Raw genomic sequence first — 57,671 nt, forward strand, 5'->3', positions numbered from 1 at the left:
CTTTCGCAGTGTATTTATAAACGTTGTCGATGTTCTGTGCGATTTCACGAACCGGTTCAGCAACGCCCGGGCTGTAAGCTAAAGCAAGGTCTTCAGCCGAGTCGGCAGGCTTAGTTAGTGAAATGGCAATTTTACCCGCGGTTGGGTAAGCATGGTAATCGAGTGCGCGTTGGCGAAATTGTTCTTCTGCCGTTAATTCTTGGTGAGTGTCATCAGACATAGGTATAAGTGCTCGTGTTGGATTGGAAAAGGTCCATAATTCTAATGGATGTCGCTCAAACTTCCTAGGCGGGAACCTGACGTGCTTCATCAAAAAATGGAGAAAATGTCGCAGATAAGACCAGTGCGTACTGACAACTATACAAAAAATGCCAACAAAAAAGGATGCCGAAGCATCCTTTTTTAATTTTCTAGCAAAAAAGAGATTATTTGCTAGAAAGAGCACCGAAACGCTTGTTGAAGCGATCTACACGGCCGCCAGTATCAACGATACGTTGCTTACCAGTGTAGAATGGGTGACATTTGTCACACACGTCTAGGTGGATAGAATCTTTGCCTAGCGTTGAGCTGAACTCGAAAGAGTTGCCGCAAGAACAAGTCGCGCTAACTGCTTTGTACTCTGGATGGATACCAGCTTTCATGGGATAACCTCAAATTGGGCCGCGTCGCTATCCGAATCGAAGCCGGACACCACACGTAGTTAATAAAAAAATGTTGATACCGCTGACTGCTTAACATCAAGCAAGAAGCCATATCATCAAGGCGCGATATATTAATGAATCCTCTTCAGTGGATCAAGCCATTTCGCCGCTATTTTCGCCACATTTTTGTCCAATGACGAAGCTCGAATTTCGGTGACGCATCCAGTAGACTGTCTTTTCACATTTTTTGTAGAACGAACGGTCGATTATGCGCCCCACCATTGCACGCGTTGCCTTACCTGTCCCATTGGATAAGCAGTTTGATTATCAGATCCCAAGTCATCTGTTTCCGATTGTTGGTGGACGAGTGTCGGTGCCATTTGGTCGGCAAACTCTGGTGGGTATCGTCACCGCTATAGTCAGTGAGTCTGAGTTTTCAGTCGATCAATTAAAGCCGCTAAAAGCGGTGCTCGATAGCCAGCCAGTCTGGCCAGAGAAACTCTATCAATTGCTGTTGTGGTGTAGCCAGTTTTATCAACACCCATTAGGCGACACGCTATTTAATGCCTTGCCTGGCGCATTACGTAAAGGGAAAGCGGCCGATTTTTCGACCTTAGTGGAGTGGCAACTGACGCCCAGTGGGCGCGATCAACTCATGCAAGGATTCGGGCGAGCGGTAAAGCAAGCCAAAGTGATGACGATGCTTGAGTCTGGCGCTGTGCCCCATCAACTGTTTATTGATGAAGAGGTAGGTAGCAGCGTACTCAAAACCTTACAAGAGAAAGGCTGGATAGAATCACTGGAAAAACGGCCGACACTGACGGCTTGGCCGCAAAATGTTGAAGCGGATGTGGAAAAGCCCAAGCTCAACCAAGAACAAGCGATCGCGATTGCTTCAATTAATAGCCATCACCATTTCGCATGCTATTTACTTGAAGGGGTCACCGGTTCAGGGAAAACCGAAGTTTATCTAAACTTAATCAAGCCCGTTTTAGAAAAAGGACGTCAGGCATTGGTACTGGTGCCTGAGATTGGTCTAACACCACAAACCATTAACCGCTTTCGTAAGCGATTTAATGTGCCAGTTGCCGTGGTCCACTCGGGGCTCAATGAAACCGAGCGCCTCAACGCGTGGTTAGCGGCGCGTGATAATATTGCGGGCATTATCATTGGTACTCGCTCAGCGCTGCTAACGCCTTTTGCAGACTTAGGTATCATCATTGTTGATGAAGAGCACGACGCTTCGTATAAACAGCAAGATAGCCTACGCTACCATGCAAGAGATGTCGCGGTAATGCGTGCAAATCTTGAGCAGATCCCGATTGTGCTCGGTTCCGCCACTCCAGCATTAGAAACGTTGCATAATGCATTGAGCGGCAAATATCATCACTTAAGCTTAACTCAGCGTGCTGGCGTAGCGGTTCCTACTAAAAACAAAGTGTTGGATGTGAAAGGCCTGTTTTTAGAGAGTGGCTTATCAGCGCCGCTGATTGCTGAGATGAGAAAACACCTCAGCGCTGGTAACCAAGTGATGCTGTTTCTCAATCGGCGCGGCTTCTCGCCCGCGCTGATGTGCCATGAATGCGGTTGGATTGCCGAGTGCAAACGTTGCGATGCGTACTATACCTTTCACCAATACAGCAGTGACATGCGTTGTCACCATTGCGGCTCGCAACGTCCGGTGGTTCATCAGTGCCAAGGTTGTGGTTCCACTCAGTTGGTTACGGTTGGGGTAGGTACTGAGCAACTTGAAGCGCAACTGGCGCAGCTTTTCCCCGAATATAAAACGGTGCGTATTGATCGCGATAGTACGCGTCGTAAAGGCAGTTTAGAAAGTGCTTTATCATCGATTCGCCAAGGTGAGTATCAGATTTTAATTGGCACGCAGATGCTCGCTAAAGGGCACCATTTTCCCGATGTGACTTTAGTAGCGTTATTGGATGTGGATGGTTCGCTATACAGCAGTGATTTTCGTGCCGCCGAACGCTTGGCGCAGCTATTTACTCAAGTGGCAGGTCGAGCAGGGCGCGCTAGTAAACCCGGCGAAGTGATTTTACAAACGCATCACCCGGAACACAGTTTGCTGCAAGCACTGTTGCAAAAGGATTATCGTCATTTTGCAGAAACCGCGTTAGAAGAGCGGAAAATAGCGATGTTGCCACCTTACACCTATCTCACACTGTTTAAAGCGGAATCCAATCAAGCTTCGATGGTGGAAGAGTTTTTACGCCAAATTAGGCATACGTTAGAAGCGCATCCGTTATTTGATGATTCGTGCTTAGTCTTAGGGCCAACTCCAGCCCCATTGGCGAAAAGAGCGGGCAAATATCGCTGGCAGTTATTACTGCAAACTCAACATCGCTCCAAAATGCAAAAACTATTGATGAGTGCTAAGCCTGCGATTGGACTGTTACCATTAGCCAAGAAAATTCGCTGGTCGTTAGATATTGAACCGCAAGATCTCAGTTAAACCTCAGTAGCGTTTTCGATGAAATGAGATGTAACATATTGAAGCAATCGAGTGCTAAAAAGGTTACTGTTATTTTTGTCAGCCTATTTAATCCTCTCTAATGTGAGTGGCTTCACGCTTATTATGTAAAATTTGTTAATCTGACCGTAACTTTCTGGGTGGAAATGAATAGACTATCACTCATATATCCGCTGTGAATAACAGCTCAGCGTTCAAAATGGATAACCAGATTTTACAACCGGATTTTATAAACATAACAACGGGTGATTTCAGCCCAGTAACAACTTTTAAAGAGGTTAATTTCTATGGCGACAATGAAGGATGTTGCCCAGCTTGCAGGTGTATCAACCGCCACGGTATCTAGGGCGTTGATGAACCCTGAAAAAGTATCATCTTCAACGCGAAAGCGTGTCGAAGATGCTGTTTTGGAAGCTGGTTACTCACCAAATTCTCTCGCTCGCAACTTACGCCGTAATGAATCTAAAACCATTGTCGCTATTGTGCCTGATATTTGTGACCCTTACTTCACAGAGATCATTCGTGGTATCGAAGATGCGGCGATGGAACATGGTTATTTAGTACTGTTGGGTGATAGTGGTCAGCAGAAAAAGCGAGAAAGTTCGTTAGTTAACCTCGTATTTACTAAGCAGGCCGATGGCATGTTGTTGCTGGGAACGGATTTGCCGTTTGATGTTAGTAAGCCGGAGCAAAAAAACCTGCCACCTATGGTCATGGCATGTGAATTTGCGCCAGAACTTGAGTTGCCGACGGTACATATTGATAACCTTACTTCAGCGTTTGAAGCGGTGAACTATTTGACGCAGCTCGGGCACAAACGCATCGCGCAAATATCGGGGCCAGCAGAGGCCACGCTGTGTAAGTTCCGCCATCAAGGTTATCAACAAGCCTTACGCCGTGCAGGAATTACCATGAACCCTAATTATTGCACTTATGGTGATTTTACTTTTGAAGCTGGGGCTAAAGCACTGCGCCAATTATTGGCGTTATCTGAGCCACCCACAGCCATTTTTAGTCATAATGACAGTATGGCGATCGGTGTCATTAAGGAAGCCAAAAAATTGGGTTTACGCGTTCCACAAGATATTTCAGTGGTGGGATTTGATGATATTCAATTTGCGCTCTACTGCGATCCACCGTTAACGACCATCTCACAGCCGCGCTATGAGATAGGGCGTCAAGCGATGCTCATGATGCTCGATCTTCTTCGCGGTCAAGAGGTTGGCGCAGGTTCTCGACTATTAGAAACCAAGTTAGTGATTCGAGAAAGCGCAGCGCCTCCTCGCTTGAGCTAACCACATGCAGCGCATTTTTGATGCGCTGCAACTCTTTCAGCACTATTAAGTCGTTGGAAACTGCATTAACATTGGCACAAACCATCAACTTTTGAATTCTCTGTGGCTAATAAAGATTATGTAAGGCGCGGTCGTAGTCCGAAAAAGCCGACCCCGAAAAAAACAGCTCCACGTCGTAAACCTTGGCGTAGTGGCTTATTGGCACTGTTGCTCGTTTCCGGTTTTGGTTATGGGCTGTTCTTACTCAGCCGTGATCCTGAGCCGCCTCAAGCGGTTGTGGTTCCTACAAAACCAGTCGCAAAGCCTAAGCCAGAGAAAGTGATCCCACCGCCCCCAGAGGAAAAATGGGATTACGTGGATAGCTTGCCGAAACGTGAAGTAGAAGTGGTAGCCAAAGAACAGAAAGTGTCTGAAATCCCTTATATCATGCAGTGTGGGGCGTACAAAACTTCGGCACAGGCTGAAAGCCGTAAACTTGATATCGCGTTTCAGGGTTTAAAAAGTGAAATCCGAAAAACGGAAGGCAGCAGTTGGTATCGCGTGGTATTAGGGCCATACAAATATAAGCGTGATGCGCAGCGTGACGAGCATAAATTACAACGCGCTAAAATTGAGCCGTGCGCCATTTGGACTGAACCACAATAAGAGCGATCACTCACCGCATCCAATCGATTCGCGGTGAGTGTTTTTTGTGACTTGAAATCTTCCCCAACCATCCTCATATATTTGCTAACTCCATCGTGAAAACAAATAAGAGGTCCTGTCGTGACTACCATCGTCTCTGTACGTCGTAATAATAAAGTTGTCATTGCCGGTGACGGACAAGTATCGCTCGGTAATACAGTAATGAAAGGCAACGCGCGCAAGGTTCGCCGTCTGTACAATAATCAAGTCTTGGCAGGGTTTGCAGGTGGCACAGCCGATGCGTTTACCTTGTTTGAGCGCTTTGAAAGTAAGCTGCAAATGCATCAAGGTCATCTTACTAAGGCCGCGGTTGAGCTGGCAAAAGATTGGCGTAGTGACCGAGCACTGCGTAAGCTAGAAGCGATTTTAGCGGTGGCTGATGAAACTGCATCGCTCATTATTACGGGTAATGGTGACGTCGTTCAACCAGAAAACGACCTGATTGCTATCGGTTCGGGTGGTAATTTTGCCCAAGCTGCGGCGACCGCATTATTAGAAAATACCGATTTAGATGCACGTGAAATCGCTGAAAAAGCACTAAAAATTGCGGGCGACATTTGCGTGTTTACCAACCATTTCCACACTATCGAAGAACTAGAAATACCGGCGGAATTGCTACTGCAACAAACAGTGACCACCGAAAAATAAAGACAGTGTTAGGGTAAAGAATTAAGGAAAATCTGATGTCTGAAATGACTCCACGTGAAATTGTTCACGAATTAAATCGCCATATTATTGGTCAAGATAAAGCCAAACGTTCGGTGGCGATTGCGCTGCGTAATCGCTGGCGTCGCATGCAGCTCGAAGAGAGCTTGCGCGCCGAAGTAACGCCGAAAAACATTTTGATGATTGGTCCAACTGGGGTGGGAAAAACGGAAATTGCTCGTCGTCTCGCCAAGCTTGCCAACGCACCATTTATTAAAGTGGAAGCGACCAAATTTACCGAAGTGGGTTATGTTGGTAAAGAAGTGGAAACCATTATTCGCGATTTAACCGATGTCGCGGTAAAAATGACTCACCAGCAAGCGATGGAAAAGGTGCAATTTCGCGCGCAAGAGCAAGCAGAAGAGCGTATTTTAGATGCTTTATTGCCGCCAGCTCGTGATGCTTGGGGAGAGAATGAAAAGGGCGAAGAGAGCTCGAACACTCGCCAAATCTTCCGTAAAAAGTTGCGTGAAGGAAAGCTCGACGACAAAGAGATTGAAATCAATGTCGCTGTCCCTCAAATGGGGGTTGAAATTATGGCACCTCCAGGCATGGAAGAGATGACCAATCAGCTGCAAGGTTTGTTTCAGAACCTTGCAGGGGATACCAAGAAAAAACGCAAACTCAAAATCAAAGAGGCCTTCAAAGCTTTGACTGAGGAAGAAGCGGCAAAATTGGTCAATCAGGAAGAGCTGAAAGATCAAGCTATTTTTAATGTTGAAAATAACGGTATTGTCTTCATCGATGAGATTGACAAAATCTGTAAACGCGGCGAAAGCTCAGGTCCAGATGTATCGCGTGAAGGGGTGCAACGTGATTTGCTACCTTTGATTGAGGGCAGTACCGTCTCGACTAAGCACGGCATGGTTAAAACTGATCATATCCTTTTTATTACGTCGGGTGCATTCCAAGTGGCGAAGCCCTCTGATTTAATCCCCGAGTTGCAAGGCCGCTTGCCGATTCGCGTCGAACTTGAAGCATTATCGAGCCATGACTTTAAACGTATTTTGACTGAGCCGAAAGCCTCTCTGACCGAGCAGTATATTGCGCTGATGAAGACGGAAGAGGTGCACATTGAATTCACTGAAGATGGCATCACTCAAATTGCGGAAGCCGCGTGGAAAGTGAATGAAACCACGGAAAATATTGGCGCACGTCGCCTGCATACCGTGATGGAGCGTTTGATGGATGAAATCTCATTTGATGCAACAGAAAAGCCTGGCTCCTCAATGATTATCGATGCAGCCTACGTCAAGCAGCGCCTAGGTGAGTTAGTCGAGAATGAAGATTTGAGCCGCTTTATTCTTTAGCGGGTCGAATGGCCAGTACACTGTTTGTAGCCCGTCCAAAGTGACGGGCTTTTTATTGCCGTGTTATACTCGCCAGCAGAACAGTATATACTGACCCCTTTTTTGAACGGCAGTGACCTTGCATGAAGAATTCGCTCCATATCTGGCTTGATGCGGCCAGGCCTAAAACGCTCCCTCTCGCGCTAGTTTCTATTTTAACGGGCAGCGCGTTAGCTTTCTCATCGGGCCATTTTTCGTTGCCAGTAGCGCTGCTTGCTCTGCTTACCGCAACTTTATTACAAATCTTATCCAACCTTGCAAATGATTATGGTGATGCGGTCAAGGGCACGGATAATGAGGCTCGCTTAGGGCCAATCAGAGCGATTCAATCCGGTGCGGTGACGCTCGATGATATGAAGCAAGCGATGCTGATTAACATCACATTGACGGTTATCTCGGGTTTGGTGTTGATTTTTTATGCACTGGATAGCGTGCAAAGTATTCTGGCTTTTGTCGGGCTAGGCGTGCTCGCTATTGTGGCTGCGATTGCTTACACAGTCGGTAACAAACCCTACGGCTATGTCGGCTTAGGTGATTTATCCGTATTCATTTTCTTTGGTTTACTTGGGGTGTCCGGAACCTATTTCTTGCATACCGGCCATGTGGAACCGAGCCTGTTCTTACCCGCGTTAGGCTGTGGCTTATTGGCGGTCGCTGTGCTCAATGTCAACAATATGCGTGATATTGAAAATGATGCAGTTTGCGGTAAAAAAACCGTTGCCGTACGTCTTGGGCAAACGCGCGCCAAGCAATATCACTTTATGCTATTGGCGGGTGCGGTGATCGCTTTTGCTTGGTATTTAGTGATGCAAAGCAGCCCAACGTGGATAAGTTTGCCCTTTTTGTTGAGCATTGTGGTAGTGGTAAAACACAGCAAAGCGGTGTGGGTGAGTGATCAACCTGCGCAGATAGCACCTATGATGCCCGCTATCGTCAAATGTTCACTGATCACCAACTTGTTGTTTGTTGGAATTGTTATAGCTCAAACTCTGACGAGTTAATTGTCGCTTGTCATTGCAATGACTTAATGACCCTATATACTCGGTGAAGATAATTTTCGGCAAGAGAAGAACCATTATGGAATACAACACCTCTGCGTTATGTGATATTTATCTCGACCAAGTCGATGTGGTGGAGCCAATGTTTAGTAACTTTGGTGGAAGCGCATCCTTTGCTGGCCAGCTTACGACGATTAAATGTTTTGAAGATAATGGCTTAATCCGTGAAGTATTAGAGCAAGATGGGCTAGGACGGGTGCTGCTAATTGATGGTGGTGGTTCACTGCGCCGTGCGCTGATTGATGCAGAATTGGCCGCTCTTGCTGAAGAAAATGAGTGGGAAGGCATCGTTGTTTACGGTTGTGTCCGTGAAGTGGATGAACTCGAAGAGATGAGCATCGGCATTCAAGCGCTCGCCTCTATTCCTGTTGGAGCATCCAATCAAGGTATCGGTGAAGTGGATGTGCCTGTCAATTTTGGTGGCGTCACTTTCCTACCTGAAGATTATTTGTACGCTGATAATACGGGTATTATTTTATCTCCTGAGCCTTTAAATGTGGATATGGACTTAGATGATGACCTTGACGAGATTGAAGAGTAGTTTCTCGCGCTGAAAGGCGATGTTTCTAAGTGATAAAGCCAGCATGAATGCTGGCTTTTTTATATTTAGTTCACCACGACGTGCTCAACCAGATAAATGGTAGCATTAGCGAAACAGGTAAGTTCGTTTTAGACGCAGGGCGTAGTAATAACCCAGCAGCCCACCTAAGGTATTGCCTGCGGCAATCCCGATAAACAGCCCTTCGACATCATAGAGATACGAACCTAACCACGCGGCAGGAAGAGTGAACACAAATAGCCGCATCACGCTCCACTGAAAGGCGCGCATGGGTTGATGCAATGCATTCAATCCAGAGACAAGCATCATCACAATGCCTTGAAAGCCATAGCTCAGTGGCACCACCAGCAAATAGTGCCACAATAGATCGCGCACCGAGGGCTCTTGAGAAAATAGGGCTGACAAAGGGATGCTCAGCGGTACCATCATCGCAAAAATCATCAATTGAAATACGATAGAAAAACGCATGCTGAGGAACAGGCCAGCAAAGCTACGCTCAATGTTTTTTGCGCCGATGTTTTGTGCCATAAAGGGAGTCAGTGCTGAGGTTAGTGACATCAAGACCAAAATGAGTATCGACTCAATACGCTGCGCGGCGCCGTAAGCGGCCACGGCAGCCGTGCCATGGCTTGCCAGCATTATCATTAATAGCGCGCCAGAGAGTGGATTCATTGCATTGGAGAGTGCCGCTGGTGTGCCCACTTTTAAGATCTGCTGCCAATCATGCCATAAAGTAGGAAAATACGGCCATGCCAATAATTTTTCTCTTTTGATTAAGACATATAGCGATCCACACAGTGCGCCTAACCAACTGAATGCACTGGCAATAGCAGCACCTTGGATTCCTAATTCAGGGAAAGGGCCATAACCAAAAATCAGCAGCGGATCGAGCAGACCGTTAATACAACCTGCGAGCATCATAATTTTAGCCGGCGTTTTGGTGTCACCCGTGGCTCGAATTGCGCTGTTACCAGCCATGGGAATAACGAGCAAAGGAATGGTCAAATACCAAACCTGCATGTATTGCTCAATCAAAGGGATTAAATCGTCAGTGGCACCAAGCAGTAGGAAGAGTGGCTTAATGGTCAGTAAACCCAGAATTGAAGCGAATGTCACCAGCACCACAGCCAGTAAGACACCGTGACTAGAAAAACGTGCCGCATTTTTGGCGTCACCTTGACCGAGTAAGCGGCCAATACTCGTCGAAAGTCCAATACCAATCCCCATGGTGATGCAGTTGACCGCAAAGGTGACGGGAAAGGTAAAACTGATGGCGGCAAGAGATTCGGTGCCCAACAGTGAGATAAAAAAGGTGTCGACCAAGTTAAACATCAAAATCGCGATCAAACCAAAAATCATTGGGATCGTCATTTGACTGAGCACATTTGGAATTGGGGCGGTTAATAGGCCGTGTTTATCGTGCATTACTGGCAACGTAGGTTAAGCAAAACGTTAGGATACTTGATTCTGGCGATCGCGACTATAGCTGCTGGGATGGGAAGTGTGACGCGAGTGAAGAAACAAAAAAGGCCAGCAAATGCTGACCTTCTTAACGATAATTAGTGTGAATAATTACGCTTTTTTCGCTTCAGCTGCTGCTTTTGCGATAGCTGCAAAGCTTTTCGCATCAAGTGCTGCGCCGCCAACTAGAGCACCATCAATGTCTGGTTGTGCGAAGTAAGCTGCTGCATTTTCAGGTTTGACAGAACCGCCGTATTGGATAACGACATTCTTCGCTACTGCTTCTGATTTTGCAGCAATGTGCGCGCGAATGGCGGCGTGAATACGTTGAGCATCATCTGCTGTTGCTGCTTTACCTGTGCCGATCGCCCAGATTGGTTCGTAAGCGATGATCGCACCTTCTAGCGCTTCAACACCTTGAGTGTTGATCACAGCGTCAAGTTGACGTGCACATACGGCTACTGTTTCGCCAGCTTCGTTTTGTGCTTCAGATTCACCGATACAAAGTACTGGTGTTAGGCCATTTTCTTTTAGGAATGCAAATTTTTGCGCCACAAATTCATCGGATTCGTTGTGGTATTCACGACGCTCTGAGTGACCAATGATGATGTGTGTTGCACCGAATTCTTTCAGCATTGCTGGAGACATATCGCCAGTGAATGCGCCACTGTTGTGTACGTCGCTGTTTTGGGCACCCAGAATGATCGCGCTACCCGCATCGGTCAGAGTGCGCTCTGCTAGGTCAATAAAAAGTGCTGGTGGAGCAACGGCTACGTCAACACCCGTTACGCCTTCAAGCTCTGTATTCAGACCATTTAGCAGCTCAACAACCATCTCTTTGCTGCCGTTTAGTTTCCAGTTACCCATAACTACAGGATGACGCATAGGAATATCTCCATTATCTATCAAAGTTAAAATGAATGAATGTCAAAAATAAACGTGATTGCGAAAGAATATAACAGATAAAATCGGTCAGATCATGATTCGAGTCATGACTTTATGGGATCTTAAGCAATGCGTGACACCCCTTATCAGTGATCAGATAGACAGAATAGTCGATAATGGCTCGGATTTTACGAGATTAATTGCTATTAGTGGCTGTTAAAAGAAAAGCTAGTGATACCAATAAGACTCACCAGTGTTGAAATTTGATCATGAATGAAGAAAAGGAATTCGTATGCCCAACCTTGTTATGGAATACTCGAACTCTGTGGATGAACGTGTGAATGTTCAAGGGTTATTGGAAGATCTTCACCAAGTCGCACTTCGCTGCGGATTATTTGACGCTGACTCAGTGAAATCACGGGCGCTACGCTGCCACCATTGGTGCATTGGTGAAGAGGGCGACAGTGTTGATTTTATTCACCTCAGCTTTGATTTGCTGTCAGGGCGGACACCTGAACAAAAAAGAGAGTTGTCACGTCAATTAATGGCGGTATTGCAACAGCAAGCTAGTCAAGTCAGGAGTCTGACCGTGAATGTGCGTGATATGGATAAAGATTGCTTCCAAAAGGTTGTAAATTAACCATTTTAGGTAACAAGATGTCGATTAAAGAACTGCTATTTTCATTTCAAGGACGTATCGGGCGCAAAGTATTTTGGATGTGGAATCTCTGTTATTACGCGTCCATTATGGGCTTCGCACTCGCTGCAAACCAAATGTTTCCTGCCTATACGCACCTGATCTTGCCGCTGTTTTTGCTAGTGGTGTTACTGCCTGATTTGGCCATCACGGTAAAACGTTGGCATGACAGAGATAAGTCTGCTTGGTGGTTATTGCTTAATGTCCCTTTGGTGATAGGCCGTATGAGTATGCCTTTTGCCAGTGCCGAGATTGCCACTCAAGCCAGTATGACAGAGTCATTGGTATCGCTGGTCGCACTGGTTTGTGGCTCATGGATTTTAGTCGAATGTGGTTTTATGAAGGGAACGCAAAGCCGCAACCGCTACGGACCTGAACCAGAGTAAACTTGATAGAAAAAAATTGATGAAACAACAGGAGGCCAATGCCTCCTGTTGTTTTAAAAAGCTTCAAATAGCGAGGTTAACGCCAGTCGCTGTGGCGCGGCACAAATGGAATGATGGTCGCGCTCGGTTGAGTGCGCGCCGATTCGCCATCTAAGGCATTTCTAAATTTCATCATCTGTTCGCCGAGCTCACGCATCAGCATAACATTAGCATGGACAGGGTTTTTGCATTGGCTCACCACCAAGTCAATGTGACTTTGCTGAGCCCATAACCTGTCTTGCATGTTGTTAGAAGAGGAGAGGATCATCTCTTCACAGATATCTTTTTTCAGTTGCGTAAAGGCATCTGGATTATGTTTGGCAAGTTCAACCAACTCGTCAAAAGAAGGTAAGGCCTGTTTTTGAGGGGGCTCCATATCTTTCTCCTTTACACTATTTCTCTGTTGATTGTTTTATCAACACAATGAAAGCATAACCGATCAATAAGGTAGGAGTTGGAACGAAATCGCCATTTCTTACTAATGAGACGATCTTAGCGTGGTGTGATTTGATAACGGCAGCGACGCTCACCCATAATGATGTGTTCGCTCCGTTCAACTACATATTGCTCACCGATCAACGTTTGGAAAATATTAAGTTCAGATTGGCACAGGTTAGGGCAGCGTGCCGCAGCTTTACAGATAGGGCAATGGTTCTCAATTAAAGTGTAACCGTTCGCTGATGGTATGAGCTCTGCCATATAGCCTTCTTGCTCACGAAGCGTCACTAGCTTAGCTAGTTTTTCTTCTAAACTGTGGCAATCAATTAATGCGTGTTGATACTGTGCTAATGTGTGAGCTTCACGCTCTGCCGCCACTTTGGCTAGCCCTTCTTTACCAAAAAGGTGCTCAACTGCATCAATCACTTGGATGACCAATTCGCCATGCCTATCAGCAAATTGGTCGTGGCCTTGTTGTGTCAAAGACCAGTGTCGAGTAGGGCGTCCGACTTTTACTTTGACATCATGAAACGCCACAATGCCATCATCTTCCAAACTTTGTAGGTGCTGGCGAGCCCCCATGGTGGTAATTCCTAGGTCGTCGGCCAGTCGTTTAGCGGTTACCGCTCCATCGCGTTTGATGGTTTGAAGTATTCGGTCAATGGTTTTCATCGCATTCCTCTGTTTGCCTTATCTATTATGAAGAAGCAGCTTAATAAAGCAAATTATTGACTATACAGGATGAGCCGCTAGTAACTTTTGTCAGCACAGAACCAAGATTCGCTATCAATTCGTTAAATAGATCACAAAATTTTCGCTTTCCCCCCTTGGGATCCCTTGCTTGCTCCCCCACATATCACTCACGAGCTGAGTAATCAGCCTTTTCATAAACCTAACGGAAAATCTAATCAGGAGAGACGACCGATGAACATTCGTCCATTACACGACCGAGTTATCGTTGAACGCCAAGAAGTTGAATCTAAATCTGCTGGTGGCATTGTTCTAACAGGTTCCGCTGCAGAGAAATCGACTCGCGGCGTCATCTTAGCAGTAGGCAAAGGCCGAATCCTTGAAAATGGTTCGGTACAACCGCTGGATGTCAAAGTAGGTGATACGGTTATTTTTGCAGAAAGCTACGGTACTAAAACGGAAAAGATCGACGGTAAAGAAGTGCTCATTATGTCTGAAAACGACATCATGGCGATTGTCGAGTAAGCATTGAGTAATTTTTGCTCTGATTCAAAAACGATTGATTAAAACAGAATTTAGAAAAGGAAATTAAAGATGGCTGCTAAAGACGTTAAATTTGGTAACGATGCACGTATTAAAATGCTAGAAGGCGTTAATATTCTAGCCGATGCAGTAAAAGTCACCCTTGGCCCTAAAGGCCGTAACGTTGTGATAGATAAATCGTTTGGTTCACCTATTATCACCAAAGATGGTGTCACTGTTGCGCGTGAAATTGAACTGGAAGACAAATTCCAGAACATGGGTGCACAAATGGTGAAAGAAGTTGCTTCTCAAGCTAACGATGCAGCGGGTGACGGAACGACAACCGCAACGGTATTAGCGCAAGCGATCATCACTGAAGGCTTGAAAGCTGTAGCAGCGGGTATGAACCCAATGGATCTTAAGCGTGGCATCGACAAAGCTGTCGTGGCGGCGGTTGAAGCGTTGAAAGAGCTTTCAGTACCTTGTTCAGACACTAAAGCGATTGCGCAAGTGGGTACTATTTCTGCGAACTCGGATTCAAGCGTGGGTAACATCATTGCTGAAGCGATGGAAAAAGTGGGCCGAGATGGCGTTATCACTGTTGAAGAAGGCCAAGCACTGCAAGATGAACTCGATGTAGTGGAAGGTATGCAGTTTGATCGTGGTTACCTATCTCCTTACTTCATTAATAACCAAGAAGCGGGCAGTGTTGATCTAGATAGCCCATTCATCCTATTGGTTGATAAGAAAATTTCTAACATTCGCGAACTGCTTCCTGCACTTGAAGCGGTAGCAAAAGCTTCTCGTCCACTACTGATTGTGGCGGAAGATGTTGAAGGTGAAGCATTGGCGACGCTGGTTGTGAACAACATGCGTGGCATTGTAAAAGTTGCTGCCGTGAAAGCACCTGGTTTTGGTGATCGCCGTAAAGCGATGCTACAAGACATTGCTACCCTAACGGGCGGTACTGTGATTTCTGAAGAGATCGGTCTTGAGCTTGAAAAAGTGACCTTGGAAGATCTAGGCCAAGCGAAGCGCATCTCTATCACTAAAGAAAACACCACCATCATTGATGGTGCAGGTGAAGAGCAAGCCATTAAAGGTCGCGTTGCACAAATTCGTCAACAAATTGAAGATGCAACTTCAGATTACGACAAAGAAAAACTACAAGAGCGCGTGGCCAAACTGGCAGGTGGCGTTGCAGTGATCAAAGTCGGTGCAACCACTGAAGTTGAAATGAAAGAGAAGAAAGATCGCGTAGAAGATGCACTGCATGCAACTCGCGCAGCCGTTGAAGAAGGCGTGGTTGCGGGTGGTGGTGTTGCACTGATCCGTGCGGCTGCTAAAGTTGCGGGTCTTGAAGGTGACAACGAAGAGCAAAACGTAGGTATTCGTGTTGCACTACGTGCGATGGAAGCACCCATTCGTCAAATCGTGAAAAACGCGGGCGAAGAGGATTCTGTTGTGGCTAACAATGTTCGCGCTGGTGAAGGTAACTATGGTTACAACGCTGCGACGGGTGAATATGGCGATATGATCGACATGGGTATTTTGGATCCAACCAAAGTGACTCGTAGTGCGCTACAGTTCGCAGCTTCAGTCGCGGGCCTCATGATCACCACAGAAGCTATGGTGACTGAGCTACCGAAGAAAGAAGCGGCAATGCCTGATATGGGCGGCATGGGCGGTATGGGAGGGATGATGTAATCATCCTCTCTCAATAAGAAACCGGAGCTTGCCTCCGGTTTTTTTTCGCATAATTAGCTCAATCCTGACGTTTGAGTGATCCGACTCTTCTAGACTTCGTCTCTTCACTGATCACAATTTGGTGATGATGTGAGTGAAATAGCGTGAACAAACCCAATATTAACGGTTTCATTGGTCAATGGAGATCTTTATGAAAAAAGTACTTTCAGCACTAGCCGTAGTGGCTGCGTTATCTTCTTCTGTTGCGATGGCTGGCACTCCAGTTATGTTTTCTTCCATCAATAACTTCAATGCACCGGATGAAAATGCGGTATCAGGCGTTCGTGTTGCGGCTCTTTACGGTAAAGTGAATGAGGTTAAAGGCTTAGATCTCGCCGTTGTTGGATTATCTGAAACTGACTCTACGACGGGTGTAAATTTAGGTCTTTTAGGGGCATCGAAAGTCAATCAAGAGATGATTGGTGCTTCACTCGGTTTGTTAAACTGGAATACAGGGCAGACCGTGGGTGCTAACGTGGGTGTAGTGAATCTGACCAACAATGTACAAGGTGCTAACGTCAGTCTAGTGAACTACTCTGAAGGTAATACCATGGTTGATGTTGGTGCAGCAAACTTCTCTGATACATCGAAAGTGCAAGTGGGTTTGTTCAACAAAACCACAAAAATTGAAGGTGTTCAGGTCGGTCTAATTAACTGTGCGGATAACGGTTTTTTTAAGTGTTTTCCTATCATCAACTTTGCTAAATAGCCGATGAATTGAAATCGAAAGAGCAGCCTCAAGCTGCTCTTTTTTCACCTTATGTACGACGACGAAAGCGTTGATGAACACCACGGCGCAAACTTTGAAAGCTATTTTCTACCTTATCCACGCCATACAACACACACAATGCTAATACCGTGATAATGATGGATTGCTGTAAGTAACCAAGACCGATCATCAATCCCAGTGATGCCAGTACCCAAATAACAGCGGCTGAGGTGACGCCATGGATTTTCCCATCTTGAGTCATCATCACGCCTGCGCCTAAAAAACCAACCCCAGTAATAATTTGTCCAAGCACGCGAGCTTGATCTAAGGTGTTAGGGGACAGTGATACGGCCATCGCTAGAAAGAGGTAAGTCCCTGAGATGATTAATATTGATGTGCGAATGCCCACCGGTTTGCCACGGGTTTGGCGTTCAACGCCAATCAGTAACCCATTGATAGCACAGCACAATAATGCAGACCAACTGAATGGACTAAGATCAAGAAATTGTCCGAGAGATTGCATGATGGTTTTCCCAAAAGTATGAAGGTAAGAGTTCGTTGATTGACACCGAACCGCTCTTTTGAAGTTCTGTAATTACTCAAGATGCAGATCGAGTGGCGTTTTACTGGCTCTGCCACCGATTTCTCGAGTTAGCTTAGCAACAAGATAGCCCGAGACTCGCTCAATGACACCTGCCATTATTTCTTTTGCTTTTTGATCACTAACAAAAAAGTGCGCTGCGCCTTGCACTTTATCCAGCACATGCAAGTAGTAAGGCAAAATTCCTGCATCAAATAACGTTTCGCTGAGCGCGACTTGCGCGTCAACGCTATCATTAACACCTTTTAACAATACACCTTGGTTGAGTAAGGTAACATTGATGGCGCGCAGACGACTCATCTGCTGTTTGAATTCTAGATTGATTTCATTGGCATGGTTAATGTGCGTCACCAAAATGACTTGTAAGCGAGTTTCACGCAGCAGATCACACAATGCATTGGTGATTCGAGCGGGGATCACCACGGGCAAGCGCGAGTGAATACGCAACCGTTTAATATGAGGCACGCTGCTGATTGCATCGATGAGCCAACGCAGTTCTTCATCTTTCGCCATTAACGGATCACCGCCCGATAAAATGACCTCATTGAGTTCGGGATGCGCGGCAATATAGTCGACGCTTTGCTGCCACACCTGCTTTGAGCCTTTATTCTCTTGGTAGGGGAAATGACGACGAAAGCAATAACGGCAGTTAATCGCACAACCACCTTTGACTATCATTAGCACTCGGTTGCGGTATTTATGCAGCAATCCCGGAATGGCATTGTTTTGTTCATCAAGCGGATCATTTGAGTACCCATCATGCCATTCAAACTCTTCATTGAGTGGTAAAACTTGACGCAACAGGGGATCGTAAGGGTTTCCTTTTTCCATGCGATCGACAAAACTTTGTGGCACTCGTAGTGCGAAGAGTTTGCGTGCGGCAAACCCGTTTTGCCAAAGGGCAGGATCAATCTCTAACTGCTGGAGAAGCTCGGCAGGGTTTGAGATCGCATTCGTTAATTGTTGAAGCCAGTTTTGCTCAACAGAATCAAGTTTTCGGGTTATTATATGCGGCATTGAATTTAACTCGAAGAATGGTAAGAGGAAAAAATGGCTACTGTTAGCACGAATGAATTTAAAGGCGGTCTCAAAATTATGCTTGATAATGAGCCTTGTGTCATTCTCGAAAATGAATATGTGAAACCAGGTAAAGGCCAAGCCTTCAACCGTGTCAAAATCCGTAAACTTCTTTCTGGCAAAGTGTTGGAAAAAACATTTAAGTCAGGTGATTCAGTAGAAACGGCTGACGTAATGGATATCGATCTTGATTATCTCTATAACGACGGCGAATTCTACCACTTTATGAATAATGAAACATTCGAGCAAATTGCGGCGGATAATAAAGCGGTGGGTGAAAGCGCAAAATGGCTAGTGGAAAACAACACTTGCATGTTGACGCTTTGGAACGGTAACCCAATTGCGGTAACGCCACCAAACTTTGTTGAACTTGAAGTGGCTGAAACTGATCCGGGCTTGAAAGGTGATACGCAAGGTACGGGTGGTAAACCCGCTACGTTGGTCACAGGTGCTGTGGTACGTGTGCCATTGTTCATCTCTATCGGTGAAGTGATCAAAGTGGATACCCGCTCTGGCGAATATGTAGGTCGAGTCAAATAATCACCTCAAGATAAGTAAGAAGGTCGCTCGGTTAGCGGCCTTTTTTATTGCTACAAAGCTGAGTGAGTGCCGTAATAAAAAAGAGCTGCCGAGGCAGCTCTTTGATGTCATCACTTTTCTATCTTTAAATCATAAAGATAAAAACGACTGCGAGTGCGGAAATCAGCCCTGCAAACGCATAACAAGCGATTTTACCCACTAAACCCGTGTGGAATTTTAGGTCATGCATACCGTGATGGACACGGTGCATGGCATGCCACATCGGTAAGGCTAATGTGCCAATGATAAACAGTGCGCCGATGATGCTAGTCGCAAAACTCGAAACGCGTTCATAACTCATTGCTTCAGCATCGATAATGCCTAATGGTGCTAAAATACCCAACACGAGAATGGTGATCGGGGTAATCATCGCAAACCATGTTCCACCAGCACCAAACAGCCCCCACCAGATAGGTTCATCAGAACGTTTTGGCGTGCGATTTACCTTATAATTGTTGTTCATGACTATAAGCTCCTACACCACGATGAGAACAATCAGTGAGATAAACGCAACCGCTGCCCACTGAGTTAAGACGATGATTTTCTTGTCGATTAGCTTACCTTTCAAGCGGATTGGCATCACTTGAGGCATCATGCTAAAGAAGGTTTGTGCATGCAGCAAACTCCCCGCTAACGCGACAATATTGATTGCGACCACAATTGGGTTTGCCATAAAGCTTAGCCAGCCTTCCCATGCTTCAGGGCCTTTAACCAAGCAGCCCAAGCCAAAGGTAAGGAATAAGGTAAAGAATATCAGTGGCAGTACCGTGGCTTCACGCAACATGTAGAAGCGGTAGAATGGGTGATCTTTCCACCAAGTACGTGTCATTTCACGAACGTAAGGTTTACGGTTACTCATCCTTATCCCTCCACTTTCTTTGGTGAACCGTCAGGTTTTAGCATGGCAATCACGAAGTCCATTGAAGATTCAACTTTGCCTTGGTTGACGGCTGCCGCTGGGTCAACGTGTTTTGGACACACTTCAGAGCAGTAACCAACAAAGGTACAACCCCAAGCACCGTTATCACCATTGATAAGCTTCATACGCTCGGCTTTACCATGGTCACGGCTATCTAAGTTGTAGCGATGAGCAAGGGTTAATGCTGCGGGGCCAATAAACTCAGGGTTCAAACCAAACTGAGGGCAGGCCGCGTAGCAAAGACCGCAGTTAATACAACCAGCAAATTGTTTGTATTTGGCCATTTGCTCTGGCGTTTGTAAGTTGGTGCCATCTTCAGGTTTGCGATCGTTGCCAATGATGTAGGGTTTAATGGCTTCAAGACGCTCGATAAACGAAGTCATATCCACGATCAAATCTTTTTCAATTGGGAAGTTGGCTAAAGGTTCAATTTTCACGCCATTGGGGTAATCGCGCAGGAAGCTCTTACAAGCCAATTTAGGTACGCCATTGACCATCACACCACACGAACCGCAGATCGCCATACGGCAAGACCAGCGATAAGAAAGGTCCTTATCGAGGTTATCTTTGATGTAGCCAATCGCGTCGAGCACTGACATGGTGTCATCAAAGGGAACTTCAAACGCTTGCAGGCGTGGCTTAGCATCTTTTTCTGGGTCGTAGCGCAAAATGTCTACTTTTTGAATGCGATTTGCTGACATTATTTTTGCTCCTCTGCGCTTTTCTCTTCTGCCGCTTTTTCCGCAGCGGCAGCCTGTTCTGCTGCTTCACCATAGAGACGAGCTTTCGGCTGAGATTTAGTGATCTTAACCGCGCTGTAGTCGATACTTGGAGCGGCATCAGGTTGATAGAAAGCTAAAGAGTGCTTGAGGTAGTTCACATCATCACGCTCAGTACAACCTTCGTCTAAACGCTGATGCGCACCGCGAGATTCTTTACGCAAGATAGCTGAGTGAACCATAGCTTCAGCCACTTCAAGGCCATAACCGACTTCGATAGCGTACAGAAGGTCGGTGTTGAACACTTTGCCTTTATCTTTAATGCTAATGTTCTTGTAGCGTGCTTTTAGCTCGGTGATTTTATCAATCGTCGCTTGCATTAAATCTTCTTGGCGGTAGATACCACAACCCGCTTCCATGGTGTGACCCATCTCAGTGCGAATGGTGGCCCAGTTTTCATCACCTTCTTGGTTCATTAACGCTGCAATACGCTCTTCTACGGCTTTGACTTGTTTGGCGATAGATTCATCGTTCCAACCTTTGAATTCCGCTGCGCGTTTCACTGCACTTTCACCCGCAACGCGGCCAAAGACCACAAATTCAGCTAACGAGTTAGAACCCAAACGGTTTGCACCATGCAAGCCAACCGAGGCACATTCGCCGACAGCAAACAGACCTTTGATGCGCGTTTCACATTGTCCATCCGTTTCGATACCACCCATGGTGTAGTGTACGGTTGGGCGAATTGGGATCGGCTCTTTTGCTGGATCAACGTTTACGTAAGCTTTCGCCAATTCGCAGATAAACGGCAAACGCTCTTGTAAGTACTCTTCACCGAGGTGGCGAAGATCAAGCAGCACCACATCACCAAGCGGATGTTTGATGGTGTTGCCTTTCTGTTGTTCATGCCAGAAAGCTTGAGAAACTTTGTCGCGAGGACCGAGTTCCATGTATTTGTTTTTAGGCTGCCCTACCGGAGTTTCCGGGCCCATACCGTAATCTTGCAGATAACGATAGCCATTTTTATTGACGATGATACCACCTTCACCGCGGCAGCCTTCCGTCATCAAAATACCCGTGCCAGGTAGGCCAGTTGGGTGGTATTGCACGAACTCCATATCGCGTAGAGGGACGCCATGACGATAAGCCATCGCCATACCATCGCCGGTTACAATGCCGCCGTTGGTGTTGCAGTGGTACACACGGCCCGCGCCACCAGTGGCTAATACTACAGATTTTGCTTTGATGGTTACTAGCTCACCTTCGGACATATGAATCGCGATAAGCCCTTGAACTTCGCCATCTTCAACAAGTAGATCCACCACGAAATACTCATCAAATCGATTGATTTGTGGGTACTTCATTGAAGTTTGGAAGAGGGTGTGAAGCATGTGGAAGCCTGTTTTGTCAGCCGCAAACCAAGTACGTTCGACTTTCATGCCACCAAAACGGCGTACGTTTACTTCGCCATTTTCTTTACGGCTCCATGGGCAACCCCACTGTTCCATTTGCACCATCTCGCGGGTCGAGTTGGCCACAAAATATTCAACAACATCCTGTTCACATAGCCAATCTCCACCACCAACGGTATCGTTGAAGTGGTTGTCAAGGCTATCTTCTTCCTTGATAACTGCTGCTGAGCCTCCTTCCGCTGCAACCGTATGAGATCGCATAGGATAAACTTTAGAAATCAGAGCAACTTCTAAATCAGGGTTTGCTTCAGCGGCTGCAATTGCAGTGCGAAGACCAGCGCCGCCTGCGCCGATGACTGCGATATCTGTGGTGATAATTTGCACAGTTATCCTCCGGTGTGTGATGCGGAAAATCCGCTTGTTATAGTTAAAGGTTCGTAAGCCTTAAGTGGTACGGGTAGTGTAGAAGAGCTGTGTAAGGAAAAAATTGATTCTGTTAGGTTTTTGCTTCGGAAGTGCAAGCGCGAGCATACTTATTTTTCTTTGTGTGATAATAATCACGTTAGAATTTGGAATTGCGCTTTAAGTCAGTAAAATTCATATCATCCAAACTTATGTGTGCCAGAACATGAATAGAAAAAACTGGATGCCAACCGCATCAATACCACAACTCAAACAGCGTGCTCAGTTACTCAAGCAGATTCGCCATTTCTTTGAACTACGAGATGTATTGGAAGTCGATACACCAGCCATGAGTCATGCCACGGTAACCGACATTCATTTGCAAACCTTCCAAACCCAATTTGTTGGCCCAGGGTATGCTGATGGCCGTCAACTTTATTTAATGACCAGCCCTGAGTTTCATATGAAACGACTTTTGGCGGCGGGGAGTGGTTCGATTTATCAGATCAATAAAGCGTTTCGCAACGAGGAAAATGGCCGCTATCACAACCCAGAATTTACGATGTTAGAGTGGTATCGGGTTGGTTTTACTCACCATGATTTAATGGATGAGATGGATCAATTGCTGCAACTTATTTTGCAGTGTGGAGCGGCGCAGAAGATGAGCTACCAACAAGCATTTTTACAGGTACTTGGGGTTTGTCCGTTAGAAGGCTCAATGAACGAGTTAAAAGCGGCTGCGAGCCGATTAGGTCTAAGTGACATTGCTGAGCCAGAAGAGGATAGAGATACCTTACTGCAACTGCTATTTAGTGTCGGTGTTGAGGCGGAAATTGGTCAACAGGTACCCGTTTTTGTTTACGATTTTCCTGCATCACAAGCGGCACTAGCTAAGATTAACCCGCAAGATCATCGTGTTGCGGATCGCTTTGAGGTCTATTTCAAAGGGATTGAACTTGCGAATGGTTTTCATGAGCTGGACAACCCACAAGAGCAACTGGCTCGTTTTGAAGCGGATAACCAAAAGCGTAAAACGATGGGGCTGGTCGAACAGCCGATTGATTACCACTTGATAGCAGCGTTAGAGGCTGGCTTACCTGAATGTTCAGGAGTAGCGCTTGGTATTGATCGCTTGATTATGCTGGCGTTAGGCCAAGATCATATTGATAACGTGACGGCTTTTCCTTTTCCGATAGCTTAAGCTTTTAAGCTGATGTGGATTGCGCGCTTGTAGTGCGATGAGCGCGCTGAAAAACGGCAACAGTTTCTTATTATGCAATGTAAGCCCTCGCGTCTGGCTGACAACCTCGTTATACTCCTTGTCTGATTTTAAGCCCACATTGCAAGAGCACAGAATATGCAAGAGTACATCGAATTTTTCCAACACAATATGATTCTATCTTTGGCATGGGTAGGTATTCTCGTCGCCTTAATCATGAGCATCGTGAAATCAACCACGGCAGCCTATAAAGAGATCACCGCTTCACAAACGACGCTTTTAATGAATCGTGAAAACGGTGTTGTTGTCGATATCCGCACGAAAGATGAATTTAAAAAAGGCCATATTACCGATGCGGTTCACATTTTACCGTCAGATATTAAATCCGGTAACTTGGCTAGCCTTGAAAAGCACAAGTCTGACCCAATCATTGTGGTATGTAAAACGGGTCAAACCGCGCAAGAGAGTGCCAACCTGCTTGCCAAAGCTGGGTTTGAGAATGTGAATTTACTGAAAAATGGTCTTGTAGCTTGGAATGAAGCGAACTTGCCATTGGTTCGTGGCAATAAATAATTCACTGATCGCGGTTATCTTGAACTGAGTGTGCTGGCTGAAAAGCCAGCATTTGATGCTAAGAGTTGTGATGTTTTCCACGTAATCGTGAGCTCATCTAGTCATTCGAAATCAGCTCGGTTAGTCTAAAAGCAACACTGAATTTGTAAGTATTTAAGGATTTAATCATGGCTGAAGCCGCACAACAAACAGCACAACAAAATTTCGCAATTCAACGTATCTTTCTAAAAGATGTCTCTTTTGAAGCGCCAAACTCACCTGTTATGTTCCAAAAAGAGTGGAATCCAGATGTGAAGTTGGATCTTGACACTCAAAGTCGTGATCTGGGTGAAGGTGTGTATGAAGTCGTATTACGCCTAACAGTGACAGTGAAAAACGCGGAAGAAATCGCGTTCTTATGCGAAGTGCAACAAGGTGGTATTTTTACTGCTGAAAAAATGGAAGCGGGTCAACTTGCCCATTGTTTAGGTGCATTCTGCCCGAACATTCTGTTCCCATATGCACGTGAAACGATTTCTAGCTTAGTTGTTAAAGGGACATTCCCACAACTTAACCTTGCACCAGTGAACTTTGATGCATTGTTTATGAACTACCTACAACAACAAGCGACTCAAGGCGAGCAAGCAGAAGCTTAATCGTTAATGACGTGAGATCATTAACGTTGGCGTTCCACGTCAGACTTTGATGATAAAAAATGCACAAAGCATCCCAGATAATGATGGTGCGTTGTGCATTTTTTGTTTATTTCGAATGCCAATACCTCCGTTCCTTGTTACTCCGTATTGAAAGCTGTATCGGAAGGAATTTAGGTATAACATGACAACACGAATAGCAATGGACGAAACAATGACAGATCCTAACAGTATTTACGGTAAAGCGATCACCATGACAGTAGTTGGTGCGGGTTCTTACGGCACATCTCTGGCGATTTCTTTAGCACGTAACGGTGCTAATGTTGTCCTTTGGGGACACGATGCTAAGCATATGGCTCGTCTTGACGCTGATCGTGCTAACCAAGAATTTTTACCCGGTATTGATTTTCCCGATTCGCTGATTGTGGAAACCGATTTGAAAAAAGCGGTACAAGCGAGCCGCGATTTGTTGGTTGTAGTTCCGAGCCACGTATTTGGCCTTGTTATGAATAGTTTAAAGCCTCACTTACGTGATGATTCCCGTATTTGTTGGGCAACCAAAGGGCTTGAACCTGAAACGGGCCGGTTACTGATGGATGTGGCCTATGACACCATTGGCGAGCGCTATTCATTGGCAGTGTTATCTGGGCCGACTTTTGCTAAAGAGTTGGCGATGGGAATGCCTACCGCAATTTCTGTTGCTTCGCCTGACGCGCAGTTTGTCGAAGATCTGCAAGGCAAAATTCACTGCAGCAAAACTTTCCGCGTTTACGCCAATAGTGATTTTATTGGCATGCAGCTAGGTGGTGCGGTTAAAAACGTGATTGCGATTGGCGCTGGCATGTCCGATGGGATTGGCTTTGGTGCGAATGCGCGTACTGCATTGATTACGCGCGGTCTGGCCGAAATGTGCCGTTTGGGTGCAGCGTTAGGTGCTCAGCCTGAAACCTTTATGGGGATGGCCGGATTGGGTGACTTAGTACTCACTTGCACCGATAACCAATCACGTAACCGCCGCTTTGGTTTGGCGCTGGGACAAGGAAAAGATGTGGATACGGCGCAGCAAGAAATTGGCCAAGTGGTTGAAGGTTATCGCAACACCAAAGAGGTGTGGTTATTAGCGGCGCGCATGGAGGTTGAAATGCCAATAGTTGATCAAATCTATCAAGTGCTGTATCAAGGAAAAGATGCGCGTGTTGCAGCACAAGATTTGCTGGCTCGTGATAAAAAAGCAGAACGCTAATTCATTGCTCATGATTAGGCACAAAGCCTATTAGCAATCTACATTGACGCTCTAGAGATTGGATGAGGAAGGGTGATCAACCAACGATGAAACATTGCGAAAAACTCAAAGTGTGGCAAGCCATAGTCAAAGAGGCGCGCGAGCAGTCAGAACAAGAACCGATGCTGGCTAGTTTTTATCATGCCACTATTATTAAGCATGATAGTTTAAGCTCGGCCTTGAGCTATATTCTTGCCAATAAGCTGAATACGGCCTCAATGCCAGCGATGGCGGTGCGTGAAGTGGTCGAAGAGGCATTTGCCGCAGACCCCAGCATTATGGAAGCGGCGGCGTGTGACATCTGCGCGACTGTCAATCGTGACCCCGCGGTATCTATGTTTTCAATGCCTCTACTTTATCTCAAGGGCTACCATGCCTTACAAGGCTATCGCGTCGCGAACTGGTTATGGAAGCAAGGTCGAGTGGCGTTGGCTACCTATTTTCAAAACCAAATCTCGGTAGCTTGCCAAGTGGACATCCATCCTGCTGCACGTATTGGTCGCGGCATCATGCTTGACCATGCTACGGGCATTGTGATCGGTGAAACCGCGGTGGTGGAGAATGATGTCTCTATTTTACAAGATGTAACGCTAGGCGGAACGGGTAAAGAGTGCGGCGATCGCCACCCGAAAATTCGTGAAGGCGTGATGATTGGCGCGGGTGCCAAAATTCTCGGTAATATTGAAGTGGGCGAAGGGGCGAAAATTGGTTCTTGTTCGGTGGTATTGCAAGCGGTGCCTCCGCACACTACCGTCGCTGGAGTGCCAGCCAAAATTGTCGGTCGTCCGCAAACCGATAAGCCTTCGTTAGATATGGACCAACAATTTAATGGCCGTTCTCAAAGTTTCATTGCCGGTGATGGTATTTGATTTGGTCGCGGAAAACAAAAAGGGTGATGCTCACAGAGCATCACCCTTTTTTATGGTTGGCATTAAGCCATTGCATCGAGTTCAGCAAGCACTTCTTCAGCCCAATCAACCCACGCTTGGCGAACCAGTAGGTTGCGGCGTAGTGTTAGACGCTCAAGGCGCTGTAGCTTATCGAGAGTAGCTGGTGTTGCATAGTACGCAGACTCAATCTCTTTGTAGTGAGCAACCAGTTTTTTCGATTCTTCAACTAATTCACCCAGTTGAATTCGGTAAGGTGTTGCTGGTTGTACCGAGCAAGCGATCAATTTAGCGCTAAATTCATCACGTACGGTTGGGTGAGCTGTAGGTTGGTCAAACCATTCACCTAAAGCGCTGCGACCTGCATCGGTGATGGAGTAAACTTTACGATCTGGCTTGCCATCTTGCGGTTCTAATACACAAGTGACTAGGCCTTGTTGACCCATTTTATTCAGTTCGCGGTAAACTTGTTGGTGGCTGGCTTTCCAAAAATAGCCAATGCTCGAAGAGAACTCTTTTGTGATGTCGTACCCTGTGGCATCGCGAGTGCTCAAAACAGTGAGGATAACGTGTGGTAATGACATGTCTTTAATCCAAATGGTTAATAAACTCAAAAACAACTTGCTCAAACTCGTGTTGTGCTTCTGATGGCATCAATCATGAATGAGTTTAAGCAACACCCACCGTTCTATTGACGGAGTGGGTTGTGTCACCTTAAAAAGCCGTTTATCACCTAGGATTATATGCGTGACGCATATCGACCTGCGATTTGTTATGTTTGTATGCTACCGCAGAGGAGCAGTAGTATATCTAAATAATAAGCATAAAGTAGAATACTTTGTTAGTTTAGCTTAAAAAACTGATAATATGCTCAATAATTTTTGTGATTTAAAATAAAAAGCCGCACAGAGGCGGCCTTTTAGCTAGTTTGTGAAACAAAATGCTGTTACTTAGCCTGTGTTACGCATTCCTGCTGCAATACCCGCGATAGTCACCATTAAGGCTTCTTCTAACTCTGCTGGTGCGGTTTCGGTTTTGCGAGTGCGGTACAACAGCTCTGCTTGCAGCATATTTAATGGCTCAACATAGATATTGCGCAAACGGATTGACTCTTGACCCCAAGGATCGCTTTGCATCAAGTTCTCATTGTTTTCTACATTTAACACCGCTTTGATGTCTTTCTGTAATTGAGAACGCAAACGCTCACCGAGCGGGCGTAACGATTCATCGACTAAGCGTTCATCGTAATAGCGTGAGATTTCAATGTTGCACTTGGAGTAAACCATCTCTAGCATGCCCAAACGCGTTGAGAAAAATGGCCATTCACGGCACATCTCTTCCAGCAGTGCTTGGTGTCCTTTATCGATAGAAAACTGAATTGCTTCTCCCGCACCTAGCCAGGCTGGTAGCACGAGGCGGTTTTGGCTCCAAGAGAAGATCCACGGGATTGCACGTAAGCTTTCGACTCCACCATTAGGGTTGCGTTTAGCCGGACGTGAACCGAGCGGCAATTTACCCAGCTCTAGCTCTGGCGTTGCTTGGCGGAAGTACGGGACAAAGTCCGGCTCGCCGCGAACAATATGGCGATACGCTTCGCAAGAGACCTCAGACAATACCTCCATTAAGTCGCGCCAATCTTGTTTTGGCTCTGGTGGTGGCAGCAGGTTCGCTTCTAAAATGGCGCTGGCGTACATCGTAAAACTATTGACCGCTACTTCTGGTAGACCAAGCTTAAAGCGGATCATTTCGCCTTGCTCCGTCACACGCAAGCCACCTTTTAAGCTTTTGGGTGGTTGTGAAAGCAGTGCCGCATGTGCTGGAGCGCCCCCGCGACCAATGGTGCCGCCACGTCCATGGAATAGTGTCAGTTCAATTCCAGCCTCTTCACTGACATTAACCAAAGCTTCCATCGCGCTGTATTGTGCCCAACCGGCGGACATTACACCTGCATCTTTAGCGGAATCGGAGTAACCAATCATCACCATCTGGTGGTTTTGAATAAAGCCACGATAGAGATCAATGCCCATTAGTTGGCGGATCACCGTTTCTGCGTTGTTTAAATCATCCAAAGTTTCGAACAGTGGACAAACGTCCATGCGATAAGGGCAGCCACACTCTTGCAACAATAGATGTACAGCAAGTACATCTGATGCGGTACGAGCCATCGAAATCACATAAGCACCAAAGGCTTCGCGAGGCTGAGAAGCAACGATTTTACAGGTGTCGATCACCTCTTGTACCGCTTCTGAAGGCTGCCAGTCACGAGGTAACAAAGGACGTTTTGAGCTCAACTCATTGGTGAGAAACGCAATTTTGTCTTGCTCGCTCCACTGGTCATAATCACCAATGCCTAAATAACGGGTGAGCTCGGAGATCACATCAGAGTGGCGAGTGCTCTCTTGGCGAATGTCCAAACGCACAAGATGCACGCCGAACGCTTTAATCCGGCGCAGAGTATCAAGCAGCGAGCCATCGGCAATGACGCCCATGCCGCATTGATGTAAAGATTGGTAGCAGGCATAAAGCGGTTCCCACAACTGTGCGATATTTTGCAGTGGTGCTTTGCGTGCCAGTTGTTGGCCATTGATCTTGGCATCCAACACTTCCAGTGTTTCGCTGAGCAGTTCACGCAGGCGTTTGAGAATAGCGCGATAAGGTTCGTGTTCATCTATGCCAGCCAGATCGCGTAGCGCGTCACTGCATTTGGTCATCGACAATTCGCTGACCAGCTCATTGATATCACCTAGGTAGAGATCGGCCGCTTTCCAGCGAGAAAGCAGCATTACTTCACGGGTGATTTTATGAGTCACAAAGGGGTTACCATCACGGTCGCCGCCCATCCACGAAGAGAAATGCACAGGGCGTGCATCAATTGGTAGTCCTTCACCTAAGTAGTTGGTGAGGTGCTCATCAAATTCACGAAGAAAATCAGGCACGGCTTGCCATAGAGAATTTTCCACCACCGCAAAGCCCCATTTTGCTTCATCCAGTGGCGTAGGGCGCTGCTTACGAATCACATCTGAATGCCAGCTTTGCGCGATCAACTGTTCTAAACGGCGTTCGGTTTTTTGGCGCTCTTTAAATGAAAGGTCACTGAGTTCAAGCTTGGAGAGACACTCGTTAATTTTCACCAGCTTGTTGATCATCGTGCGGCGTGTAATTTCGGTTGGGTGAGCCGTTAGCACTAACTCGATATTGAGATCGCGTACCGCTTGAGCAGCATCCAATTTACTGATTTTATTTTGATTCAGTTTAGTAAACAGTAAATTAATCGCATCAGGCTCACACACATGTTCTTCACAGTGACGTGAAATGGTGTGGTACTGCTCGGCCATGTTGGTTAAGTTAAGAAATTGGTTGAATGCCCGCGCTACTGGGGTGAGCTGTTCGTTGGGAAGGTTTTTGATCTCTTCAACCAAGCTGTCTCGGTCGGCTTGATTGCCATTACGGGCTGATTTTGAAAGTTTTCGGATGGTTTCCACTTTCTCTAAGATAACGTCACCATGGGCGTCCTGAATGGTGTTGCCCAGCAAACGGCCAAGCATGCTCACGTTACTTTTGAGCGCAGCGTATTTTTCGTTCATTGTCATCCTGCCTTGTAAAAAAATTACATCCATTGTTCCTTGCTAAGTACACAATCTAGCGAAAAGATCCCTGTAGAGTCAAATAAAGCCGACTATTTTTACGATTATTGCTGAATGTTATTGAACGTGATCATTTGGTGAATAATTGGCGTAAATTACTGAAATTTTATTACAAAAATGCCCGACCGTAGAAACCCTGTCAGGCATTTATCGCTTGAGTAAGCTTGGTAGACTAGAAGCAGTATTTATACATTGCTTTGGACAAAATCGAGATGGTTGGATCAATAAATTCAAACGCTAGGAATTCATCCGGTTGATGCGCTTGATCGATCGAACCCGGGCCGAGTACCAGTGTTGGGCATAATTGTTGTAAGAACGGTGCTTCAGTACAGTAATTCACGGTTTGTGAAGCGGTATTGCAAATCTCTTCAATGTTGCCAATAAAGGGGTGATCATGCTGACATTCATAACCCGGAATCGCATCATGCAGCGCGGTAATCTCAATGCGGCCGGGCCATTTTGCACTGACTTCATTCAGTGCATTGCGCAGCAAGTTATCGAGCCCATCTAGACTCATGCCGGGCAGCGGGCGCACATCGTAATGCAATTCGCAGCAGCCACAAATGCGGTTTGGACTATCGCCACCGTGGATATGGCCGAGGTTCAAAGTGGGGTGAGGAATGGCAAAGCCTGGGTGATGGTACTCTTTGATCAATTTGTCGCGCAGTTGCATTAACGCGAACAGCACTTCATGCATGATTTCGATGGCATTTACGCCCAGAGCAGGATCAGACGAGTGGCCCGATTTTCCTGTCACTCGAATAGCGTTGGCTACGTGGCCTTTATGGCCGCGGATGGGCACAAGGCTAGTCGGCTCACCAATAATGCAGTAATCCGGTTGAAATGGTGCATGTTCAGTGAAATGACGCGCGCCGAGCATAGTGGTTTCTTCATCACAGGTAGCCAACACATACAGCGGTTTACTCTGTTTACTCCAATCGACTTTTTTCACCGCTTCGTAGATAAAAGCAAAAAAGCCTTTCATGTCTGCCGTGCCTAAGCCATAGAAACGATCATTGGCTTGCGTTAACGCGTGTGGTTCAAAATTCCAACGCCCTTCGTCAAATGGAACGGTATCACTGTGCCCCGCGAGCAGTAGGCCACCTTCGCCGCACCCTTTCTTCGCCACTAAATTGTATTTTCCCGGCGCGACTTCAATGGTGTCGACTACAAACCCTAAGCTGGAAAACCAGCTTGCCAATTTATCAATCACACTTTGGTTACCTTCGTCCCAACGAGCATCTGTGGAGCTGATGGAAGAGGTCGAAATCAGACCTTGGTAAACCTCAAGAAAACTGGGTAATTGCATATTATCTTTGCTCCTAGTATTGACAGAGTAATTGCGAGAAGGTAAAACACATATTAAATCACTTTGTGTGAATAAAAAACCGAGTTAAGTGTCTTTTTTGAAATTTATAGTCATTTTAGATTGTCTTTTTTACCTTGAAATTGGATGTCACGAGATGTTGAAAACCACAATTATCGGAGCTAGCGGTTATACCGGCGCTGAGTTGGCGTATATGGTGCAAAAACACCCACAACTCACGCTATCAGGTTTATACGTTTCCGCCAATAGCCTAGATGCTGGAAAACCAATGGCTGAGCTGCATGGCAAACTCTCCGGTATTGTCGACATGCAGGTACAACCATTAGTGGATCCGGTGAGCGTTGCAAGCCAATGTGATGTGGTGTTTTTAGCTACGGCTCATGAGGTGAGCCATGATCTCGCGCCTATTTTTCTTGCGCAAAATTGTCAAGTTTTCGACCTTTCTGGTGCTTTTCGCGTCAAAGGTGATGATTTTTACCAAAATTACTATGGTTTTAAACATCAACACCCTAAATGGTTAGAAAACGCGGTTTATGGACTGGCGGAATGGAATTATGAGGCAATTAAGCAGAGCCAATTGATCGCCGTTGCAGGTTGCTATCCAACCGCATCGCAACTGGCGATAAAGCCTTTGGTTGAAGCGGGTTTGTTAGATACAACTCAATGGCCGGTGATTAATGCCACCAGCGGTGTCACAGGTGCGGGCAGAAAAGCGACATTAACCAATAGTTTTTGTGAAGTGAGCTTACAGCCATACGGCGTGTTTACTCATCGCCACCAACCTGAAATCGTCGCCCATTTAGGATGTGATGTGATTTTTACGCCTCACTTAGGGAATTTCAAACGCGGTATTTTGGCCACCGTGACGATGAAGCTTGCATCAGGTATTTCAGAGCAACAAGTCAGCCATGCTTTTGAGAAGGCGTACGCTAACAAACCAGCGGTTCGGCTCAAATCAACCTTGCCGAGCATCAAAGATGTTGAATTTACGCCATTTTGCGACCTCGGTTGGCGAGTGCAAGGTGAGCATATTATCGTCGTGTCCGCGATCGATAATTTATTAAAGGGGGCATCGAGCCAAGCGATGCAGTGTTTAAATATTCATTACGGTTTTTCTGAGCTAACGGCTTTGGTGTAACGCACCAAGCGTAAGGGTTAAATATGACAGATACAAAGCAAAATCCATTAGTGATTAAGTTAGGCGGCGCTGCGCTGTCTTGTTCTGAAACGCTAAGCAAACTGTTTGGCGCAATCGCACTGTATCAAGCCCAAGCTCAGCGACGAATTGTCATCGTGCACGGGGGCGGTTATCTCGTCGATGACCTGATGGCGAAATTACAACTAAAAACCGTGAAGAAAGAAGGTTTGCGTGTCACGCCTTATGACCAAATTCCGCTGATTGCAGGCGCGCTGGCTGGGACAGCCAACAAAATGCTGCAAGGGCAAGCGATTAAAGATGGCTTAAATGCGGTTGGTTTATCGCTCGCTGATGGCGGGTTATGCAAAGTCGAAGAGTTGGATCCAGAACTCGGCGCAGTGGGCAAGGCTTCTCCTGGTGATTCACAAATCGTGCAAGCGATTTTAGCCGCTGGTGGTTTGCCTATTATCAGCTCGATTGGCCTGACCGCTGATGGTCAAATGATGAATGTCAACGCCGATCAAGCAGCCGTTGCAGTGGCTGGCGCATTGGATGCAGAGCTCGTTCTGCTTTCCGATGTGAGCGGTGTGCTGGATGGCAAAGGCCATTTGTTGTCGAGCCTCAATGAGCAGCAGGCCAATGCGCTCATTAAAGGCAAAGTGATCACGGATGGCATGATTGTCAAAGTGAAAGCGGCGCTGGAAGCGGCAAATGATTTAGGTCGCCCGATTGAAGTGGCGACATGGCGTTACCCAGATAAGCTCAGCAAATTGTTTGCGGGCGAAAGTATCGGGACCCAATTTTTACCTCAATAAACGCATTTAATCAGTTGTTGATAACAGCTGTAAGTAATTAATCACCCAGAGCACTGACCGCCAAGCGCAGCGCCGGGAAATGGAGAAAGTAAGATGAGCAAGGTTCAAGTCAATAAAGTCGTTGTCGCATACTCTGGCGGTCTAGATACTTCGGTAATCATTCCGTGGTTAAAAGAAAACTACGATTGTGAAGTGGTTGCCTTTGTTGCCGATGTCGGCCAAGGTGAAGAAGAATTGGTCGGCATTGAAGAGAAAGCGAAAGCGTCTGGCGCGTCAGAGTGTTATGTGGTCGATCTTAAAGAAGAGATGGTCGCTGAATACATCTACCCAACACTAAAAACAGGTGCTTATTACGAAGGTAAATACCTGCTTGGGACGTCAATGGCTCGCCCAATCATTGCCAAAGCGCAAGTTGAAGTAGCGCGTAAAGTGGGTGCCGATGCGCTGTGTCACGGCTGTACGGGGAAAGGTAATGACCAAGTGCGTTTTGAAGGTGCGTTTGCAGCCCTAGCGCCTGATTTACATGTGATTGCCCCTTGGCGTGAGTGGGACATCGTGAGTCGTGAAGAGTGTCTTGATTTCCTTGCTGAGCGTAACATTCCTTGCGCCGCTTCATTGACGAAAATTTACTCGCGTGATGCGAACGCGTGGCACATTTCGACCGAAGGTGGCGTGCTTGAGAGTACTTGGAACGCCCCTAATGAGGATTGCTGGGTATGGACAGTAGATCCAGAGCAAGCACCAAATGAACCAGAGTTTGTCACATTGCAGGTCGCGAAAGGCGAAGTTGTTGGCGTCGATGGTGAACTGATTACGCCTTACAACGCACTCGTTTACCTTAATGAGAAAGGCTCTAAACACGGCGTTGGTCGTATCGACATCGTCGAAAACCGTTTGGTTGGTATGAAGTCTCGTGGTTGTTATGAAACCCCAGGAGGCACCATCATGATGGAAGCGTTGCGTGCTGTTGAGCAGTTAGTGCTCGATAAAGCCTCATTCGAATTTCGTGAAGAACTGGGTGTCAAAGCGTCGCATCTTGTATACGATGGCCGTTGGTTCACTCCGCTGCGTAAATCCATCATGGCTGCAGCCGATGAGCTGGCACAGGACGTTAATGGTGAAGTGGTTGTGAAGCTTTACAAAGGGCAAGCGACAGTGACGCAAAAACGTTCGGAAAACAGCTTGTACTCGGAAGAGTTTGCGACCTTTGGTGAAGATGTTGTGTATGACCAAAGCCACGCAGGCGGCTTCATTCGTCTCTATTCGTTGGCAAGCCGGATCAGAGCGTTGAACGAAGCGAAGAAGAATAAAGCCTAGGTTAACACCCAAGGTAGAGACACAAAAATAACAATAAAAGATCGCTCTAGTAGCGATCTTTATTATAAAAATGATTGAGCAATTTGATGTGGTCACGCTCAGTCGCGACCTAAGAGCAGGAGATACGCAATGGCATTATGGGGCGGTAGATTTACCCAAGCAGCAGACACGAGGTTCAAAGAGTTCAACGATTCACTTCGCTTTGATTACCGATTGGCTGAACAAGACATTGTGGGCTCTATAGCATGGTCAAAGGCGTTGGTGTCAGTGAATGTTTTGGGCGAAGAGGAGCAGCAAAAACTAGAACTTGCGCTCAACGAACTCAAACTGGAAGTGATGGAAGATCCTGAGCAGATCTTACGCTCTGATGCAGAAGATATTCATTCTTGGGTTGAGCAGCAGTTGATCAGTAAAGTGGGTGATTTAGGCAAAAAGCTGCACACTGGGCGCTCTCGTAATGACCAAGTCGCGACCGATTTAAAATTGTGGTGCCGCCAGCAGGGTCAGCAATTACTGTTGGGGTTAGATCGCCTGCAAACGAAATTAGTGTCGGTTGCTCAGCAGCACCAAGCGACGGTTTTGCCCGGTTATACCCACCTGCAACGTGCGCAACCAGTGACCTTTGCGCATTGGTGTTTGGCCTATGTTGAAATGTTTGAGCGTGATTACTCTCGTTTAAATGATGCGATTAAGCGCCTTGATACTTGCCCGCTTGGCTCCGGCGCGCTGGCAGGTACGGCCTATCCGATTGATCGTGAACAGCTTGCTCATCATTTAGGGTTTCGCCGTGCCACGCGTAACTCGCTCGATTCAGTATCCGACCGAGATCACGTGATGGAATTGATGTCGGTGGCGTCGATCTCGATGCTGCATTTATCGCGCTTGGCGGAAGATATGATCTTCTATAACTCGGGTGAGTCTGGTTTTATCGAACTGGCTGACACCGTGACTTCGGGTTCATCCTTGATGCCGCAAAAGAAAAACCCTGATGCCTTGGAGCTGATCCGTGGCAAAACTGGCCGTGTTTATGGCTCGCTTGCGGGCATGATGATGACGGTCAAAGCCTTACCATTGGCTTATAACAAAGATATGCAAGAAGACAAAGAAGGGCTGTTTGACGCGCTGGATACTTGGAACGACTGCATGGAAATGGCTGCGCTTTGCTTTGATGGCATCAAAATTAAAACCGAACGGACTTTAGAAGCGGCCAAACAAGGCTATGCCAATGCTACCGAATTAGCTGATTATTTAGTCGCCAAAGGGATCCCTTTCCGTGAAGCGCACCATATTGTGGGCGTAGCGGTGGTTGGCGCGATCGCGAAAGGGTGTGCGCTTGAAGAACTGACCCTTGCCGAGCTTAAAGAGTTTTCGTCGGTCATTGAAGATGATGTTTATGCGATCCTCACTATTGAATCTTGCTTAGAAAAACGCAGCGCTTTAGGTGGCGTTTCGCCAAAACAAGTGGCCTATGCGGTTGATCAAGCCAAAGCGCGTTTAGACAAACGTGACACCACGGCGGTGAAAGTTCGTCCTGCCCGTTTGACGGATATTGAAACGCTAGAAAGTATGGTCACTTATTGGGCGAATATGGGAGAAAATCTGCCTCGTTCACGCAATGAGTTGGTGCGCGATATTGGTTCATTTGCCGTGGCGGAACACCATGGTGAAGTGACGGGATGCGCCTCGTTATATGTCTATGACTCTGGGTTGGCTGAAATTCGTTCGCTTGGTGTAGAAGCAGGTTGGCAAGGTCAAGGACAAGGAAAAGCGATCGTCTCGTATTTGGTGAATAAAGCGCGGCAAATGGCGATTAAGAAAGTGTTTGTTCTGACTCGAACGCCAGAGTTTTTCATGAAGCATGATTTTATTCCAACCTCAAAAAGCTTACTGCCAGAGAAAGTGCTCAAAGATTGTGAACAATGCCCACGGCAGCACGCTTGTGATGAAGTGGCGCTTGAGATCAATTTGGTTGAGCAGATCATCAAGCGAGTCAACGTCGCTTAATGCGTTGATTACCAACGCGATCATTGCCGTTAATGAGGCCTTGGAAAAAGATCTCAAAAAGATCGAATGATCACGGAACAATTTAAGAAAAGCGTGGTCTATAACTGTACCACTGCTTTTTCTTAGAAGAATCTAAGAAGGCCCCAAACCTACTATTGGTTCTGGGGCTTTTTCTTTTGTGCTCTTTAGCTTTTTATTTGTCGCGCCCTTGCCGCTTACGCCAAGGGAGTACCACAAACTTCATCCACAGATGTAAAAACAGCAAACCGTTAAAGGCAAAGCCCGCTATTAGCAAGCTGATCGATTCAATGGTTTTAGGGTTCTCCCTGTATAACCACCACCACACAAGCCAGCACCCAACTGACAAAACAGTGAGCTGATCCATACAACGTTGGCAGCGGCCGATTTTTTTCCAAAACCACGAAGATTGGCAGTTATTGCAAGGCATAAGCGCGTTCATTAAAGAGAAAATAACGGCAGTATAACGTGCGTGAAGGTGTGAGTCTAAGGTGCGGCTGAAACTAAAGCGTATAAAAAACGGCCGCCCAAGGGCGACCGCATGAATGGATGTTGAAAATTAACAGCCCGGACCGCAGTCCATGCAATGCTTTATCATCTCAGGACCTAAATGCAGTTTAGCGTTTAGATCACGCAGCGCGGTGCGCACGCCTTCTTCAATTACGGGGTGATAAAAAGGCATATCCAACATCTGTGAAATCGTCATCTGATTTTGATGTGCCCACGCCAGTAAATGAGCCAAGTGCTCCGCATTCGGCCCCATCATTTCAGCGCCTAAAAATCGTCCTGTTCCTTGTTCGCCATACACATGCAATAACCCTTTATTGCGCAGCATGACGCGTGAACGGCCTTGATTTTCAAACGACACAGTACCGATAGCAAAACAGCCACAATTTCCCAAACGAGTGGTTAGCTGTTTGTAGGATTCACCGACCATCGCAATTTGTGGGTCTGAAAAAACCGCTGAGATAGAAGAACGACGAAGCCCGGCGCGAATATCTGGGTAGCGGCCAGCGTTATCCCCTGCAATACGACCTTGATCGGCTGCTTCATGAAGCAGTGGCAGTTGATTACTGGCATCACCAGCAATGAAAATACTGTCTACAGAGGTTTGCAGCGTATAGTGATCGGCCGTTGGTACGCCGCGCGCATCAAGGGCTACATCGGTATTTTCAATTGCCAATTTATCTACATTCGGGCGACGACCGGTTGCCGCCAACACATAGTCAACGACAAATGTCTCGAGCTGCCCTTCACGGTTGATGAATTGGATTTCAACTTTGTCGTTTTGGCCTGTTGGAGAAGCAATGCGTTTCATGCTTTCCACTTTAACGTCAGCGTCTAAATAGAATTCTTCCTTAAACGTTTTATCAGCGTAAGCCATTACATCAGGGTCGGTTAATGGGCCAACTTGTCCACCAATGCCGAACAGCTTCACTTTTACCCCTAAGCGATGTAAGGCTTGACCTAGTTCTAGGCCAATAACTCCCGGGCCAAATACGGCAACAGATTCCGGTAAGTCGTCCCACTCAAATAGGTCATCATTAATGATTAAGCGATCGCCAAGTTCATGCCATACCGCGGGGTAGGCTGGGCGAGAACCGGTAGCAATCACGATCCGCTTGGCGCTGATTTGGGTATGGTTGTCAACTTGCAGGGTGTGGTTGTCGATAAATTGGGCGTAGCCTGAGATTTTGTCTTCAGCGGGGATCTCCTCAACGCCTTCAAGCACAAATCCGACAAAGCGGTCACGTTCACGTTTTACCCGCGCCATCACTTCATGCCCATTAATGACAATTTCACCTTGAGGATGAACACCAAAAGCAGGAGCTTTGTGGATGTGATGGACGCTTTCAGCGGCCGCAATCAGTAACTTAGATGGCATGCAGCCGACGCGAGCGCATGTGGTTCCGTATGGGCCACCTTCGATCATGACGACACTAGTCGTATGTGCTTTTGCTGCACGATAAGCGCCGAGTCCTGCGGTCCCACCACCAATAATGGCTACATCAACGTTTAACTGTTTCATCATCGCTTTCTCTAAATTTGGAATGTGAATAGTCGATGGCAACATTTAATAATGCTGTCATTGAGTCTAAATGAGGAGGATGCCCTAGGAAGATTTTCCTAGGGCAGGCGTGATTAGCCCAGGTAAGCTTCTAGCTCTTCGCTGCCGCCGATGTGTTTACCACCAACGAAAACTTGCGGAACGGTGGTACGGCCTGTGATAGCTCGTAAGCTCACTGTGGTTGCATCTTTACCCAATACCACTTCTTCATATTGAAGACCGTGGTCAATCAAGAGTTGTTTTGCTTTAGTACAGAATGGGCAACCTGGTTTAGTAAATACGGTAACCGATTCTTGTGTTTTATAGTTAGGTGCAATGTATTTCAGCATAGTGTCAGCATCTGATACTTTGAACGGGTCACCCGGTTCATCAGCTTCGATAAACATTTTTTCGATGATGCCATCTTTGACTAGCATGCTGTAACGCCATGAACGTTTGCCAAAACCGATTTGGCTTTTATCAACTAACATACCCATGCCGTCAGTAAATTCGCCATTGCCATCAGGAATGAAAGTAATATTCTCTGCTTCTTGGTCTGCTTTCCAAGCATTCATCACAAAGGTATCGTTCACCGAAACACATAGGATGTCATCAACGCCATGCTCTTTAAACACCGGGTACAGTTCGTTGTAACGCGGCAAGTGGCTTGATGAACAGGTTGGGGTGAAGGCACCTGGCAAGCTAAATACGATAACGGTTTTACCTTTGAATAATTGATCTGTTGTGAGATTAACCCAAGCATCACCTTGACGAGTAGGGAAAGTGACTTGTGGTACCGCTTGGCCTTCTTTAGATACTAACATTCTATTTTCCTTGTGATTTTCTAAGTTAGGTTATGATTTTAAGAGCCGCTGCTCTCATTTGTTGAAGCCATTATGGAAGAAAACCTTTGATAGCTCCAATCGTTTGATGCTATGGTTTTGATAGGTGGATTCTATTGAGATTGAAGATGAACATTCGTGATTTTGAGTACTTAGTATCATTAGCTGAACATAAACATTTTCGTAAAGCAGCAGAAGCTTGTTTTGTGAGCCAGCCAACACTCAGTGGCCAGATCCGCAAACTGGAGGATGAGCTGGGAACGGTATTATTAGAGCGCAGCAGTCGCAGAGTATTGTTCACCGATTCGGGCCTGCAATTGGTCGATCAGGCCAAGCGTATTTTAAGTGAAATCAAAACCTTCAGAGATATGGCCAGCGGCCAGGGTGGCTCGATGAGTGGTCCTATCCATATTGGGTTCATTCCCACTTTAGGCCCCTACCTTTTGCCGCGTATTGTGCCTTTTTTAAAAGAGCAATTTCCTGAACTGGAGCTCTATTTACACGAAGCGCAAACCCAACAGCTTGTGCGCCAGTTAGAAGATGGCAAACTCGATTGTTTAGTGTTGGCCTCCGTTGCGGAAACGGCTCATTTTAAAGAGATTGATCTGTATGACGAAGCATTGAGTATTGCCGTGCCTAGTGGGCATGAATGGGCTGCAAAAAGTGAAGTAAGTATGTTGGATTTGAAAGGGCGAACGGTATTGGCTTTAGGTGACGGTCATTGCTTACGCGATCAAGCCTTAGGCTTCTGTTTTGCGGCAGGCGCAAAAGATGACGAACGTTTTAAAGCGACCAGCTTAGAGACGCTGCGTAATATGGTCGCAGCGGGTGGAGGAATTACCCTGTTACCTGAGCTCTCTTTACCAGATGTCAAAGAGAAGGATGGTGTTTGTTACCTTAAAGCGGTCAACCCGCAGCCTTCACGCCGCTTAGTATTAGCTTATCGGCCGGGATCGCCATTGAGGCAGCGTTTTGAGCAGTTGGCTCACGCAATCAAAACAAAGCTAAATGAGAAATAAAAAAAGAGGCTAAATTTAGCCTCTTTTTACTGAGCTTTAGAACAGCTCTTCACCTGTAGGTGAAGAGTAGATGTTGTCAGAGACACTCTCTGCGACGTACTCGGTTGGCTCTGTACCTTGAATGAAGTATTCAAACATCGAACTTGAGTCAAACTTAGTGGTTAATAAGCCAGTATCGATATCGATTCTAACCCGCACAATATTCGCTGGAATGGGTTTGTCTTGCGCTGGCACATCGACCAGTACTTGACGCATAAAATCAATCCAAGCGGGTTGCGCCGTTTTCGCGCCAGCTTCCGCACCGGATACACCGTCGTCATCTACGTTGCTGTTTTCAGTGGTCTTACCTAAGTTACGGTTATGATCATCAAATCCGACCCAAGCAATAGCGACCATGCCCGGTGCATAACCGTTGTACCACGCATCTTTGGAGTCATTGGTCGTTCCTGTTTTACCACCAATATCACGACGCCCCAGCTTTTGTGCACGCCAGCCTGTACCATTCCAACCCGTTCCTTCACGCCAATTTCCGCCACCCCAAATATTGCTGTACATCATCTCTCGGACAAGAAATGCGTTTTGTTCGGAAATTACTTGTGGAGCATAGTGCGATGCAACATCTTGTTCATCGAACTCATTTGTGTCTGGGGTGCATTGCTGTTGGCAAACGACTTTTGGTGTGGCTTGATACTCAAGTTTGCCAAAGGGATCTTCAACTTTGCTGATGTAATAGGGTTCAACATAATAGCCGCCATTGGCAAACACGGAATAGCCTTGCGCCATCTTAACCGGCGTTAAGCTTCCCGCACCTAAGGCAATGGTTTCTGAGCGTGGTACTTGGTCAATATCAAAACCAAAGCGAGTGAGATACTCACGTGTTTCATCCAGCCCAACAGCGCGTAGCACTCTCACCGCCATCACGTTTTTGGATTGAGCCAAGCCAACGCGAAGACGAGTTGGGCCAATATAAGTCGGTGGTGAGTTTTTAGGACGCCATGCTGTACCTTGGCTTTGGTCCCACTGGTTAATCGGCGCATCATTAATGAGCGTCGCTAAGGTCATGCCTTTATCGATGGCGGCAGAGTAGATAAAGGGTTTAATACTTGAGCCGACTTGACGCACCGATTGAGTCGCACGGTTAAATTTATTGTGCACAAAGTTAAAGCCGCCAACCAGCGCCAGTACCGCACCATTTTCTGGGTTCATGGCAACAAAGGCAGTGTTGGCATTGGGTACTTGGCTTAAGTACCACTGTGGTACTTCGTCGGTGGTATGGTCATCACTGTATTCAGCACGATTACGAACCCAAATTTGTTCACCAGCGGCGATGATTTCCGTCGCTGTACTCGGAACCGGTCCTTGTCGAGAATCAGTTAAGAAACGGCGAGCCCAGTTCATGCCTTGCCATTCAATGGTCTGCAATCCTTGATTTTTCACCCAAACCGTAGCCGATTGGCTGCTTACGTGGGTAACGACGGCTGGTAATAAATCTCCATAAGTCGGTTCATTATTTAAGTGCTCGGCCAGTTGCTGTTCATTCAATGGCGTTTGGCCTTCTTTCCAAACTACTTTTTCAGCACCGCGATAGCCATGACGCTCATCATAGGCGAGTAGGTTATTGATTGCAGCTTTACTCGCGGCTTGCTGCTGTTTGGAATCTACCGTTGTGGTGACAATCATGCCAGAGGTATAGGCCGACTCTTCACCATAGCGCTCCACCATCCATGAACGGGCGATTTCTGCCACATAAGGTGCATTAAGTTCAATTTCAGCACCGTGGTATTTCGACATTAAGGGCTCAGAGCGGGCTTGCGTATATTGCGCTGGGGTTATGTATTTCTCATCAAGCATTCTCTGTAGCACCACGTTACGGCGGTTAGTCGCGCGATCTAGAGAATAGATAGGGTTCATGGTTGAAGGTGCTTTGGGAAGTCCTGCAATCAGGGCAATTTCACTCAGCGTTAAATCTTTGACTTCTTTTCCAAAATAAACTTGGGCTGCCGCTCCAATTCCATACGATCGGTAACCGAGATAAATTTTATTGAGATAAAGCTCTAGGATTTCTTTTTTCGTCAGCAATTGTTCGATATGAATAGCGATAAAAATCTCTTTGATTTTTCGCATGATCTTCTTCTCATTAGAGAGGTAGAAGTTACGAGCAAGCTGCTGAGTAATGGTACTTGCACCTTGTTTAGCGCTACCTGAGGCGATCACAGCGACCGCAGCACGAGTGATACCAATTGGGTCAAAACCATAGTGTTCGTAGAAGCGGCTATCTTCGGTGGCGATAATCGCTTCGATAAGTTCAGGCGGGATCTCTTCAATACGCAACGGAACTCGGCGCTTTTCTCCAAATTGGGCGATGAGCTTGCCATCTTGACTATAGACCTGCATCGGTGTCTGCAATTGTACATCACGTAAAGTCGCTACATCGGGGAGGTCTGGCTTCACGTAAAAATAGAAGCCAAATATCGTAGTGACTCCAAGAATAATGCAAATCAATGAAAGTAATAACAATCGCTTTATGAACTTCACCGGATAATCCCTGTTTAGTTAAGGCTGCCCTTATGCAAACCCTTGTACTCTAGGCTAAAAATTTAGCTCTAAAAATAAATTGTGGCTTATTTAACCTCAAAATAAGCAAATCGAGCTAAGCCTAAGCAGCGTTACTGGAGCTAAGCCGTATGGGTAAATCAATGGTTACGGGTATAGATATTGGCCACCATAGTATTAAAGCGGTGGTGTTAAAGCTAGCGGGTGATTCATATGCACTCGTCGGTTATAAAGAATTATTTATTACTGAGGACATATTCTCCGATAACCACACGCTGGATTATCAGAAAATTGTAAAGAAACTCAAAGAACTAAGAAAGGGTTTACCACTATTTAGTCACAAAGTCGCCATATCGGTACCGGACAATGCGGTAATAAGTAAGGTATTACAGATAGATAGTGACCTGCAGGCGCGTGAAAAAGAGTTTGCTATTTATCAGGCATTTTCTCATCAGTCACCGTTCCCGATAGAAGAACTGAGTCTCGATTTCGTCAAAGTGATGGAAAAAAGCGTAAGTCGCAGTAGCACCGTAAGTTATCAAGTTTACGCCACTCGTAAAGACGTCGTGGAAAGCCGTGCGTTAGCGGCTCAAAAAGCGGGCTTTTTACCGATCGCGGTTGATGTGCAAATACACAGTTTGTTAAACATTTGGCAGTTGGCGAGCAGGGCACAACATCGCAGCGATTGGATGCTCATGGATGTGGGCCATACCCAAACGGCGCTCTGTATTGATTTTACTGATAAAGCCCCTTTTCATAAAGAAATCCCTCTCGGTTGTCAGTGGTTGTCCCAAGACAGCGCGATGTCGGGCACCAATGCGGAATTAGCCGATAAAAACGAGCGCTTTGTGCATGAGTTGATCGAGCGACTTCAACGTCAGTTGCAGCTTTTCACCTCCGTCAATGGCGCGGGTAGTTTAGCAGGCATTTGGCTCTCAGGTGGTGGTGCAGATACTCCGATGTTGGCGCAAGAGATCTCGCGGCGTCTCAAGCTTGAGTGCGAAATTCTCGATCCCTTCCTTCTGTTTAACAATAAGTTAGCGAAACGCCAGCGAGGTAAGCAGTCTGGGCAGAGTTTTAGCACCGCGGCTGGCCTTGCACTGCGTGGTATTGAGTGGTTGGAGTCTTCTCATGTTGCATAGTATTAACTTACTGCCTTGGCGAGAGGAACAAAGAGCGGCGCATAAGCGTCGTTTTATGGGCTTGGTCGTCTTAGGTGTGATGAGCGCTGTTGGTATTCAATGGGGTATCGGTTTGTATTTCTCTGGGCAAGCGCAGCAGCAAGAGTCTCGTTTGGCTTATTTGAATCAATACATTCAGCAGCTTGATAAACAGATCAATGCATTAAAAATGACGGAACAAGAACACAAGGCACTATTAACTCGCTTGTCGGTCGTCGAGTCATTGCAAAGCCAACGCAATAAAACCACCGAGTTGATGAACCTGATGCCACAGCTTATGCCTGAAGGAGTCTACGTCGATAAGATCAAAATGAATGGTGAAGAAATTGAAATTACGGGCATCAGTGACAGCACTGCGCGTCTTGCGACCATGCTCGATAATTTTGAAAAATCAGCCTTACTTTCCGATGTCAACATGCACTCTATCGTGCACGGTAATAAGCGATTTGGTAAGGAGTTTCAGACATTTAAAGTGTCATTTATGTTTCATTCGCCGACACCACAGGGCTCTGTGCTAACCAAGATTCGGCCTACAGGAGCTGTCCATGACTAGTTTTCAAGATCTTGATATGGATGAAATGGCTGAATGGCCGTTGCTGCCTCAACTGCTGGTTATTTTGGTGTTGATGCTGATTATTCAAGGCGTTGGCGCGTGGTTCTACCTGATGCCTCAAAATGAGCAATTGCAGAACTTAAAACAGCAAGAAGAGGTGCTGAAATCGACCTTACGGATTAAGGCCAGCAAAGCCGCCACCTTACCCCAGTTGCAGGCTCAACTGGATGAATTAACCGAACGTTATGATTTTTTATTACGCCAATTACCCGTGCAAAAAGAGCTCGCAAGCATGCTGGCGTCGGTCAATGAACTAGGGCTAGATAACGCGTTAACCTTTACACGTATTGATTGGGGAGAAAAACAGAATAAAGAGTTTCTGTATCGTTTGCCGCTTAATATCGAATTAACTGGTAATTACCACGACATTGGTGATTTCTCAGAGGCGATCGCGAAATTGCCTCGCATTATTAATTTCGATGATGTTGATTGGCAACGGGTTAGTCAGGAAAGCAGCACGTTGCATTTTAGGGTGCGCGCTTATACCTATCAATTCAAGCAAGAGGTGGACGATGAAAAACAATGATCTGCTGCTGATGGTGCTGTTTAGTACCAGTGTATTGGTTGGTTGTAAGGCGAATCAAGATTCATTGAAGGTTTATGTGGAGCAGGTCGAGGGGCAAGCACGTAAAGAAGTCTCCAAATTAAAACCCATTATTCAATTTGAAGTTGCTCATTATGCGCAACATGAATCCCGCGAACCTTTTGTGCTGCCTAAAGAAGCGATTGTACAAAATCAGCCTGTAGTGAAGGCAGACTGCTGGCAACCTCCGGCTCGCAGTAAAAATGGCCAGCTAGAGCGCTATCCGCTTAATCAACTGCGATTAAAAGGCGTGATGAGTAGCGGGGGCGCGGTATCGGCATTAGTGCAAACGCCCCAAGGCAAGGTCGTCAACGTGAAAGCGGGACAATATTTAGGTTTGAATCACGGCAAAGTTACTCGAGTTGATTCCAATTACCTGCTGATCAATGAAACCTTGCCAGACGGCTTAGGTTGTTGGAATCAACGTAACGTCAAATTGGCTCTGAAATAGAATTTGAATTTAGAGAAATCACTATGATTAAAGGACTACAGACACAAATGACTATGGTATTTCGGAGCCTCTTATTTGGCTTATTATTGAGTGTGGCAGGGCTAAGTGTGGCGGCAGAAACGACGCAGACCAACGAGCTTAAAGGCATTGATTTTCGAGTCAATAAAAACAAAGACGCTGTATTGATTGTTGAACTCGCATCACCTTCGACAGTAGTTAATGTGCAGAAAGTGGCTGACGGTTTACAAATTGAACTGCTTAAGACGGATGTCTCCAATGAGAAACTGTATGTCTTGGACGTCAAAGATTTTGCAACCGTTGTTGAGAGTATCGAGGTATTGCGCAAAGAGCCAAGTACACAGTTACTGGCGACCATTCATGGCGAGTTTAAGTATGATTACAGCTTGAAAGGGAAATACCTTGAGGTGGTGATTGGCAAACTGAAAGAACAAGAAAAACCTAAGCCGAAGAGCATTCTTGAGAAAGAGGGCAAGCTTATCTCGATTAACTTTCAAGATATTCCTGTGCGAAATGTTTTGCAGCTTATCGCAGATTATAACGCGTTTAACCTAGTCGTCTCAGATTCGGTCACTGGTAACCTGACGCTACGGCTTGATGGCGTGCCTTGGCAGCAAGTGCTCGATATCATTTTGCAAGTCAAGGGATTAGATAAGCGTGTTGACGGCAATGTGATTTTAGTCGCACCTAAAGAAGAGTTGGATTTACGTGAAAAGCAGCAGCTTGAAAAGGCACGTTTGGCTGAAGAGTTGGGCGATCTACGTTCTGAAATCATCAAAATTAATTTTGCTAAGGCGTCTGATATTGCGCAGATGATTGGCGGTGAAGGGGCGGTCAGCATGTTGTCTGAGCGAGGTTCCATCAGTATCGACGAGCGAACCAACTCACTGCTGATCCGTGAATTGGCTGAGAATATTGTGGTGATACGCCAAATTGTTGAATCGCTCGATATCCCGGTCAAACAGGTACAGATTGAAGCGCGCATTGTTACGGTCAACGAAGGTAATTTGGATGAACTTGGCGTACGCTGGGGCTTTACTTCGACCAATGGCAACAACACCGCAGGCGGAAGTATTGAAAGTAATTTATTCCAAGTGGGCAAGTTGGGGGAAAGCACATTGCCCGTTGATGACTTCCTTAACGTAAACTTAGCGGCGACCTCCGCTAACGCCTCAAGTATTGCCTTCCAAGTGGCTAAGTTGGGGTCGGATATGTTGTTGGATTTAGAGCTTTCAGCGCTACAACGTGAGTCGAAAGCGGAGATCATTTCCAGCCCTCGTTTGATCACGACCAACAAGAAACCCGCTTATATCGAGCAGGGTACGGAGATCCCTTATTTGGAGTCTTCTTCCAGCGGGGCAACGACAGTCGCCTTCAAAAAAGCGGTGCTGAGTTTAAAAGTGACGCCACAGATAACGCCGGATAATCGTTTAGTGTTAGATCTCAGTGTCACTCAAGACCGGCCTGGGGATATTGTAAAAACAGGGACGGGAGAAGCGGTTGCAATTAATACTCAGCGTATTGGCACTCAAGTATTGGTCAATAATGGAGAAACCGTAGTCCTTGGTGGAATATTCCAACATAGCGTCAACAATACGGTGGATAAGGTGCCATTGCTTGGTGATTTGCCATTACTTGGTGCATTGTTCCGCCGTTCCTATGAGCAAGTGGGTAAAAGTGAGCTGCTGATTTTCGTGACACCGAAAGTCGTCATTCAATAACTTACGGCTGATATTGCGATTGGTTAAAAAATAAAGTTGCATTAGTGGCACCATATCTAGATAATTTCGGGTCTTATCACGAATCATCTGTGAGGAATAGGTGCCACGAGCGTCTTAACGGTCAGTATTATACTGGCTAATCTTGTGGCGATGTCATTGAATTAACGTTGTAAATTACTGCTAAACATGGCTGAGAAACGCAATATTTTCCTTGTTGGCCCAATGGGCGCCGGCAAAAGTACAATTGGTAGACATCTTGCTCAACAACTGCATATGGAGTTTTTAGACTCAGATACAGTCATTGAAGAGCGTACAGGCGCAGATATCGCATGGGTATTTGACGTCGAAGGTGAAGAGGGCTTCCGTAAACGTGAGGAAGCTGTAATTAATGACCTAACCGAGAAACAAGGTATTGTACTCGCAACAGGCGGTGGTTCTGTTAAGAGTAAAGAAAACCGTAATCGTTTATCTGCTCGTGGTATTGTGGTCTACCTTGAAACGACGATTGAAAAACAACTTGCACGCACGAACCGTGACAAAAAACGGCCATTGCTTCAAACAGACAATCCACGTGAAGTCTTAGAATGCTTGGCTGATGAACGTAACGATCTTTACGCTGAGATCGCTGATTTTACGGTTCGTACTGACGATCAAGGTGCAAAAGTGGTAGCCAACGAGATCGTAAAAATGCTAGAAGAACATTCCTAAGTTCTTTATTTTGGAGTGCAAACCATGGAACGGATTACGGTCAGTTTAGATGAGCGTAGCTACCCAATCTCAATTGGCGCCGGATTATTTAATGATCCGGCCCTCCTTTCTTTCTTATCGGCCAAACAAAAAGTCGTCGTCATCAGTAATGTGACGGTCGCGCCTTTGTACGCGGATAAAATCTTCGCCCTTCTTGCACCGCATGCTTGTAACGTCTCCTTGCTTGAACTGCCAGATGGCGAGCAGTACAAAACTTTAGATACATTTAACACGGTGATGAGTTACCTGCTGGAAGGTAATTACAGCCGTGATGTGGTGATCATCGCTTTAGGTGGTGGCGTGATTGGTGATTTAGTTGGATTCGCCGCAGCCTGTTATCAGCGCGGAGTCGATTTTATCCAAATACCGACCACGCTGCTTTCGCAAGTGGACTCCTCCGTTGGCGGTAAAACCGCAGTCAATCATGCTTTAGGTAAAAACATGATTGGTGCATTTTATCAGCCGAAAGCCGTCATCATTGATACTGAATGTTTGGCGACTTTACCTGCGCGAGAATTTGCCGCTGGTATGGCGGAAGTGATCAAATATGGCATCATTTACGATCATGATTTCTTTGTCTGGCTGGAAGAGAATCTCGATAAACTCTATGCCTTAGATGAGCAAGCGCTAAGTTATGCCATCGCTCGCTGCTGTCAAATTAAAGCCGATGTTGTCGCTCAAGATGAAAAAGAGTCGGGAATTCGCGCGTTGTTGAACCTAGGTCATACATTTGGTCATGCGATTGAAGCGCAGCTCGGGTATGGTAATTGGCTACACGGTGAAGCGGTTTCTGCCGGAACTGTGATGGCCGCTAAAACGGCGCAGTTACAAGGTTTAATTAACGATCAGCAAGTTGAGCGGATTGTTTCTATACTCAAAAGAGCAAATTTACCGATTCATACGCCCGAAAGCATGTCGTTTTCTGACTTTATGCAACACATGATGCGTGATAAAAAAGTGCTTTCAGGCGAACTACGTTTGGTGCTACCAACCAGTATTGGTACATCACAAGTAGTGAAAGGTGTACCCGAAGCGGTCATTGAACAAGCGATTGACTTCTGCCGCACCCTGTAAATCTTCATTGATACTAATTTGACAGTTGTCTGTCAGTAGGACGGCCTAATGAGTTTGGCGAATGAATTACGTATATTGGAATTAGATTCGCAAGTCGAGCTACTTGAGCGTTTGCAATTATTGACCAATTTTGGCTCAAATGTCATTACCGTTGGTGGTGGATTAGGTTTTGGTAAATCTTGGTTAGCGCAGCGTTATTTAGAAGCGTGGGCCGAAGATAAAAACCAATCGCTGTTGCTGTGTCATCCCAATCAAGATGACCAGCAGCGTCGAGCGACCATTCTTACCCAAATCGTTTCAGGCCCGTTATTTAATCCTCACGATACACTTTCTGACAGCTTAGCTCGCCTGCTTGATGGTGGCGGTTGTGATGTGGTGATTGTTGTCGATGACGCTCATCTACTCTCCGAAACCTTAGTGTCTGAGCTATGGATGCTGGTGTTAGAAGCACAAGCCAATCCATTGTGGACCATCAATGTCGTATTATTTGCACAAGCCAATAGTCTTGATGCTTTGCTGACTCGTTTAAGCTACGGACAAGAGCATAAACCCGTAGAGCTTGAGATTGAAGCCCTAAGCAATGAAGAAGCGGATCGCTTTTTTGAAAATCTGGTCATGCGTTATGTACCCGATGAGATGGAGCGCCGCGTACGCAACGCTTACAAAAAGGTGAAACGCGTGCCTGGGGAAATCATGGCATTAGGAGAGCAGAAAATGGAAAAAAGGATCATCATCCGTTCGATTATCGGTTCTCCTGTGCAGATCGCTGCCTTGGTTTTACTGCTTCTGCTCATCATCGGTGGAGGTTACTGGTGGCTATTTACCCAGCCCTCACCCGATGAGCAAGCGTCGCAAATTACAGGCACACTCGAGCAGACGGTGATTCCGACGCTCGGGGATGCTGCTGCACCAACAGTCAATACGCTTAACGATGATTCAGCAACTGACGCCGCCAATAATGGGAAGGAGCTTGCGAAAAGTGACCCGAGTTATTTAGATGCTGAAGATGATTCCAGTTCGTTACCACCCGATGTGATGGAGAATTCAGAGAGCGTGGGCATAATTGACAGCGATCAGCAACGAGTGGTGATTGAGTCTGATGTTGTGGATGCGCTTTTGGAAGGCAATTCGACCAAAGCCGATACGTCAGTGATTAATAATGCACTTGCTGATGCACAAAGCCGCACGGCGCAAACTGTGCCAGTAAGTGAGTCTGCCACTGCTGCTGCGCCAACGAAAATCACCTTCTCCTTTGCGAGAGAAGAACTCAAAGCCTTCTCGCCACGCAGTTATACTTTGCAATTAGCGGCGGTCAGTTCGCTTGCTGAAGCGCAAAATTTTATTAACACCTACGCGCTGCAAGAAAAGGTGCGTATTTATCCGACAGCACGCAATGATGTGGAGTGGTACATCATCACCTATGGTAATTATCCAACCATCCAGTTTGCGCGTGATGCCGTTGAAACCTTACCGAAAGCGTTGCAATTGCAAGGCCCTTGGGCCAAATCACTCAGCCAAGTACAGCGAGAGATTGATCGTGCGAAATAACGCTGAGCTTGACGCAAAAATATGTTACATTCCGCAGCCTTATTTCGTGGTTGAAAGATAGAGCAGTAAATGAAGAAGCAGCGTGCCTTTCTTAAATGGGCTGGTGGTAAGTATGGCCTAGTCGAAGAGATTCAACGTCACCTGCCGCCAGCGCGTAAACTGGTTGAACCCTTTGTTGGTGCTGGCTCTGTGTTCCTCAATACTGATTTTGAACAGTATTTGTTGGCCGATATCAATCCTGATCTCATCAACTTGTACAACCTGATTAAAGATCAACCTGAACTGTACATCACCGAATCTAAGCGTTGGTTCACGGCCGATAACAACCGTAAAGAAGCGTATCTCGATATTCGTAAAGAGTTCAATAAAACCGATGATGTACTGTATCGTTCGTTGGCGTTTTTATACATGAACCGTTTTGGTTTTAATGGTTTATGTCGCTACAACAAAAAAGGCGGTTTCAATGTGCCTTTTGGTTCTTACAAAAAGCCTTATTTCCCGCAAGCAGAATTGGAGTTTTTTGCCGAGAAAGCCAAGAAAGCGACCTTTATTTGCGAAGGATACGAAGAGACGTTTCGTCGTGCTCGCAAGGGCTGTGTTGTTTATTGCGATCCGCCATACGCGCCACTCTCTACTACCGCCAATTTTACTTCTTATTCTGGTAATGGCTTTTCATTGGATGATCAAGCCTCATTGGCCGATGTCGCCGAAAAAGCCGCCAATGATCGTGGCATACCGGTACTGATTTCCAATCATGACACTAAGTTAACGCGCCGTTTATATCATGGTGCAGAACTTAACGTGGTCAAGGTTAAGCGCACCATTAGCCGTAATGGAGCAGGGCGCAACAAAGTAGATGAGTTGTTGGCACTGTTCAATACAGCGGAATGCGAAGGTTAACATTTCGCAGTTAAATCGGGTGTCGCGCTAGGATATCTTGGCCAGCTTAGGTAGAATTGCGGGCGAATTTTGCTCATCACGCATTTGCGCCCACTAGCCTAAGAGGTCAGGTATGAAAGATTTCCTAATTGCCCCATCTATACTCTCAGCAGATTTTGCTCGTCTTGGCGAAGATGTTGAGAAAGTGCTTGCCGCTGGGGCAGACGTTGTCCATTTTGATGTAATGGATAACCACTACGTTCCCAACTTGACCTTTGGTGCCCCGATTTGTAAGGCGCTGCGTGACTATGGTGTTACGGCGCCGATTGATGTCCACTTAATGGTTAAACCAGTTGATCGCATCATTCCTGATTTTGCCAAGGCAGGGGCTTCGATGATCACTTTTCATGTGGAAGCTTCTGATCACGTTGATCGCACATTGCAATTGATCAAAGAGCACGGATGCCAAGCGGGTGTAGTGCTCAACCCAGCTACACCACTTGCGCATCTCGAATTTATCATGGATAAAGTGGACCTCATTTTGCTAATGTCGGTTAACCCTGGTTTTGGTGGCCAATCTTTTATTCCGCATACGTTGGATAAACTGCGCGCGGTGCGTCAATTGATTGAGCAATCGGGTCGTCATATCCGCCTTGAGATTGATGGTGGGGTCAAAGTCGATAACATTCGTGAAATTGCACAAGCGGGCGCAGATATGTTTGTCGCAGGCTCGGCTATTTTTGGTCAACCTAATTACCAAACGGTGATTGATGAGATGCGCGCAGAATTAGCCAAAGTGGCGCGCTAATTCATAATACTGACTACACCTCAATAATCACTACGCCACATACTTATAACGCAACAAGGGGCTTTGTGCCCCTTGTCTATTATTCGGAAGTTAAGATGTCTTTAAGCTCAATTAAATTAATCGCCTTTGATCTCGATGGTACCTTGCTCGACAGCGTGCCAGATTTAGCCGTAGCCGCCGACCAAGCGGTACAATCGTTAGGTTATTCATCAGTATCAGAAATGCAAGTGCGTGATTACGTCGGCAATGGTGCAGATGTGCTGATCGCTCGCTCACTTAGCCAAAGTTTAACCATCAATCCTGATCTTAGCGATGAGATCAAAGCCACCGCTCGTGAGCGTTTTGATGAATTTTATGCCCAAACGGGCCATAAACTTAGCCATTTATATCCCCAAGTGAAAGAAACCTTAGCGCAGCTACACAGTGCTGGATTCACATTAGCTTTGGTGACCAATAAACCGTCTAAGTTTGTACCTGACGTATTGGTACAACATGGTATTGAGCACTTTTTTAGTGATGTGATTGGTGGTGATACCTTCCCGATCAAAAAACCTGATCCAATGGCGCTTAACTGGCTATTGGATAAACATCAACTAACGGCCAAGGAAATGTTGATGGTTGGGGATTCGAAAAACGATATTTTAGCGGCTAAAAATGCGGGTTGTTATTCGTTTGGTTTGACTTATGGCTACAATCACGGTGAGCCCATTTCAGCTTCCAACCCTGATTACGTGGCGGACTGTATCGACCAATTGCTTGATGTGTTGCGAGTTTCAGCATAAAAGTTCACACAATGCGCTAGTAAAATACTCGTCAATGAGTACACTGCATAAACCGCGTTATCGCTAAATCAAGTATCACTTAGCGAATAAGCGCGGTTTTTTTCACAGACATTTTCAGTCTTATCTCATTTTAAGTAGCAAGGAAATCATCCCTATGAGCAAACCCATTGTATTGAGTGGTGTTCAACCGTCAGGTGAACTAAGTATCGGTAACTATTTGGGTGCTCTACGTCAATGGCAACAGATGCAAGATGACTATGATTGTCAATACTGCGTGGTTGACCTGCATGCGATCACGGTTCGTCAAGATCCGAAAGCACTGCATGAAGCCACGTTAGATGCATTGTCAATCTGTCTTGCAGTTGGTGTTGACCCTAAAAAGAGCACGCTATTTGTTCAGTCACACGTACCAGAGCATGCTCAATTGGGTTGGCTTCTCAACTGCTACACGCAGATGGGTGAATTGAGCCGCATGACTCAGTTCAAAGACAAATCAGCACGTTATGCGAACGATGTGAATGCGGGCTTATTCGGTTATCCTGTGTTGATGGCGGCCGATATTCTACTTTATGGCGCGCACCAAGTACCCGTGGGCAGTGACCAAAAGCAGCACTTAGAGCTTGCGCGTGATATCGCGACTCGTTTTAACAACATCTATAGTCCTGAAAAGCCGATCTTCACCATTCCAGAGCCTTACATTCCTCAAGTGAACGCGCGAGTAATGAGCCTGCAAGATGCGACGAAAAAGATGTCTAAGTCAGATGATAACCGTAAGAATGTCATCACTTTGCTGGAAGATCCAAAGTCGATTATCAAGAAGGTTAATAAGGCTCAGACAGATACTGAAACGCCACCGCGCATCGCTTTTGATACCGAAAACAAAGCGGGCATCTCCAACTTGATGAGTTTGTACTCTGCGGCGACAGGCAAAAGCTTTGCTGAGATTGAAGCGCAATATCAAGGTGTTGAGATGTACGGCCCTTTCAAGAAAGATGTTGGCGAAGCGTTGGTTGCCATGCTGGAGCCTGTACAAGCTGAATACGCGCGCATTCGAGAAGATCGCGCGTATCTTGATTCAGTAATGAAAGCTGGTGCAGAAAAAGCCTCGGCCCGCGCTGCGATCACCTTGAAAAAAGCATTTAAAGCGGTAGGGTTTGTCGAGCGTCCTTAGTTTTTCCTGCGATAATCTAACTCTTTTTGCATTAAATAAAGCTAGGTTTTCCTAGCTTTATTTTTTACTTCTGCTTAATCAAATTTGATCTTTCTCTTTGTATTGTAGGCTTAGGTCTACACTTTAAATCATAACCATGATGATGAGTTTTGAACATGAGACGACTGCTGTTATTAGGATTGATGTTCATCTGTAGTGCCGCCGCCGCAGAGCCAGTTCGTATTTGTGTTGGTGATGTGAATGTTTGGCCCCCGTTCACCTATTGGCAGGGGAGCTCGTATCAAGAAAAAGCCGATTCCTTGACTGGCTCAGCCACAACGCTGGTGTTGGACGCATTAAAATCTCACAACATCGATTACCAGTTTTATTTTATGCCTTGGGCGCGAGTCCAACATGAACTGACGCAAGAGCGCGGTCGCTGCGATCTGACATGGGATGCAAGTTATCGCGCAGAAAGGGCTGAGTACAGCTATTTTTCGGTCCCGCTTTATACGATCCAACTCGGTTATTTTACGCTGCCAGACAACCATGAAGATTTAAAAGACCCATCCGTTGATGGCGTATTATGCGGAGTTAATGGCTTTAATTATGAGAATTTTGCACTGTCTAGAGAACCCTCTCTCTATTTAAATTCCGTACAGCAAGCGTTGAATATGCTGCAAAAAGAGCGGTGTGATTGGTTTGTGAGTGAAATTGAACCCATTTATGGTGGAATTCAGTTGGGTCTATATAAAATTGATCGGCCAATCGTTCATCATTTTCTCGCTAGAAACAAGCCGTACCACGTGCAAGTTCGCCGTAGCTTAGAAAATTCGATGCCGCTGTTAAATCAGCTTAATGACTATTTTCTCGATGCGCAGCAAACTGGTCGCGCGCAGGCGGTCTTTGATCGCTACCTCTCTTTTAGCCAGCCACAATAATCAAACTAAGGTGTTTGTCGTGTACGGAGCACCTTGTTTGCTTTTCTTTTTAGAAAAATAAGACTTTTCACCTCACTGCAATATCACTGTCGAAAACCCCCTTTACCTTCTTTGTTGAAAGTTTGCGCTTAGTTCAAGTATTTGCTCTAGCTATGCGATGTTGATCTCGATATGAATGGTGAATGTTTTTATCTTTCATTTAAAAACACAACACTGTACGCGCAAATGGAACCAATCCCCTTTATAAACGTGATTTACAACACCTTGCTTACCACTTCGGTTACAGAGCAGGGAAAGAGGTGAACAATGGAATCGACACGAATTAAACCCTTTGGCCGAACATTACTCGCTGCGGCGATAAGCTCCACATTGGCTGTATCAGCTCAAGCTGAGATTATTATTTCTCAGTATGTAGAAGGCAGCAGCTTCAATAAGGCCATCGAAATTGCTAACACTAGCAATGCATCCGTCAGTTTAGACAATTTCATTTTAGCGAAATCAAGCAATGGCGGTGGGAACTGGGATACACAGTTGCCCCTGACTGGGCGAGTAATTGCCGCGAACGATGTGTTAGTGATTTCTCATGCCAGCGCCAATAGTGCTATCCAAGCGGTGAGTGATGAAAATGATGGCTCGGTGATTAATTTTAACGGTGATGATCCGGTGGCGCTGCTAAACAGTGATGGTAGCGTACATGATGTGTTGGGAGTGATGGGCGGCATTAACTGGGGCAAGGACACCACTTTAGTGCGTAATAGCGATAGCCTCACGCCCTCAGCGGCTTATCAAGCTGCGCAGTGGAGCGCGTTAGGCAAGGATAATATTGAAGGGTTAGGCGCACTCGATGCCGTTGAGCCACCGGCTGAATTTACCTGTACTCAAGAGGGATCTGAACCCACCTTTACCTCTATTCAAGCGATCCAAGGTGAAGGGCAAACCTCTCCTTTTATTAGTGGCTACCCTTACATCACCGACCAAGAATATTTTGTCAAAGGTGTCGTGAGTGCCATTACCACAGGGTTGACTAAAGGTTTTTATCTGCAAGCGTTGGAAGATGATTACAACTTAAATACCTCTGAAGGTTTGTTTGTTTTTACCGATCAATCAAGCTCAAGTTTAAAACCGGGGGATGTGGTTTGTGTGAAAGGTAAAGTACAGGAATATTACAACCTCACACAACTTAAAGTCGAAAACAACCAATGGCTAAAACAAGGTGAGCAAGAGGCTCCACAAGCGACCGCGATAGAGATTTTGCCCACCGATGAGAACTTTGAGCACACATTAGAGCGTTATGAAGGCATGTTGGTAAAAACCACCCCAGAGCTGGATATGCGTGTGACGCGTACCTTTGGTTATGACTATGCTTCTCGTCGCAATAACATGGTGTTAGCGCAAGGTCGTATTAACATGCAACCGAACCAGCTATTCGCTGCGGGCTCTGAGCAAGCCAAACAGCAGAGCATCGAAAACGCGCAGCGCCGCTTGTTTATTGAATCAGATGCGAAAGCCGCCGATGGCCAAATTCCGTACTACCCAGAGTTTGGTCGCAGTGATATTGATCAAAATGGTTCGACGGAAGATTACATCCGCATTGATGACAGCATCATAGGTTTAGAAGGTGTGCTCTCATACGGTTACAACGAATATCGTCTGATTGTGACCAATTCGCTCAACCAAGAGAATTTCGTGCGCAATGATCCTCGCAGCGAGAAACCGGATATCGATGAAGGCGATCTGCGCATTGCCACATTCAACGTGCTTAACTATTTCAACTCGCCGTTTGGCGGTGATGCAAAT

General features: G+C 46.2%; 56 protein-coding genes (2 of these 56 cut by a window edge). 37 read left to right on the top strand and 19 right to left on the bottom strand.

All coding sequences use genetic code 11. From position 1 onward, the window contains the following. Both NB504_RS10690 and rpmE read right to left on the bottom strand, forming a co-directional pair. Positions 1-220, bottom strand: the 5' end (the start) of a protein-coding gene (locus NB504_RS10690; protein WP_026027888.1) for a malic enzyme-like NAD(P)-binding protein. Its footprint begins 1,058 nt before the window's first position; the window shows 220 of its 1,278 coding nt (coding positions 1-220); the start codon lies at positions 218-220; the stop codon falls past the left edge of the window. A 205-nt stretch (positions 221-425) separates the two neighbouring features. Continuing rightward, a complete protein-coding gene (gene rpmE / locus NB504_RS10695) occupies positions 426-641 on the bottom strand; it encodes a 50S ribosomal protein L31 (RefSeq protein ID WP_010318344.1) in 216 nt (71 codons plus the stop codon). 268 nt (positions 642-909) lie between these two features. Between rpmE and priA the strand changes: the two genes are divergently transcribed. The 7 genes from priA (at position 910) to rraA (ending at position 8,761) form a co-directional block, all read left to right on the top strand. Continuing rightward, the gene (gene priA, locus NB504_RS10700) at positions 910-3,111 is read left to right on the top strand and encodes a primosomal protein N' (RefSeq protein WP_258428871.1); all 2,202 of its coding nucleotides are present in this window, start codon (positions 910-912) and stop codon (positions 3,109-3,111) included. A 305-nt stretch (positions 3,112-3,416) separates the two neighbouring features. After that, positions 3,417-4,424 carry a DNA-binding transcriptional regulator CytR gene (cytR, locus tag NB504_RS10705; protein WP_017043195.1) on the top strand — a complete coding sequence of 336 codons (1,008 nt, stop codon included), beginning with the start codon at positions 3,417-3,419 and terminating at the stop codon, positions 4,422-4,424. Between the two features lie 102 nt (positions 4,425-4,526). Continuing rightward, a complete protein-coding gene (locus NB504_RS10710; RefSeq protein ID WP_013855850.1) occupies positions 4,527-5,069 on the top strand; it encodes an SPOR domain-containing protein in 543 nt (180 codons plus the stop codon). A gap of 120 nt (positions 5,070-5,189) precedes the next feature. Beyond that, positions 5,190-5,756, top strand: a complete 567-nt coding sequence (hslV, locus tag NB504_RS10715) for an ATP-dependent protease subunit HslV (RefSeq protein ID WP_010317615.1) — start codon at positions 5,190-5,192, stop codon at positions 5,754-5,756. Positions 5,757-5,791: 35 nt separating this feature from the next. Continuing rightward, positions 5,792-7,123, top strand: coding sequence for an HslU--HslV peptidase ATPase subunit (gene hslU / locus NB504_RS10720; protein ID WP_013855851.1), 1,332 nt, complete (start codon positions 5,792-5,794; stop codon positions 7,121-7,123). Positions 7,124-7,245: 122 nt separating this feature from the next. Next, the gene (locus tag NB504_RS10725; RefSeq protein WP_017043197.1) at positions 7,246-8,163 is read left to right on the top strand and encodes a 1,4-dihydroxy-2-naphthoate polyprenyltransferase; all 918 of its coding nucleotides are present in this window, start codon (positions 7,246-7,248) and stop codon (positions 8,161-8,163) included. A 76-nt stretch (positions 8,164-8,239) separates the two neighbouring features. Then, a complete protein-coding gene (gene rraA, locus NB504_RS10730) occupies positions 8,240-8,761 on the top strand; it encodes a ribonuclease E activity regulator RraA (protein WP_026027418.1) in 522 nt (173 codons plus the stop codon). 105 nt (positions 8,762-8,866) lie between these two features. Here the strand turns inward: rraA and NB504_RS10735 are convergent, their stop codons facing one another. Both NB504_RS10735 and tpiA read right to left on the bottom strand, forming a co-directional pair. Beyond that, positions 8,867-10,204 carry an MATE family efflux transporter gene (locus tag NB504_RS10735; RefSeq protein WP_139152216.1) on the bottom strand — a complete coding sequence of 446 codons (1,338 nt, stop codon included), beginning with the start codon at positions 10,202-10,204 and terminating at the stop codon, positions 8,867-8,869. A 147-nt stretch (positions 10,205-10,351) separates the two neighbouring features. Further along, positions 10,352-11,125, bottom strand: coding sequence for a triose-phosphate isomerase (gene tpiA / locus NB504_RS10740; RefSeq protein WP_088729193.1), 774 nt, complete (start codon positions 11,123-11,125; stop codon positions 10,352-10,354). A gap of 292 nt (positions 11,126-11,417) precedes the next feature. Here tpiA and NB504_RS10745 point away from each other — a divergent pair, with 292 nt between their 5' ends. Together NB504_RS10745 and NB504_RS10750 are read left to right on the top strand one after the other, a co-directional pair. Continuing rightward, on the top strand, positions 11,418-11,765 hold the full coding sequence (locus NB504_RS10745; protein WP_017043199.1) for a 5-carboxymethyl-2-hydroxymuconate Delta-isomerase: 348 nt from the start codon (positions 11,418-11,420) through the stop codon (positions 11,763-11,765). Between the two features lie 17 nt (positions 11,766-11,782). Then, positions 11,783-12,208 (top strand): DUF805 domain-containing protein, encoded by a 426-nt coding sequence (locus tag NB504_RS10750; protein ID WP_029190043.1) that lies wholly within the window; start codon positions 11,783-11,785, stop codon positions 12,206-12,208. 76 nt (positions 12,209-12,284) lie between these two features. Here the strand turns inward: NB504_RS10750 and NB504_RS10755 are convergent, their stop codons facing one another. Both NB504_RS10755 and NB504_RS10760 read right to left on the bottom strand, forming a co-directional pair. Beyond that, the gene (locus NB504_RS10755) at positions 12,285-12,623 is read right to left on the bottom strand and encodes a DUF3135 domain-containing protein (protein WP_013855858.1); all 339 of its coding nucleotides are present in this window, start codon (positions 12,621-12,623) and stop codon (positions 12,285-12,287) included. A gap of 116 nt (positions 12,624-12,739) precedes the next feature. Beyond that, complete coding sequence (locus tag NB504_RS10760; protein ID WP_258428878.1) at positions 12,740-13,357, bottom strand: metalloregulator ArsR/SmtB family transcription factor; 618 nt, start codon at positions 13,355-13,357, stop codon at positions 12,740-12,742. A gap of 252 nt (positions 13,358-13,609) precedes the next feature. Between NB504_RS10760 and NB504_RS10765 the strand changes: the two genes are divergently transcribed. From NB504_RS10765 to NB504_RS10775, 3 genes are all read left to right on the top strand, one after another. Continuing rightward, positions 13,610-13,900, top strand: coding sequence for a co-chaperone GroES (locus NB504_RS10765; RefSeq protein WP_010317634.1), 291 nt, complete (start codon positions 13,610-13,612; stop codon positions 13,898-13,900). 69 nt (positions 13,901-13,969) lie between these two features. After that, positions 13,970-15,604: a chaperonin GroEL gene (groL, locus tag NB504_RS10770; protein ID WP_013855861.1), complete on the top strand. Its 1,635-nt coding sequence runs from the start codon at positions 13,970-13,972 to the stop codon at positions 15,602-15,604. 190 nt (positions 15,605-15,794) lie between these two features. Next, positions 15,795-16,352, top strand: a complete 558-nt coding sequence (locus tag NB504_RS10775) for a VC2662 family protein (RefSeq protein WP_258428880.1) — start codon at positions 15,795-15,797, stop codon at positions 16,350-16,352. Positions 16,353-16,401: 49 nt separating this feature from the next. On the opposite strand, the gene NB504_RS10780 is transcribed toward NB504_RS10775, so the two are convergent. Both NB504_RS10780 and epmB read right to left on the bottom strand, forming a co-directional pair. Then, the gene (locus tag NB504_RS10780; RefSeq protein WP_013855863.1) at positions 16,402-16,875 is read right to left on the bottom strand and encodes an MgtC/SapB family protein; all 474 of its coding nucleotides are present in this window, start codon (positions 16,873-16,875) and stop codon (positions 16,402-16,404) included. A gap of 72 nt (positions 16,876-16,947) precedes the next feature. Then, the gene (gene epmB, locus NB504_RS10785) at positions 16,948-17,970 is read right to left on the bottom strand and encodes an EF-P beta-lysylation protein EpmB (RefSeq protein ID WP_017047264.1); all 1,023 of its coding nucleotides are present in this window, start codon (positions 17,968-17,970) and stop codon (positions 16,948-16,950) included. A gap of 33 nt (positions 17,971-18,003) precedes the next feature. Here epmB and efp point away from each other — a divergent pair, with 33 nt between their 5' ends. After that, complete coding sequence (efp, locus tag NB504_RS10790) at positions 18,004-18,570, top strand: elongation factor P (RefSeq protein ID WP_017043203.1); 567 nt, start codon at positions 18,004-18,006, stop codon at positions 18,568-18,570. Between the two features lie 124 nt (positions 18,571-18,694). Here the strand turns inward: efp and frdD are convergent, their stop codons facing one another. The 4 genes from frdD to frdA are packed head-to-tail and all read right to left on the bottom strand — an operon-like array spanning position 18,695 to position 22,043. Beyond that, positions 18,695-19,072 (bottom strand): fumarate reductase subunit FrdD, encoded by a 378-nt coding sequence (gene frdD / locus NB504_RS10795; protein ID WP_010317640.1) that lies wholly within the window; start codon positions 19,070-19,072, stop codon positions 18,695-18,697. Between the two features lie 12 nt (positions 19,073-19,084). After that, a complete protein-coding gene (gene frdC / locus NB504_RS10800) occupies positions 19,085-19,468 on the bottom strand; it encodes a fumarate reductase subunit FrdC (RefSeq protein ID WP_017043204.1) in 384 nt (127 codons plus the stop codon). Positions 19,469-19,470: 2 nt separating this feature from the next. Next, entirely contained in the window at positions 19,471-20,229 is a 759-nt protein-coding gene (locus NB504_RS10805; protein WP_017046770.1) for a succinate dehydrogenase/fumarate reductase iron-sulfur subunit, read from the bottom strand. Continuing rightward, positions 20,229-22,043: a fumarate reductase (quinol) flavoprotein subunit gene (frdA, locus tag NB504_RS10810; protein ID WP_013855868.1), complete on the bottom strand. Its 1,815-nt coding sequence runs from the start codon at positions 22,041-22,043 to the stop codon at positions 20,229-20,231. Before frdA ends, NB504_RS10805 begins: the two co-directional genes overlap by 1 nt. Before the next feature lie 244 nt (positions 22,044-22,287). On the opposite strand from frdA, the gene epmA reads away from it, so the two are divergent. From epmA to cysE, 5 genes are all read left to right on the top strand, one after another. Further along, positions 22,288-23,262, top strand: a complete 975-nt coding sequence (gene epmA / locus NB504_RS10815; protein WP_038169762.1) for an elongation factor P--(R)-beta-lysine ligase — start codon at positions 22,288-22,290, stop codon at positions 23,260-23,262. A gap of 156 nt (positions 23,263-23,418) precedes the next feature. Then, a complete protein-coding gene (locus tag NB504_RS10820) occupies positions 23,419-23,853 on the top strand; it encodes a rhodanese-like domain-containing protein (protein WP_010317649.1) in 435 nt (144 codons plus the stop codon). Between the two features lie 167 nt (positions 23,854-24,020). After that, on the top strand, positions 24,021-24,488 hold the full coding sequence (gene secB, locus NB504_RS10825) for a protein-export chaperone SecB (RefSeq protein WP_013855870.1): 468 nt from the start codon (positions 24,021-24,023) through the stop codon (positions 24,486-24,488). 181 nt (positions 24,489-24,669) lie between these two features. Next, a complete protein-coding gene (gene gpsA / locus NB504_RS10830) occupies positions 24,670-25,728 on the top strand; it encodes an NAD(P)H-dependent glycerol-3-phosphate dehydrogenase (RefSeq protein ID WP_017043209.1) in 1,059 nt (352 codons plus the stop codon). Between the two features lie 86 nt (positions 25,729-25,814). After that, the gene (gene cysE, locus NB504_RS10835; RefSeq protein WP_010317654.1) at positions 25,815-26,636 is read left to right on the top strand and encodes a serine O-acetyltransferase; all 822 of its coding nucleotides are present in this window, start codon (positions 25,815-25,817) and stop codon (positions 26,634-26,636) included. 62 nt (positions 26,637-26,698) lie between these two features. On the opposite strand, the gene NB504_RS10840 is transcribed toward cysE, so the two are convergent. The 3 genes from NB504_RS10840 to argE form a co-directional block, all read right to left on the bottom strand. Further along, positions 26,699-27,238, bottom strand: coding sequence for a PadR family transcriptional regulator (locus NB504_RS10840; protein WP_038149150.1), 540 nt, complete (start codon positions 27,236-27,238; stop codon positions 26,699-26,701). 366 nt (positions 27,239-27,604) lie between these two features. Further along, positions 27,605-30,238 carry a phosphoenolpyruvate carboxylase gene (ppc, locus tag NB504_RS10845; RefSeq protein WP_026027423.1) on the bottom strand — a complete coding sequence of 878 codons (2,634 nt, stop codon included), beginning with the start codon at positions 30,236-30,238 and terminating at the stop codon, positions 27,605-27,607. 232 nt (positions 30,239-30,470) lie between these two features. After that, positions 30,471-31,607: an acetylornithine deacetylase gene (gene argE, locus NB504_RS10850; RefSeq protein WP_013855875.1), complete on the bottom strand. Its 1,137-nt coding sequence runs from the start codon at positions 31,605-31,607 to the stop codon at positions 30,471-30,473. Positions 31,608-31,761: 154 nt separating this feature from the next. Here argE and argC point away from each other — a divergent pair, with 154 nt between their 5' ends. The 4 genes from argC to argH all read left to right on the top strand — a co-directional run bounded on the left by argC (position 31,762) and on the right by argH (position 36,899). Next, on the top strand, positions 31,762-32,763 hold the full coding sequence (gene argC, locus NB504_RS10855) for an N-acetyl-gamma-glutamyl-phosphate reductase (protein WP_081245068.1): 1,002 nt from the start codon (positions 31,762-31,764) through the stop codon (positions 32,761-32,763). A 23-nt stretch (positions 32,764-32,786) separates the two neighbouring features. Next, positions 32,787-33,578 (top strand): acetylglutamate kinase, encoded by a 792-nt coding sequence (gene argB / locus NB504_RS10860; RefSeq protein WP_010317663.1) that lies wholly within the window; start codon positions 32,787-32,789, stop codon positions 33,576-33,578. A gap of 93 nt (positions 33,579-33,671) precedes the next feature. Next, a complete protein-coding gene (locus NB504_RS10865; RefSeq protein ID WP_258428884.1) occupies positions 33,672-34,895 on the top strand; it encodes an argininosuccinate synthase in 1,224 nt (407 codons plus the stop codon). A 129-nt stretch (positions 34,896-35,024) separates the two neighbouring features. Then, the gene (gene argH, locus NB504_RS10870) at positions 35,025-36,899 is read left to right on the top strand and encodes an argininosuccinate lyase (RefSeq protein WP_013855879.1); all 1,875 of its coding nucleotides are present in this window, start codon (positions 35,025-35,027) and stop codon (positions 36,897-36,899) included. Between the two features lie 193 nt (positions 36,900-37,092). Here argH and NB504_RS10875 read toward each other — a convergent pair whose 3' ends face one another. The 3 genes from NB504_RS10875 to NB504_RS10885 form a co-directional block, all read right to left on the bottom strand. Continuing rightward, positions 37,093-37,347 carry a DUF3624 domain-containing protein gene (locus NB504_RS10875; protein ID WP_017046763.1) on the bottom strand — a complete coding sequence of 85 codons (255 nt, stop codon included), beginning with the start codon at positions 37,345-37,347 and terminating at the stop codon, positions 37,093-37,095. 129 nt (positions 37,348-37,476) lie between these two features. Further along, positions 37,477-38,946 (bottom strand): dihydrolipoyl dehydrogenase, encoded by a 1,470-nt coding sequence (locus NB504_RS10880; protein ID WP_258428936.1) that lies wholly within the window; start codon positions 38,944-38,946, stop codon positions 37,477-37,479. 113 nt (positions 38,947-39,059) lie between these two features. Next, positions 39,060-39,788 (bottom strand): redoxin family protein, encoded by a 729-nt coding sequence (locus tag NB504_RS10885; RefSeq protein ID WP_013855882.1) that lies wholly within the window; start codon positions 39,786-39,788, stop codon positions 39,060-39,062. A 146-nt stretch (positions 39,789-39,934) separates the two neighbouring features. Between NB504_RS10885 and oxyR the strand changes: the two genes are divergently transcribed. Continuing rightward, the gene (oxyR, locus tag NB504_RS10890) at positions 39,935-40,825 is read left to right on the top strand and encodes a DNA-binding transcriptional regulator OxyR (RefSeq protein WP_026027425.1); all 891 of its coding nucleotides are present in this window, start codon (positions 39,935-39,937) and stop codon (positions 40,823-40,825) included. Between the two features lie 36 nt (positions 40,826-40,861). Here oxyR and NB504_RS10895 read toward each other — a convergent pair whose 3' ends face one another. After that, positions 40,862-43,360: a penicillin-binding protein 1A gene (locus NB504_RS10895; RefSeq protein ID WP_258428887.1), complete on the bottom strand. Its 2,499-nt coding sequence runs from the start codon at positions 43,358-43,360 to the stop codon at positions 40,862-40,864. A 149-nt stretch (positions 43,361-43,509) separates the two neighbouring features. On the opposite strand from NB504_RS10895, the gene pilM reads away from it, so the two are divergent. The 14 genes from pilM to NB504_RS10965 form a co-directional block, all read left to right on the top strand. Beyond that, positions 43,510-44,520, top strand: coding sequence for a type IV pilus assembly protein PilM (pilM, locus tag NB504_RS10900; RefSeq protein ID WP_208872058.1), 1,011 nt, complete (start codon positions 43,510-43,512; stop codon positions 44,518-44,520). Beyond that, positions 44,510-45,112, top strand: coding sequence for a PilN domain-containing protein (locus NB504_RS10905; RefSeq protein WP_017047271.1), 603 nt, complete (start codon positions 44,510-44,512; stop codon positions 45,110-45,112). Before pilM ends, NB504_RS10905 begins: the two co-directional genes overlap by 11 nt. Beyond that, positions 45,105-45,698 carry a type 4a pilus biogenesis protein PilO gene (locus NB504_RS10910; RefSeq protein ID WP_013855887.1) on the top strand — a complete coding sequence of 198 codons (594 nt, stop codon included), beginning with the start codon at positions 45,105-45,107 and terminating at the stop codon, positions 45,696-45,698. The genes NB504_RS10905 and NB504_RS10910 overlap by 8 nt, the downstream gene beginning before the upstream one ends. Further along, a complete protein-coding gene (locus NB504_RS10915) occupies positions 45,685-46,206 on the top strand; it encodes a pilus assembly protein PilP (protein ID WP_258428890.1) in 522 nt (173 codons plus the stop codon). Before NB504_RS10910 ends, NB504_RS10915 begins: the two co-directional genes overlap by 14 nt. A gap of 23 nt (positions 46,207-46,229) precedes the next feature. Then, entirely contained in the window at positions 46,230-47,945 is a 1,716-nt protein-coding gene (locus NB504_RS10920; RefSeq protein ID WP_013855889.1) for a type IV pilus secretin PilQ, read from the top strand. Positions 47,946-48,131: 186 nt separating this feature from the next. Next, positions 48,132-48,653, top strand: a complete 522-nt coding sequence (aroK, locus tag NB504_RS10925) for a shikimate kinase AroK (RefSeq protein ID WP_010317691.1) — start codon at positions 48,132-48,134, stop codon at positions 48,651-48,653. Between the two features lie 24 nt (positions 48,654-48,677). Continuing rightward, positions 48,678-49,766, top strand: coding sequence for a 3-dehydroquinate synthase (gene aroB, locus NB504_RS10930; protein ID WP_026027426.1), 1,089 nt, complete (start codon positions 48,678-48,680; stop codon positions 49,764-49,766). 48 nt (positions 49,767-49,814) lie between these two features. Beyond that, the gene (locus NB504_RS10935) at positions 49,815-51,314 is read left to right on the top strand and encodes an AAA family ATPase (protein WP_069211900.1); all 1,500 of its coding nucleotides are present in this window, start codon (positions 49,815-49,817) and stop codon (positions 51,312-51,314) included. A gap of 69 nt (positions 51,315-51,383) precedes the next feature. After that, positions 51,384-52,214: a Dam family site-specific DNA-(adenine-N6)-methyltransferase gene (locus tag NB504_RS10940; RefSeq protein WP_013855892.1), complete on the top strand. Its 831-nt coding sequence runs from the start codon at positions 51,384-51,386 to the stop codon at positions 52,212-52,214. Positions 52,215-52,326: 112 nt separating this feature from the next. After that, the gene (rpe, locus tag NB504_RS10945; RefSeq protein ID WP_013855893.1) at positions 52,327-53,001 is read left to right on the top strand and encodes a ribulose-phosphate 3-epimerase; all 675 of its coding nucleotides are present in this window, start codon (positions 52,327-52,329) and stop codon (positions 52,999-53,001) included. 95 nt (positions 53,002-53,096) lie between these two features. Continuing rightward, positions 53,097-53,783 carry a phosphoglycolate phosphatase gene (locus NB504_RS10950; RefSeq protein WP_026027427.1) on the top strand — a complete coding sequence of 229 codons (687 nt, stop codon included), beginning with the start codon at positions 53,097-53,099 and terminating at the stop codon, positions 53,781-53,783. 154 nt (positions 53,784-53,937) lie between these two features. Beyond that, on the top strand, positions 53,938-54,954 hold the full coding sequence (gene trpS, locus NB504_RS10955; protein WP_013855895.1) for a tryptophan--tRNA ligase: 1,017 nt from the start codon (positions 53,938-53,940) through the stop codon (positions 54,952-54,954). 155 nt (positions 54,955-55,109) lie between these two features. Then, positions 55,110-55,874 (top strand): ABC transporter substrate-binding protein, encoded by a 765-nt coding sequence (locus tag NB504_RS10960; protein ID WP_088718007.1) that lies wholly within the window; start codon positions 55,110-55,112, stop codon positions 55,872-55,874. A 306-nt stretch (positions 55,875-56,180) separates the two neighbouring features. Further along, positions 56,181-57,671: the 5' portion of an ExeM/NucH family extracellular endonuclease gene (locus NB504_RS10965; RefSeq protein WP_258428892.1), read on the top strand. It continues 1,125 nt past the right edge of the window; only the first 1,491 of its 2,616 coding nucleotides appear in the window; its start codon is at positions 56,181-56,183; the stop codon falls past the right edge of the window.

This window comes from Vibrio sp. RM-69-4, assembly GCF_024743775.1.
Classification (GTDB): domain Bacteria; phylum Pseudomonadota; class Gammaproteobacteria; order Enterobacterales; family Vibrionaceae; genus Vibrio; species Vibrio anguillarum.

Coding starts and splice junctions, on each gene's coding strand:
- aroB (WP_026027426.1), top strand. CDS start 48,678: ATGGAACGGATTACGGTCAGTTTAGATGAGCGTAGCTACCCAATCTCA.
- epmB (WP_017047264.1), bottom strand. CDS start 17,970: ATGCCGCATATAATAACCCGAAAACTTGATTCTGTTGAGCAAAACTGG.
- argB (WP_010317663.1), top strand. CDS start 32,787: ATGACAGATACAAAGCAAAATCCATTAGTGATTAAGTTAGGCGGCGCT.
- NB504_RS10840 (WP_038149150.1), bottom strand. CDS start 27,238: ATGTCATTACCACACGTTATCCTCACTGTTTTGAGCACTCGCGATGCC.
- NB504_RS10905 (WP_017047271.1), top strand. CDS start 44,510: ATGTTGCATAGTATTAACTTACTGCCTTGGCGAGAGGAACAAAGAGCG.
- frdC (WP_017043204.1), bottom strand. CDS start 19,468: ATGAGTAACCGTAAACCTTACGTTCGTGAAATGACACGTACTTGGTGG.
- NB504_RS10780 (WP_013855863.1), bottom strand. CDS start 16,875: ATGCAATCTCTCGGACAATTTCTTGATCTTAGTCCATTCAGTTGGTCT.
- NB504_RS10915 (WP_258428890.1), top strand. CDS start 45,685: ATGAAAAACAATGATCTGCTGCTGATGGTGCTGTTTAGTACCAGTGTA.
- rpmE (WP_010318344.1), bottom strand. CDS start 641: ATGAAAGCTGGTATCCATCCAGAGTACAAAGCAGTTAGCGCGACTTGT.
- pilM (WP_208872058.1), top strand. CDS start 43,510: ATGGGTAAATCAATGGTTACGGGTATAGATATTGGCCACCATAGTATT.
- NB504_RS10755 (WP_013855858.1), bottom strand. CDS start 12,623: ATGGAGCCCCCTCAAAAACAGGCCTTACCTTCTTTTGACGAGTTGGTT.
- argE (WP_013855875.1), bottom strand. CDS start 31,607: ATGCAATTACCCAGTTTTCTTGAGGTTTACCAAGGTCTGATTTCGACC.
- NB504_RS10820 (WP_010317649.1), top strand. CDS start 23,419: ATGCAAGAGTACATCGAATTTTTCCAACACAATATGATTCTATCTTTG.
- NB504_RS10885 (WP_013855882.1), bottom strand. CDS start 39,788: ATGTTAGTATCTAAAGAAGGCCAAGCGGTACCACAAGTCACTTTCCCT.
- tpiA (WP_088729193.1), bottom strand. CDS start 11,125: ATGCGTCATCCTGTAGTTATGGGTAACTGGAAACTAAACGGCAGCAAA.
- NB504_RS10760 (WP_258428878.1), bottom strand. CDS start 13,357: ATGAAAACCATTGACCGAATACTTCAAACCATCAAACGCGATGGAGCG.
- efp (WP_017043203.1), top strand. CDS start 18,004: ATGGCTACTGTTAGCACGAATGAATTTAAAGGCGGTCTCAAAATTATG.
- ppc (WP_026027423.1), bottom strand. CDS start 30,238: ATGAACGAAAAATACGCTGCGCTCAAAAGTAACGTGAGCATGCTTGGC.
- NB504_RS10775 (WP_258428880.1), top strand. CDS start 15,795: ATGAAAAAAGTACTTTCAGCACTAGCCGTAGTGGCTGCGTTATCTTCT.
- NB504_RS10935 (WP_069211900.1), top strand. CDS start 49,815: ATGAGTTTGGCGAATGAATTACGTATATTGGAATTAGATTCGCAAGTC.
- frdD (WP_010317640.1), bottom strand. CDS start 19,072: ATGAACAACAATTATAAGGTAAATCGCACGCCAAAACGTTCTGATGAA.
- NB504_RS10735 (WP_139152216.1), bottom strand. CDS start 10,204: ATGCACGATAAACACGGCCTATTAACCGCCCCAATTCCAAATGTGCTC.
- NB504_RS10875 (WP_017046763.1), bottom strand. CDS start 37,347: ATGCCTTGCAATAACTGCCAATCTTCGTGGTTTTGGAAAAAAATCGGC.
- argH (WP_013855879.1), top strand. CDS start 35,025: ATGGCATTATGGGGCGGTAGATTTACCCAAGCAGCAGACACGAGGTTC.
- gpsA (WP_017043209.1), top strand. CDS start 24,670: ATGACAACACGAATAGCAATGGACGAAACAATGACAGATCCTAACAGT.
- NB504_RS10950 (WP_026027427.1), top strand. CDS start 53,097: ATGTCTTTAAGCTCAATTAAATTAATCGCCTTTGATCTCGATGGTACC.
- NB504_RS10750 (WP_029190043.1), top strand. CDS start 11,783: ATGTCGATTAAAGAACTGCTATTTTCATTTCAAGGACGTATCGGGCGC.
- cysE (WP_010317654.1), top strand. CDS start 25,815: ATGAAACATTGCGAAAAACTCAAAGTGTGGCAAGCCATAGTCAAAGAG.
- NB504_RS10940 (WP_013855892.1), top strand. CDS start 51,384: ATGAAGAAGCAGCGTGCCTTTCTTAAATGGGCTGGTGGTAAGTATGGC.
- secB (WP_013855870.1), top strand. CDS start 24,021: ATGGCTGAAGCCGCACAACAAACAGCACAACAAAATTTCGCAATTCAA.
- groL (WP_013855861.1), top strand. CDS start 13,970: ATGGCTGCTAAAGACGTTAAATTTGGTAACGATGCACGTATTAAAATG.
- argC (WP_081245068.1), top strand. CDS start 31,762: ATGTTGAAAACCACAATTATCGGAGCTAGCGGTTATACCGGCGCTGAG.
- cytR (WP_017043195.1), top strand. CDS start 3,417: ATGGCGACAATGAAGGATGTTGCCCAGCTTGCAGGTGTATCAACCGCC.
- trpS (WP_013855895.1), top strand. CDS start 53,938: ATGAGCAAACCCATTGTATTGAGTGGTGTTCAACCGTCAGGTGAACTA.
- NB504_RS10765 (WP_010317634.1), top strand. CDS start 13,610: ATGAACATTCGTCCATTACACGACCGAGTTATCGTTGAACGCCAAGAA.
- NB504_RS10865 (WP_258428884.1), top strand. CDS start 33,672: ATGAGCAAGGTTCAAGTCAATAAAGTCGTTGTCGCATACTCTGGCGGT.
- rraA (WP_026027418.1), top strand. CDS start 8,240: ATGGAATACAACACCTCTGCGTTATGTGATATTTATCTCGACCAAGTC.
- NB504_RS10805 (WP_017046770.1), bottom strand. CDS start 20,229: ATGTCAGCAAATCGCATTCAAAAAGTAGACATTTTGCGCTACGACCCA.
- NB504_RS10910 (WP_013855887.1), top strand. CDS start 45,105: ATGACTAGTTTTCAAGATCTTGATATGGATGAAATGGCTGAATGGCCG.
- hslU (WP_013855851.1), top strand. CDS start 5,792: ATGTCTGAAATGACTCCACGTGAAATTGTTCACGAATTAAATCGCCAT.
- NB504_RS10960 (WP_088718007.1), top strand. CDS start 55,110: ATGAGACGACTGCTGTTATTAGGATTGATGTTCATCTGTAGTGCCGCC.
- aroK (WP_010317691.1), top strand. CDS start 48,132: ATGGCTGAGAAACGCAATATTTTCCTTGTTGGCCCAATGGGCGCCGGC.
- NB504_RS10745 (WP_017043199.1), top strand. CDS start 11,418: ATGCCCAACCTTGTTATGGAATACTCGAACTCTGTGGATGAACGTGTG.
- rpe (WP_013855893.1), top strand. CDS start 52,327: ATGAAAGATTTCCTAATTGCCCCATCTATACTCTCAGCAGATTTTGCT.
- priA (WP_258428871.1), top strand. CDS start 910: ATGCGCCCCACCATTGCACGCGTTGCCTTACCTGTCCCATTGGATAAG.
- NB504_RS10725 (WP_017043197.1), top strand. CDS start 7,246: ATGAAGAATTCGCTCCATATCTGGCTTGATGCGGCCAGGCCTAAAACG.
- epmA (WP_038169762.1), top strand. CDS start 22,288: ATGAATAGAAAAAACTGGATGCCAACCGCATCAATACCACAACTCAAA.
- oxyR (WP_026027425.1), top strand. CDS start 39,935: ATGAACATTCGTGATTTTGAGTACTTAGTATCATTAGCTGAACATAAA.
- NB504_RS10880 (WP_258428936.1), bottom strand. CDS start 38,946: ATGAAACAGTTAAACGTTGATGTAGCCATTATTGGTGGTGGGACCGCA.
- NB504_RS10920 (WP_013855889.1), top strand. CDS start 46,230: ATGATTAAAGGACTACAGACACAAATGACTATGGTATTTCGGAGCCTC.